This is a genomic window from Pseudomonas sp. BF-RE-25 (genome assembly GCF_019956105.1).
Taxonomy (GTDB): domain Bacteria; phylum Pseudomonadota; class Gammaproteobacteria; order Pseudomonadales; family Pseudomonadaceae; genus Aquipseudomonas; species Aquipseudomonas migulae.
In genome coordinates this window covers 288,358-346,028 of record NZ_JAHBDB010000011.1, presented here as the reverse complement: position 1 = coordinate 346,028, position 57,671 = coordinate 288,358, and the positions used below count along the sequence as shown (strand labels likewise).

Annotated in this window: 46 protein-coding genes (2 of these 46 only partly in view); 16 read left to right on the top strand and 30 right to left on the bottom strand. The window is 60.4% G+C overall.

Features of this window, described 5'->3' with window-relative positions:
• The 9 genes from KGB24_RS07130 to KGB24_RS07090 all read right to left on the bottom strand — a co-directional run.
• Positions 1-593, bottom strand: the 5' portion of a protein-coding gene (locus tag KGB24_RS07130) for an SbcC/MukB-like Walker B domain-containing protein (RefSeq protein WP_223416623.1). 3,049 nt of this gene lie to the left of the window's left edge; only the first 593 of its 3,642 coding nucleotides appear in the window; it begins with the start codon at positions 591-593; its stop codon lies off the left edge, out of view.
• Positions 590-1,834 (bottom strand): exonuclease SbcCD subunit D C-terminal domain-containing protein, encoded by a 1,245-nt coding sequence (locus tag KGB24_RS07125; protein ID WP_223416624.1) that lies wholly within the window; start codon positions 1,832-1,834, stop codon positions 590-592. The genes KGB24_RS07130 and KGB24_RS07125 overlap by 4 nt, the downstream gene beginning before the upstream one ends.
• Before the next feature lie 269 nt (positions 1,835-2,103).
• Positions 2,104-3,744 carry a BatD family protein gene (locus tag KGB24_RS07120; RefSeq protein ID WP_223416626.1) on the bottom strand — a complete coding sequence of 547 codons (1,641 nt, stop codon included), beginning with the start codon at positions 3,742-3,744 and terminating at the stop codon, positions 2,104-2,106.
• Entirely contained in the window at positions 3,741-5,477 is a 1,737-nt protein-coding gene (locus KGB24_RS07115; protein WP_223416627.1) for a VWA domain-containing protein, read from the bottom strand. Before KGB24_RS07115 ends, KGB24_RS07120 begins: the two co-directional genes overlap by 4 nt.
• The gene (locus KGB24_RS07110; protein WP_192496301.1) at positions 5,474-6,553 is read right to left on the bottom strand and encodes a vWA domain-containing protein; all 1,080 of its coding nucleotides are present in this window, start codon (positions 6,551-6,553) and stop codon (positions 5,474-5,476) included. Before KGB24_RS07110 ends, KGB24_RS07115 begins: the two co-directional genes overlap by 4 nt.
• Entirely contained in the window at positions 6,546-7,040 is a 495-nt protein-coding gene (locus KGB24_RS07105) for a DUF4381 domain-containing protein (RefSeq protein ID WP_223416629.1), read from the bottom strand. The genes KGB24_RS07110 and KGB24_RS07105 overlap by 8 nt, the downstream gene beginning before the upstream one ends.
• Positions 7,037-7,981, bottom strand: a complete 945-nt coding sequence (locus KGB24_RS07100; protein WP_223416631.1) for a DUF58 domain-containing protein — start codon at positions 7,979-7,981, stop codon at positions 7,037-7,039. The genes KGB24_RS07105 and KGB24_RS07100 overlap by 4 nt, the downstream gene beginning before the upstream one ends.
• A 5-nt stretch (positions 7,982-7,986) precedes the next feature.
• Positions 7,987-8,946 carry an AAA family ATPase gene (locus KGB24_RS07095; protein WP_008030123.1) on the bottom strand — a complete coding sequence of 320 codons (960 nt, stop codon included), beginning with the start codon at positions 8,944-8,946 and terminating at the stop codon, positions 7,987-7,989.
• A gap of 250 nt (positions 8,947-9,196) precedes the next feature.
• Positions 9,197-9,553 carry a hypothetical protein gene (locus KGB24_RS07090; protein WP_008030124.1) on the bottom strand — a complete coding sequence of 119 codons (357 nt, stop codon included), beginning with the start codon at positions 9,551-9,553 and terminating at the stop codon, positions 9,197-9,199.
• A 158-nt stretch (positions 9,554-9,711) separates the two neighbouring features.
• Here KGB24_RS07090 and KGB24_RS07085 point away from each other — a divergent pair, with 158 nt between their 5' ends.
• The 3 genes from KGB24_RS07085 (at position 9,712) to KGB24_RS07075 (ending at position 17,464) form a co-directional block, all read left to right on the top strand.
• The gene (locus tag KGB24_RS07085) at positions 9,712-10,788 is read left to right on the top strand and encodes an RHS repeat-associated core domain-containing protein (protein WP_411736637.1); all 1,077 of its coding nucleotides are present in this window, start codon (positions 9,712-9,714) and stop codon (positions 10,786-10,788) included.
• A gap of 58 nt (positions 10,789-10,846) precedes the next feature.
• Positions 10,847-12,022: an RHS repeat-associated core domain-containing protein gene (locus KGB24_RS07080; RefSeq protein ID WP_223416632.1), complete on the top strand. Its 1,176-nt coding sequence runs from the start codon at positions 10,847-10,849 to the stop codon at positions 12,020-12,022.
• 537 nt (positions 12,023-12,559) lie between these two features.
• The gene (locus KGB24_RS07075) at positions 12,560-17,464 is read left to right on the top strand and encodes an NAD-glutamate dehydrogenase (RefSeq protein ID WP_008030130.1); all 4,905 of its coding nucleotides are present in this window, start codon (positions 12,560-12,562) and stop codon (positions 17,462-17,464) included.
• Between the two features lie 161 nt (positions 17,465-17,625).
• Here the strand turns inward: KGB24_RS07075 and KGB24_RS07070 are convergent, their stop codons facing one another.
• The 4 genes from KGB24_RS07070 to KGB24_RS07055 form a co-directional block, all read right to left on the bottom strand.
• Positions 17,626-18,336 (bottom strand): ATPase, encoded by a 711-nt coding sequence (locus KGB24_RS07070; protein WP_223416633.1) that lies wholly within the window; start codon positions 18,334-18,336, stop codon positions 17,626-17,628.
• Between the two features lie 225 nt (positions 18,337-18,561).
• Complete coding sequence (locus KGB24_RS07065; protein ID WP_008030133.1) at positions 18,562-18,972, bottom strand: cupin domain-containing protein; 411 nt, start codon at positions 18,970-18,972, stop codon at positions 18,562-18,564.
• Positions 18,973-19,196: 224 nt separating this feature from the next.
• The gene (locus tag KGB24_RS07060) at positions 19,197-19,490 is read right to left on the bottom strand and encodes a putative quinol monooxygenase (protein ID WP_008042903.1); all 294 of its coding nucleotides are present in this window, start codon (positions 19,488-19,490) and stop codon (positions 19,197-19,199) included.
• Positions 19,491-19,612: 122 nt separating this feature from the next.
• Positions 19,613-21,046, bottom strand: a complete 1,434-nt coding sequence (locus tag KGB24_RS07055; protein ID WP_223416634.1) for a PLP-dependent aminotransferase family protein — start codon at positions 21,044-21,046, stop codon at positions 19,613-19,615.
• Between the two features lie 201 nt (positions 21,047-21,247).
• Here KGB24_RS07055 and KGB24_RS07050 point away from each other — a divergent pair, with 201 nt between their 5' ends.
• From KGB24_RS07050 to KGB24_RS07040, 3 genes are all read left to right on the top strand, one after another.
• On the top strand, positions 21,248-21,688 hold the full coding sequence (locus KGB24_RS07050) for a carboxymuconolactone decarboxylase family protein (RefSeq protein ID WP_008030139.1): 441 nt from the start codon (positions 21,248-21,250) through the stop codon (positions 21,686-21,688).
• A gap of 75 nt (positions 21,689-21,763) precedes the next feature.
• Positions 21,764-22,744: a LysR family transcriptional regulator gene (locus KGB24_RS07045; RefSeq protein ID WP_223416636.1), complete on the top strand. Its 981-nt coding sequence runs from the start codon at positions 21,764-21,766 to the stop codon at positions 22,742-22,744.
• 173 nt (positions 22,745-22,917) lie between these two features.
• The gene (locus KGB24_RS07040) at positions 22,918-23,439 is read left to right on the top strand and encodes a GNAT family N-acetyltransferase (protein WP_223416637.1); all 522 of its coding nucleotides are present in this window, start codon (positions 22,918-22,920) and stop codon (positions 23,437-23,439) included.
• Between the two features lies 1 nt (position 23,440).
• Here KGB24_RS07040 and KGB24_RS07035 read toward each other — a convergent pair whose 3' ends face one another.
• Positions 23,441-24,133 carry an aspartate/glutamate racemase family protein gene (locus KGB24_RS07035; RefSeq protein ID WP_008030145.1) on the bottom strand — a complete coding sequence of 231 codons (693 nt, stop codon included), beginning with the start codon at positions 24,131-24,133 and terminating at the stop codon, positions 23,441-23,443.
• Positions 24,134-24,211: 78 nt separating this feature from the next.
• On the opposite strand from KGB24_RS07035, the gene KGB24_RS07030 reads away from it, so the two are divergent.
• The gene (locus tag KGB24_RS07030) at positions 24,212-24,979 is read left to right on the top strand and encodes a helix-turn-helix domain-containing protein (protein WP_223416639.1); all 768 of its coding nucleotides are present in this window, start codon (positions 24,212-24,214) and stop codon (positions 24,977-24,979) included.
• Between the two features lie 69 nt (positions 24,980-25,048).
• Positions 25,049-25,543 carry a hypothetical protein gene (locus KGB24_RS07025; RefSeq protein ID WP_223416640.1) on the top strand — a complete coding sequence of 165 codons (495 nt, stop codon included), beginning with the start codon at positions 25,049-25,051 and terminating at the stop codon, positions 25,541-25,543.
• A gap of 131 nt (positions 25,544-25,674) precedes the next feature.
• Here KGB24_RS07025 and KGB24_RS07020 read toward each other — a convergent pair whose 3' ends face one another.
• A complete protein-coding gene (locus KGB24_RS07020) occupies positions 25,675-25,896 on the bottom strand; it encodes a cbb3-type cytochrome c oxidase subunit 3 (RefSeq protein WP_223416642.1) in 222 nt (73 codons plus the stop codon).
• Positions 25,897-25,910: 14 nt separating this feature from the next.
• Positions 25,911-27,338 carry a cytochrome-c oxidase, cbb3-type subunit I gene (gene ccoN / locus KGB24_RS07015; protein ID WP_008030155.1) on the bottom strand — a complete coding sequence of 476 codons (1,428 nt, stop codon included), beginning with the start codon at positions 27,336-27,338 and terminating at the stop codon, positions 25,911-25,913.
• A gap of 379 nt (positions 27,339-27,717) precedes the next feature.
• Between ccoN and KGB24_RS07010 the strand changes: the two genes are divergently transcribed.
• The 3 genes from KGB24_RS07010 (at position 27,718) to KGB24_RS07000 (ending at position 31,079) form a co-directional block, all read left to right on the top strand.
• Positions 27,718-29,391 carry a nitrite/sulfite reductase gene (locus KGB24_RS07010; protein WP_223416644.1) on the top strand — a complete coding sequence of 558 codons (1,674 nt, stop codon included), beginning with the start codon at positions 27,718-27,720 and terminating at the stop codon, positions 29,389-29,391.
• Positions 29,388-29,867: a DUF934 domain-containing protein gene (locus tag KGB24_RS07005; protein ID WP_223416645.1), complete on the top strand. Its 480-nt coding sequence runs from the start codon at positions 29,388-29,390 to the stop codon at positions 29,865-29,867. Before KGB24_RS07010 ends, KGB24_RS07005 begins: the two co-directional genes overlap by 4 nt.
• A 243-nt stretch (positions 29,868-30,110) precedes the next feature.
• Positions 30,111-31,079 carry a hypothetical protein gene (locus tag KGB24_RS07000; RefSeq protein ID WP_223416647.1) on the top strand — a complete coding sequence of 323 codons (969 nt, stop codon included), beginning with the start codon at positions 30,111-30,113 and terminating at the stop codon, positions 31,077-31,079.
• A gap of 90 nt (positions 31,080-31,169) precedes the next feature.
• Here the strand turns inward: KGB24_RS07000 and KGB24_RS06995 are convergent, their stop codons facing one another.
• Entirely contained in the window at positions 31,170-33,524 is a 2,355-nt protein-coding gene (locus KGB24_RS06995) for a tetratricopeptide repeat protein (protein WP_223416648.1), read from the bottom strand.
• Between the two features lie 213 nt (positions 33,525-33,737).
• Here KGB24_RS06995 and KGB24_RS06990 point away from each other — a divergent pair, with 213 nt between their 5' ends.
• Positions 33,738-34,409, top strand: coding sequence for a DUF3313 domain-containing protein (locus KGB24_RS06990; RefSeq protein WP_008030171.1), 672 nt, complete (start codon positions 33,738-33,740; stop codon positions 34,407-34,409).
• A 135-nt stretch (positions 34,410-34,544) separates the two neighbouring features.
• Here KGB24_RS06990 and KGB24_RS06985 read toward each other — a convergent pair whose 3' ends face one another.
• The 13 genes from KGB24_RS06985 to KGB24_RS06925 all read right to left on the bottom strand — a co-directional run bounded on the left by KGB24_RS06985 (position 34,545) and on the right by KGB24_RS06925 (position 50,252).
• Positions 34,545-37,058, bottom strand: coding sequence for a fused MFS/spermidine synthase (locus KGB24_RS06985; RefSeq protein ID WP_223416650.1), 2,514 nt, complete (start codon positions 37,056-37,058; stop codon positions 34,545-34,547).
• Positions 37,059-37,195: 137 nt separating this feature from the next.
• A complete protein-coding gene (locus tag KGB24_RS06980; RefSeq protein ID WP_008030174.1) occupies positions 37,196-38,782 on the bottom strand; it encodes an arylsulfatase in 1,587 nt (528 codons plus the stop codon).
• Between the two features lie 70 nt (positions 38,783-38,852).
• Positions 38,853-39,878 (bottom strand): HAD family hydrolase, encoded by a 1,026-nt coding sequence (locus KGB24_RS06975; RefSeq protein WP_223416652.1) that lies wholly within the window; start codon positions 39,876-39,878, stop codon positions 38,853-38,855.
• Positions 39,875-41,305, bottom strand: coding sequence for a hypothetical protein (locus tag KGB24_RS06970; protein ID WP_223416653.1), 1,431 nt, complete (start codon positions 41,303-41,305; stop codon positions 39,875-39,877). Before KGB24_RS06970 ends, KGB24_RS06975 begins: the two co-directional genes overlap by 4 nt.
• The gene (locus KGB24_RS06965) at positions 41,302-42,882 is read right to left on the bottom strand and encodes a VWA domain-containing protein (protein ID WP_223416655.1); all 1,581 of its coding nucleotides are present in this window, start codon (positions 42,880-42,882) and stop codon (positions 41,302-41,304) included. Before KGB24_RS06965 ends, KGB24_RS06970 begins: the two co-directional genes overlap by 4 nt.
• A 1-nt stretch (position 42,883) precedes the next feature.
• Entirely contained in the window at positions 42,884-43,876 is a 993-nt protein-coding gene (locus KGB24_RS06960) for a vWA domain-containing protein (RefSeq protein WP_223416656.1), read from the bottom strand.
• Complete coding sequence (locus KGB24_RS06955; RefSeq protein WP_008030185.1) at positions 43,863-44,447, bottom strand: DUF4381 domain-containing protein; 585 nt, start codon at positions 44,445-44,447, stop codon at positions 43,863-43,865. Before KGB24_RS06955 ends, KGB24_RS06960 begins: the two co-directional genes overlap by 14 nt.
• Positions 44,444-45,391: a DUF58 domain-containing protein gene (locus KGB24_RS06950; RefSeq protein ID WP_008030187.1), complete on the bottom strand. Its 948-nt coding sequence runs from the start codon at positions 45,389-45,391 to the stop codon at positions 44,444-44,446. The genes KGB24_RS06955 and KGB24_RS06950 overlap by 4 nt, the downstream gene beginning before the upstream one ends.
• Positions 45,391-46,371 (bottom strand): AAA family ATPase, encoded by a 981-nt coding sequence (locus KGB24_RS06945; protein ID WP_008030190.1) that lies wholly within the window; start codon positions 46,369-46,371, stop codon positions 45,391-45,393. The genes KGB24_RS06950 and KGB24_RS06945 overlap by 1 nt, the downstream gene beginning before the upstream one ends.
• Before the next feature lie 72 nt (positions 46,372-46,443).
• Positions 46,444-47,391: a transporter gene (locus KGB24_RS06940; protein WP_223416658.1), complete on the bottom strand. Its 948-nt coding sequence runs from the start codon at positions 47,389-47,391 to the stop codon at positions 46,444-46,446.
• Between the two features lie 12 nt (positions 47,392-47,403).
• Entirely contained in the window at positions 47,404-48,843 is a 1,440-nt protein-coding gene (locus KGB24_RS06935; protein WP_411736647.1) for a DUF1254 domain-containing protein, read from the bottom strand.
• Positions 48,844-48,854: 11 nt separating this feature from the next.
• Positions 48,855-49,646 carry a hypothetical protein gene (locus KGB24_RS06930; protein WP_223416660.1) on the bottom strand — a complete coding sequence of 264 codons (792 nt, stop codon included), beginning with the start codon at positions 49,644-49,646 and terminating at the stop codon, positions 48,855-48,857.
• Between the two features lie 180 nt (positions 49,647-49,826).
• Entirely contained in the window at positions 49,827-50,252 is a 426-nt protein-coding gene (locus tag KGB24_RS06925; protein WP_223416661.1) for a YciI family protein, read from the bottom strand.
• 337 nt (positions 50,253-50,589) lie between these two features.
• Here KGB24_RS06925 and tpx point away from each other — a divergent pair, with 337 nt between their 5' ends.
• The 4 genes from tpx to KGB24_RS06905 all read left to right on the top strand — a co-directional run.
• Positions 50,590-51,090, top strand: a complete 501-nt coding sequence (gene tpx / locus KGB24_RS06920) for a thiol peroxidase (RefSeq protein ID WP_008030203.1) — start codon at positions 50,590-50,592, stop codon at positions 51,088-51,090.
• A gap of 178 nt (positions 51,091-51,268) precedes the next feature.
• Entirely contained in the window at positions 51,269-52,585 is a 1,317-nt protein-coding gene (locus KGB24_RS06915; RefSeq protein ID WP_032828793.1) for an MdtA/MuxA family multidrug efflux RND transporter periplasmic adaptor subunit, read from the top strand.
• Positions 52,582-55,686: an MdtB/MuxB family multidrug efflux RND transporter permease subunit gene (locus tag KGB24_RS06910; RefSeq protein ID WP_223416663.1), complete on the top strand. Its 3,105-nt coding sequence runs from the start codon at positions 52,582-52,584 to the stop codon at positions 55,684-55,686. Before KGB24_RS06915 ends, KGB24_RS06910 begins: the two co-directional genes overlap by 4 nt.
• Positions 55,683-57,671 carry the 5' portion of an efflux RND transporter permease subunit gene (locus KGB24_RS06905; protein ID WP_223416664.1) on the top strand. The gene runs 1,119 nt beyond the window's last position, so only the first 1,989 of its 3,108 coding nucleotides appear in the window; it begins with the start codon at positions 55,683-55,685; its stop codon lies off the right edge, out of view. The genes KGB24_RS06910 and KGB24_RS06905 overlap by 4 nt, the downstream gene beginning before the upstream one ends.

The window sequence follows — 57,671 nt, the reverse complement described above, 5'->3', positions numbered from 1 at the left end:
GTGTAGAGCGCGGTGTCGGTGAGTTTTTCCAGCAGTTCGCTGCGTTCGTTGTCGTTGGCCTTGAGGAACGCACTGAATTCGCTCTGGGCCAGCAACACGGCGCGGGTGAACTGCTCGAAGTTCAAGCCCAGGACAGCTTCGAGCTGGACCTTGAATTCGACTTTCTGACTGGCCAGCAGTTGATCCAGATCTATGTCGCGCAGGCTCTGACGGCTGTGTTGCAGCTTGCCGCCGGCCTTTTCCCGGGCGCGATTGGCTTCCCAGCGCGCGCGGTAGCGACGGCCATCGATGCCGACGAAATCCACTTCGGCAAAGCCTTCGCCCGTACCGCGACGCAGCAATGTGCGCGGGTCACCGGTGCTGATTTCACCGTCGGCGTCCGGCGCTTTGGCCGACACTTGCGCGTTGCTCAGCCTAGGCACGGCGCCGAACAGCGCCAGGCACAAGGCATCGAGCAAGGTACTTTTACCGGCACCGGTCGGCCCGGTAATGGCGAACAAACCGGCGCTGGCCAACGGTTCGGCGGTGAAGTCGATTTCAAACGGCCCGGCCAGGGAGGCGAGGTTTTTCAGGCGGATCGCGAGAATTTTCATGGCTGTTCGCTCTCCATCTGCACGTCTTGCAACAGCTCGGCGAAGTCCTTCAGCGTTTGCTCATCGACCTCGCTGCCGTAGTTGTCCTGCCAGGCGCGGCTGAACAATTCCTGAGGCGTGAGCTGGTCCAGTTCAAGCAGGGTCGCACCGTCATCGAGGCCATCACGGCTGCCGTTGCCGGCGTATTCAGCGGCGATGCGCACCAGGCGCACGGCTTTGCCTTGCAGGGCGGTTTCGACCTGATGGCGCAAGTCCGGTTGTGGCTCGTCGAGGCGCACCCGCACTTCCAGCCACGGCTGACGCTGAATGTCGGCGAGCAAGTCGATGTTCGGCAGGTCGCCCAGTTGTAGCAGGATGTCGGCCAGAGGCGCCGGGCCGATACGTTGCAGGTTGACGGCGCGGGGAATCAGTTTCGGTTCGACGCTGATCAGGGTTTCGCCGTCGAGCCGGACGTCGAGAATCTGATGCTGATAACCGATTTCGGAAAACGACAGTGGAATCGGCGAGCCGCTGTAGCGAATGCGTTCTTCACCGTTGACCTTCTGTGGTTTGTGCAAGTGGCCAAGGGCAACGTAGCTGATGCTCGGGCCGAAGAGACTGGCGGGCAGCGCTTCGGCGTTGCCGATGATCAGGCTGCGCTCGGAGTCTTCGGACACCGAACCGCCGGCCATGTGCGCATGACTGATGGCAATCAGCGCCTGACCTTTCTTGCGCTTGGCGTTGGCGGCTTCGATCAGCCATTCGTGAACCTGGCCGATCCCGCGCAGGTAGTTGTCGCCCAGGTGTGCGCCGGTCACTTCGGCAGGTCGCAAAAATGGCAACGCCAGGCACCAGGCGACGGTTTTACCCTTGGCGTCCGGCAGTGGCAGCAGCAGGCGCTCGGCGTCGAGTTGGCCGTCATCCAGCCACAACACACGACCCAGCGCATGCGTGCGCAAACGGCGCATCAACGGTGCAGGCAATTCGATGCGCGAACCGGAATCATGATTGCCGGCGATCATCACGATGGTCAGCTTCGGCTGCTGTTCGTGGGCGCTGACGATGAAATCGTAGAGGCGCTCCTGGGCTTTGACCGGTGGATTGACCGTGTCGAAAATATCGCCGGCGATCAACAGCACATCGGGCTGGTCCAGTTTCAGTTGATGCAGCAGCCAATCGAGGAAACAGCCGTGCTCGAAATCGCGTTCCTGGCCGTGCAGGTTCTGCCCAAGGTGCCAGTCGGAGGTGTGAAACAGACGCAAGGCGAGCTCCGTAGGAAATAAGGTGATGGCCGCGAGGAAATTGACAGCGGCGAAAGGGGATAGAGTTTACGGGTAAAGCGACACCAAACCTACTGCAGGAACTGGCCGCCACAACCTCAAGGGCCCCTTCGCCGGCAAGCCTGGCTCCTACAGGGATTCGCGCCGCCCCCAGGCCTTGTAGGAACGAGGCTTGCCCGCGAAGGCGGCCTTGAGCGCGACGCGGAACTCGGGATCGCTTCGCCGGCAAGCCGGCTCCTACAGGATTGGGGTTACTTCGGGTAGAGCGGTGGCAGGCCGCTGTCGCCGACCGGGTCTTGAACCCGCTCGGCAATCGGGATCGCCTTGATCGCGCGCCACAGTTCTTCACCCTGCCAATGCTGACCGGTTTCGCTGTACAGCGCCCCATTCAAACCATCCAGCGCGTCCGACAGCGGCACGAAACGCGCCGCCATGTCGGCCAGGGTTTCCGGTTGTTGCCGGGCCCAGGCGTCGAGGGCCTGGCGGGTGGCGTGGGAGTCGTTGGCCTGGCAGGCGCGCTTGAGGTCGTCGAGCACGGTGCGCGGGCTCGGGCCGGTCTGGGCCGCGCGCAGGATCGCCGGTTGCCAGCGGGCACGCCACCAGAGGCCGAAACCCAGCAGGGTGGTGCAGGCGAGAATGACGGTGCTGAGTTTCCACCACCAGAGCGCTTCATTGTCGGCTGGGGAAATGACCAGCGGCGTGCCGGCCGGGGTATCAACCATCAAGCCAGGATTGTTCACCACTTGCAGCGTCCGCGCCGGCAGGCTGCTGTGTTCCAGATGATCTTCGAAGGTGTTCCACCAGACCACATCCACAGCCGGCAACTCGACGTTCCCCCGCTGCACAGGCACCAGTGCCTCACGGTCCTCGCGGCGGCCGATCAGGCCGCGCTCGCTATTCTGGTTGACCAGCACCGGCTGATCCGGATAGCGCCGCAAGCCGTTGACGTCGGTGGCCGGCAATGGCGGCAGTTGTGAACTGGCCAAACCTTCGGCTTCCAAAATCAGGCTGCGAGTCAGCGAGTCACCCACTTGCGTGTGATCCGGTTCCGGATTCCAGCTCTCGCTCAGGGTCAGGCTGCGGGCCGGCAGCCAAGGTACGTCAGCCGGGTAAGTGGCAGGTTTCGGCTTGACGGTCAGTGGCAGTTCGACCGAGCTGACACGCATCAATTTGCCGGATTTCGGCACCTGGGACTCGACGTCCTTGGCCGGCTGCGCGTCCACCAGCGTGGCGCTGAAGATCTGCGCCGGAATGGTCAACTGGCCACTGTGTTGCGGGTAGATCGCGTAGCGCAATTCGATCACGCCATGGCGTAGGCCATTGATGTCTTTTTCGTAAGTGCGCGACTCGCCCAACTGCTCGATGCGCGCATCGGGAATCTGCAACGGAGTCAGGCTGCTGTCGTCATACAGCGACACGGAATGGTAGATGCGCAAGGTCAGGAGCGCCTGGGCCTGCACGTACACGCTGTTTTGATCGAGGCTGGCGTCGATGAATACCGGGGCCAGTTTTTGTGTGCTGTCCTGGGTTTCGCTCTCGACCACTTGCAAGGTGATCGGCTGGCTCTGCACATCGCCCAGTTGCAGCGACGGAATCACCACGCTGCCGTTCTGGCGAGGCAGCAGGGTGATGATCCAGCGGGTGGTGGCGCCGTTGCCGCCGTTAAGGGTCGTCAACTGGTTGACCTGGCGGGTGCCGCGCACTTCAAACAGTGGCTCCAGCGCCGTCAGGTCGGGCTTGCCGAACTGGGTGACATCGTTGGACTCCAGGGTCAGCTCGACCGTTTCGCCGGAGTTCAGGCGACTGCGGTCGACACTGGCGACCAGTTGCGCAGCCTGGGCCTGAACGGTCCAGATAAACAGAGCAAGCATGAAAGCGGTGAAGCGGGTCATCGGGTTTTTTCCTGATCCTGATGTTGCTGCTGTTCGTACCAGAATTTGCGCCTGAGCAATTCGCCCGGGTCGTCCGGGATTTTGCGCAGCCATTGTTCCAGCGCCTGGCGCTGTTCGCCATCGATGGTATCGCTGGCAGGGCGCAACGGCGGGGTGGTGCTTTGTTCGTCGCCCAACTCGCTGCCGGGCACCTCATTGGTGCCGGGGCGCGCCGGTGTCGTATCCGACTGTTCTGCATCGGGTGCCGTCGTTTGGGCATCGGACTTCGGTTCGCCACTGTTCGACTGTTGGGTGGCTGCACCCGGCGGTGGCTCCTGCGGGGTCCCGGCCTCGTCGCCTTCGGTTTTGTCCGGTTCAACGGGCGCCGGTGTGTTTTTCTGCTTGATCAAGCTTTCCACCAAGGCCTTGTTGGTCTGCGCCGGGCGCAGATCCGGTTGCCGCTCCAGTGCCTGATCGTAAGCATCCAGCGCTGCTTCCAACTCACCGCCTTTGGCCAGGGCGTTGCCACGATTGTAGTGGGCGTGGGCATCATTGCCTTCGGCGAACCGCTGGGCGGCGCCACTGTAGTCGCCGGCCTCGTAGAGCGCCACGCCTTGCCATTGCCGATCCTGGAAATGTTGCGCGGCCTCGGCCGGACGCTTCTTTTTCAACAGATGCAGGCCTTGCTGGTCAGGGCGCAACCACAAGTCTTCGAAGTCGAAGGCATAGCTCGGCTGCGGCAACAGGAACAGCAGCGGCAGGCAGAGCAACCAGCCGCGTCGACCGGCGCAGGCCGCCAACAGCAACAGCGGCAACAACAGCCAATAACCCTGATCGGCCCAGCTATCGAGACGCAGGGTCTGGCCGTCATTGCGCAAGTTGCGCGGGCCATCGAGCAAGCCGAGGGCGCGCAGGTCAGCATCGTCCAGGCGCGCGTGGCGATAGCGCCCATCGAGGCCGTTGACGAACGCTTTCAGGTTCGGCTCGTCGAGGTGCGGCACCAGAATCGCGCCCTGATCATCCTTGAGGAAACTGCCATCTTCCTGAGTGATCGGTGCACCTTCGGCGGTGCCGATGCCGAGCATCAAAAACCGGGTCGACTTGCCGTCGAGCGCCTGTTGAATGCCTTCGCGTTCCAGTTCGCTCAGAGACGAGCCGATCAGCAGAATCCGGCCGTCACCCAGCGCGCCTTGACTCAGCAGCGCAAGGGCCTTGGTCACCGCGAGATCGGCGCGATGGCCGGTCTGGGGCATCAACGACGGCTTGAGCGCCTCCAGCAGATTGCGGCTGGTAGACAGGTCATCCGACAGCGGCACCAGCGTGTGTGCGCTGCCGGCGTAGACGACGATGGCGGTCTGGGCGTCGCTGCGGTTTTGCAGCAGATCGAACAGTTTGCGCCGGGCCTGTTCCAGCCGGTTTGGCGTCACGTCGGTGGCGAGCATCTCCGGGGTCAGCTCAAGGATCACCACCAAAGGGTCGGCCGGTTTCTGACTGGCTTGCTCGACGCGCTCCCAACTCGGCCCCAACAGCGCCAGAATCGTCAGCAGCCACGCCACACCGAGGGCGACCCACGGCAATTTGCTGTCGCGACCGTTGCCGCCACTGAGCAGCGCTGAATGAAAGGCCGGCGGCAGAATCATCTGCCAGCGCCCGGCGCGCTTCTGTCGATGCCAGAGTTGCCAGAGCAACCAGCCGAGCAGCGGCAACAGCAGCAGCCACCAGGGGCGGAACCAGTAAGGCCACAGTGCACTCATCGGCGCCTCCGCAGGCGCAGGCGCTTGAGTCGCTGGCGCCAGTCAGGCAGTTGCGTTTGCAAGAACAGATCCTTGGTAAACAGGCGCTGCAACGGGTTATCCGGCCAGCGTTCGCGCGCCACCAGCAATAGGCTCAACAGCAGCGCCATCGCCAACGGCCAGTGATACAACGCCTGCGCCGGGCGGGCCTGGGTCGGTTGCTGGGTCACGGGTTCCAGTTGATCGAGGGTTTCCTTGATCGTTTGCAATTCCTTGCCGTCGCGAGCGCGGAAATACTGGCCGCCCGTGGCGGCGGCGATGGCCTTCAGTGCAGGCTCGTCGAGGTCCAGGCTCGGGTTGATGCCGAGGAATCCTGCGGTGCCGCTTTGCTCGGGATCGGCGCCGATGCCGATCGGGTAGATTTTCACGCCTTCCTTGGCCGCCAGCCGCGCGGCGGTCAACGGGTCGATTTCGCCGCCGTTGTTGGCACCATCGGTGACCAGAATCAGCACACGGCTTTGCGCCGGACGCAGGCGCAGGCGTTTGAGCGCGAGACCGATGGCGTCACCGATGGCGGTGTTTTTGCCGGCGATGCCGATGCGAGCTTCGTCGAGCCAGACCCGCACGGTGCGCCGGTCAAACGTCAGCGGTGCTTGCAGGTACGCTCTGCTGCCGAACAGGATCAGGCCGACACGGTCGCCTTCGCGTCGCTCCAGAAAATCACCGAGCAAATGTTGCACCAGCGTAAGGCGGCTGACTTCCTCGTCCTGCCACTGCATGTCGGGGAAATCCATGGAGCCGGAAACGTCCACCGCCACCAGCAGGTCACGGCCACTGGCGGCAATCGGCAACGGTTCGCCGAGCCATTGCGGGCGCGCTGCAGCGATCAGCAAAAACAGCCACAGCAGGATGAACGGCGCTTGTTGCCGCCAGGCTGGCAGGTTGGCCCGGGCACGGCGTCGGGCGAGGCCTTCGAGGTCACTGAGGAAACTGACTTTTAGCGCCGGTTCGCCGCTGTCGGCCACCGGCAGCACGATGCGCATCAACCACGGCAGCGGCAGCAGGGCGAAGATCCACGGCCAGGCGAACTCAAACATGTTTGCGAATCCACGTGTCGACGGCTTGGGTCAGGCCGGCGATGGCCTTGTCGTCGAGTTTGCATTCGGGTTTGTAGGCGCCTTCGACCAGTACCATCCAGCGCGTCAGCCCGGCGGCCGGGCAACGGTTGTCGAGAAACGCCAGCCATTTGCGCCCGTTGAGGGTGTGGCTCTGGCTGTAGGGGTAATGGTTGCGGCACAGGCGTTTGAGCAAGCCATTGAGTTGCTGAAGCCAGGCACCGGCCGGTGCGCCGTCGTAAGGTTTGGGCATCAGCGCCAGTTCGGCCAGCGCGGCGATGCGCACCGGGTCCAGCGGTTGTTCGGCGCGCACGATGGGGCGCTTGTTCGGCAGGAAACGCCGCGCCTTCCACAGCCCGAAGCCGATCAGCGGCAGTAACAACAGCAAAAACCACCAGCCCGGTGCCGGTGGCCAAAAGCTAATCGGCGGCGGGGAAATCAGCGGTTGCAGTTGATCGAGGCTGCTCATCGATATTTTCCCGGTTTTTGCGGGTTCAGGTACTCGCGCAGTTGTTCGACCATCTCGCTCTGGGTGCTCAGGGGCATCAACAACACCCGCAGTTTTTGCGCGAGCAATTCCCAATGGGCAATGCGTGCTTCGGCCTGGGCGCGGTAGGTCTGGCGCAGGTCAAAATTCAGCGTGTCGAGTTCCAGTTGCGCGCCGCGTTCGGCAAAGCGCAAAAGGCCCGCAGCGGGCAGGGCGTGGTCCAGTGGGTCGGACAGTGGCAGCAGCAACAGGTCGCAATGGCGCGACAGCAGGCTCAGTTGCTGCTCGGAGCCCTCAGTCAGCGCGCGCTCGTCGCAGATCACGATCACCAGGCTGCCGGGGCGCAGCACCTCCCGGGCACGACGCAGGGCCAGGTTGAGGGAATCGCGGTTCTGCTCGCTTTCGGTGTGCAACGATTGATTGACACGCACCAGCCGGTTGAGAAATTGCAGCAGGCTTTGTTTGCTGCGCCGGGGCTTGATTTCGTAGTGTTCGTTATCGCCGAACACCAGCCCGCCGACTCGATCGTTATGGCCGAGCGCGGCCCAGCCGATCAGGCTGGCGGCCTGGGCGGCGAGCACCGATTTGAACATCAGCCCCGAACCGAAAAACAGCCGTCGGCTCTGTTCGACCATGATGAAAATCGGCCGCTCGCGTTCTTCGTGGAACAGCTTGGTGTGCGGTTCCTGGGTTCGGGCGGTGACGCGCCAGTCGATGCTGCGCACGTCGTCGCCGGCCTGATAGACCCGCACCTGATCGAAGTCGACGCCACGGCCACGCAGCTTGGAGTGGTGCAGGCCGATCAGCGGGCTGCGCTGGCTCGGCGTGGAGAACAGCTGCACTTCACGCACGCGATGGCGCATCTCGATCAGCTCGGCGAGGCTGACGCGGATGCCCGGCTCGGGCGGCAGAATGACGTTCATCGGGGTCAAGCGACGGCTACGACGTCGAGAATCCGCTGGACCACCCGGTCCTGGTCGATGCCAGCGGCTTCGGCTTCAAAGGACAGAATGATGCGGTGACGCAAGACGTCGAACAGCACTGCTTGAATGTCTTCCGGGCTGACGAAGTCGCGACCGGCCAGCCAGGCGTGGGCGCGGGCACAGCGGTCGAGGGCAATCGAACCGCGCGGGCTGGCACCGTAGGCGATCCACTCGGCCATCTCCGGGTCGAACTTGGCCGGCGTGCGCGTGGCCATGACCAGTTGCACCAGGTATTCCTCCACGGCGTCGGCCATGTACAGACCGAGGATTTCCTTGCGGGCGGCGAAAATGGCCTGCTGGCTGACCCGGCGCTCGGGTTTGGTTTCACCGTTCAAGGCTTCACCACGGGCCTGTTGCAGGATGCGGCGCTCGACGGTGGCGTCCGGGAAGCCGATTTTCACGTGCATCAGGAAGCGGTCCAGCTGCGCTTCGGGCAGTGGGTAAGTGCCTTCCTGCTCGATCGGGTTTTGCGTGGCCATCACCAGGAACAGCGGCGACAGCTCGTAGGTGCTGCGCCCGACGCTGACCTGACGCTCGCCCATGGCTTCAAGCAAAGCCGACTGAACCTTGGCCGGAGCACGGTTGATTTCGTCCGCCAATACCAGGTTGTGGAAGATCGGGCCTTGTTGGAACACGAAACTGCCGGTTTCCGGGCGATAGATTTCCGTGCCGGTGATGTCGGCAGGCAACAGGTCAGGGGTGAACTGGATGCGATGGAACTGGGCTTCGATGCCTTCGGCGAGTTCTTTGATGGCCTTGGTCTTGGCCAGGCCGGGAGCGCCCTCGACCAGCATATGGCCGTCGGCAAGCAGGGCGATGAGCAAGCGCTCGATGAGTTTTTCCTGGCCGAGAATCTGCGTTGAAAGAAAGGTTCGCAGCGCGAGCAGCGCTTCACGATGTTCCATCGATGACTGTTCCTGGAAAGGGTGACCGAAGACGTTCGAATAACGCCAGGGCTGGGGGCGTTACTTTAATCTATCGCGGGGGGCGGCGACTAACGGCATTTTGTGCAAATGTGCGCAGGGGCGGGATATCGATATTGTTTTGGGGATTTTGCGTCCTTGCGGACGCCATCGCCGGCAAGCCGGCTCCTACAGTTGATCTGCGTTCGACACGAATCCTTGTAGGAGCCGGCTTGCCGGCGATGGCGGTCTGTCAGGCAATCTGGCTTATGTAAGTGCCGGTACCCTTGAGAATGTTCTGCAACGTTTCTTCCACCTCCGCCAAATCACCCGCATCGGTGCTGTGCGTAATCTCCAGCGAATCATCCCCATTCAACGCATCCGCATCCGCCGCCGCGATTTCGATCAGCAAGCGGGTAGGGCTCAGCGTCACTTTCACGCCGTCCAGCGTCGAAGGTTCGCCATCAAGGGTGATCTCCAGCTCGTCCTCGTCCGGGTAGCGGCTCATCAGGAACATTTCACCCTGATCGCTGTGGCAGGCGAGCATGGCCATGTTGTCTTCTTCCTCGTCGCACGGGTTGACGATCAAGAGGGAGGTGGTCATTTGCATTTGAGCAGTCCTGGCGCTGGGCGCGGTGTTGGCAGGCAAAGGGCGATTTTGCCAGTGTTGGCGGTTTTTTGCTGGGTCGCGTTTGGGAGCCCTATCAGTTCTGCTAGTGGCTATCAGTTGCCTAAGCCATCGATAATTCCGGGCTCCTGGAGGGTTCAATGATGATCGGCAATCAGGATGGGGTTTTCATCCACTATAAATACGACGCCCTCGATCGAATGACCAGCCACAGACAACCGGCTCGCACCGAGCGCCAACGCTCTTATTGCGAAAATCGCCTAGCTACCGAGATCCAGGGTGAGGAGCACCAATCGGTCGTGCAGCACGGCGACCAACTGCTGGCGCAACAGCAGCAAAAAAAGGGGCGGTTTGAAAGCACGCTGTTGGCCACGGACCTGCAGCGCTCTGTGCTTTATGCCCTCGATACAAAAAATCCACGCTCCTCGGTCTATGCTCCCTACGGTCATCACTCTTTTGGTAGCGGTTTGCTGGGCTTCAATGGTCAGCTACCGGACTCCGTGACGGGTCACTATTTGCTGGGTAACGGTTATCGGGCGTTTAACCCCATTCTGATGCGGTTTAATAGTCCGGATAGTTTGAGTCCGTTTGGAGTGGGTGGCTTAAATGCTTATGCGTACTGTCTAGGGGATCCGATCAACTGGAGTGACCCCACAGGGCATTTTGTTTCTGCACTAAGTCAGTATCTTTCAAGAATTCCAGCGCAAGCCGAGTCTTTAAAAGTTGGAATTAAATTCAAGCCTGCGACAAATGTAACAAGGCTTTCTGAGCACATCTTTACATTTGAGGATAGAGGTGGCACCAGGCTCACCTTTCAGGGGCATGGTTCCCCTGGAAGGGTGGGGGAGGATTTGAATGGGCTGGAGCTAGTTAGCCTGGCCAAGCGATATGGCGTCCGTATCGATAAATTTGAAAGTGTAAGGTTGGTGGTGTGCCATTCTGCGGATGTAGAAAAAAATGCGTTTGGCATCGCGGATATTTCATTTGCCGAAAGTTTTAACAAGCTAGTGAAACGTCCGGTTAAAGGCTACGAAGGAACGGTGGCTTCCATCGATACGCACAAGGTATTTGAAGGGTTGGAAGTCGGCGAAACGTATGCGGGGCCGTATTACTTTGGAATTGCCAAGACAGCCAGCGCCGTCAAGCGGTTTGGTGCGCAGTTTCGCCCCGTTGTGTTTGATAAGGTTAAGCGTCCGGTTAGTCGTGTCAGAACATAGTTTAAAGAGCGCTCTATTGCAGTGAGCGTTCCCCAATGCTGATTTATTGGAGTCGACCATGGTGTGCAAACAAACCCCTCTCATACGTTATCAGTACGATGCACTGAATCGGCTGACCCACCATAGCCTGCAGGGTGGTGTCGATCGACAGCGCTTCTACTGCGAAAATCGATTGGTCACAGAAATTGAGGGCGGTGAGCAGGTTTCAATCGTTCAGCACGGGGATCAGTTGCTGGCGCAGCAGCGACGCAACAGCGACGGGCTTGACAATACGTTGCTCGCCATGGATCAGCAGCGTTCTGTACTCAATACCCTTCAGGCCAACTGCCAACGACCTATCTCCTATTCACCCTATGGTTATCACCGCTGTGAAAGTGGGTTGACCAGTTTGCTAGGTTTCAATGGTCAGAGGCCCGATCCCTGGACCGGACATTATTTATTAGGTAATGGTTATCGCGCATTCAATTCAGTGCTAATGCGATTCAATAGCCCGGACAGTTATAGTCCATTCAACTCAGGGGGCTTGAATTGCTATGCTTACTGCGAGGGTGATCCAACCAATAGGTTCGATCCTTCCGGGCATTTTTCATTTAAAAGTTTTTTTCAGTCGAGACAGACTCTGCAGCTTTCACAACCCTGGGCGCGAAGTTCTCGGCGTTCGGATGTGCTGGAAGCTCACATGGCCTGGCAGGCGGGCGAACAGCATTCGCGGTCGGTCAGCTCTGTTCCTTTGAGATCTCTTAATAATGTGAAAAGAGTTTCTGAAGGAATTTTTACTGGGGTTTCCGAAGGAAAAAATGGAAAAAAATTGCATGTGATTGGGCACGGTTCGCCAGGTTTAATTAAGGTGAACCGCAATCGATCAACAGATGCAAAGGGCTTGGATAGGATTCTTCAAGTCAGTGGTATTAATTATAAAGAGTACAATAGCGTCCGCATTTTTACATGTCATTCTGCAGATGGAGTTGCTGGAGTACCTTCACTAGCTGAATCTTTCGTTAATCTATCAGGTCTTGATGTGAAAGGTTATCGTGGCGTTATAACCACTAATAGTAATACGGCATTTGAATCACTAAGCGTTGGTGAAAGTAGTAGTCAGGTGCATCGTTTTAGAGTGCATAAAGGTCGCTCTGAGTATTCACTAGAAACAATGCGGATAAGGCAAAGTAATTATGATCCTCAAGTTTTTTCTCCTGGCGCCTTAGATCCATCTCGCGACGATATTAGGCGATGAGGGAAACGTTACAAAACGTAATGATGGTGTTGATCGTCATGTTTTGATCCGGCTCTGGCGGCGCTTTTCGCTGCTGCTTCCCTATCAATATGAAAAAAAGAGTCGGAATCTACATGTTGAACAAGCGGCCAAGCCTCGAATGAACCTGTCTCGGTCATTTCTGGCACGAGCGTACCGTAAATCCGAGCACAAAACGCCCAATTTCCTACACGGCTGCTAGTGTTATTCGATGCGCTGCGCCTTCGCTGCGTACCGATGACCGAATATGTCGCAGCACCGCAAGCACAGGCCTTGCCGCACTGGTTAAGCTGCGCATCGAATGGATACCTGTAAAGACATTGTGCAATTGATCGCAGAGTCGTTTTTGCAGATGCCCATTCATGGAAGGTGAATGTGACCCGAGTGTCTCGTCCAGCTTCACCCACCTGTCACCCTGTTTCCTCTGCCCGAGAATCAGGAACCGGGTGACGGATCGCCCCGAAAGGGGTTTTGCACGCGACGCTTCCATCAATAACAAGCCCAAGCGGAGTACCACAGATGGCGTTCTTCACCGCAGCCAGCAAAGCCGACTTCCAGCACCAACTGCAAGCGGCACTGGCGCAGCACATCAGTGAACAGGCACTGCCACAAGTGGCGCTGTTCGCTGAACAATTCTTCGGCATCATTTCCCTTGACGAGCTGACCCAGCGTCGGCTGTCCGACCTCGCCGGCTGCACCCTTTCTGCGTGGCGCCTGCTTGAGCGCTTCGATCACGCGCAACCGCAGGTTCGCGTCTTCAACCCTGATTACGAACGCCACGGCTGGCAGTCGACCCACACCGCGGTCGAAGTGCTGCACCACGACCTGCCTTTCCTGGTGGACTCGGTGCGCACCGAGCTGAACCGTCGCGGCTACAGCATTCATACCCTGCAAACCACTGTGCTGAGCGTGCGTCGCGGCAGCAAAGGCGAGTTGCTGGAAATCCTGCCTAAAGGCACCCAGGGCGAAGGGATCCTGCAAGAATCCCTGATGTACCTGGAAATCGACCGTTGCGCGAACACCGCAGAACTGAATGTCCTGGGCAAAGAGCTGGAACAGGTTCTCGGTGAAGTCCGCGTCGCGGTCGCCGATTTCGAGCCGATGAAAGCCAAGGTCCAGGAAATCCTGACCGGCCTCGACAACAGCAAATTTGCGGTCGACGGCGAAGAAAAAGCTGAAATCAAAAGCTTCCTGGAATGGCTGGTGGGCAACCACTTCACCTTCCTCGGCTACGAAGAATTCGTGGTTCAGGATGAAGCCGATGGCGGCCACATCGTTTACGACCAGAATTCCTTCCTCGGCCTGACCAAGCTGCTGCGCACCGGCCTGACCTACGATGACCTGCGCATCGAAGACTACGCCGTGAACTACCTGCGCGAACCGACCCTGCTGTCGTTCGCCAAGGCTGCGCACCCAAGCCGCGTACACCGTCCGGCTTACCCTGACTACGTGTCGATCCGCGAGATCGACGCCGACGGCAAGGTCATCAAGGAATGCCGTTTCATGGGCCTGTACACCTCGTCGGTGTATGGCGAAAGCGTGCGGGTCATTCCGTACATTCGCCGCAAGGTCGAAGAGATCGAACGCCGTTCCGGCTTCCAGGCCAAGGCTCACCTGGGCAAGGAACTGGCGCAGGTGGTCGAAGTGCTGCCGCGTGATGACCTGTTCCAGACCCCGGTCGACGAGCTGTTCAGCACCGTGATGTCGATCGTGCAGATCCAGGAACGCAACAAGATTCGCGTGTTCCTGCGCAAAGACCCGTACGGCCGTTTCTGCTACTGCCTGGCCTACGTGCCGCGTGACATCTACTCCACCGAAGTGCGCCAGAAGATCCAGCAAGTGCTGATGGATCGCCTGAAAGCCTCGGACTGCGAGTTCTGGACCTTCTTCTCCGAGTCCGTACTGGCCCGCGTGCAATTGATTCTGCGCGTCGATCCGAAGAACCGTCTGGACATCGACCCGCTGCAACTGGAAAACGAAGTGATCCAGGCCTGCCGCAGCTGGCAGGACGACTACGCCAGCCTGGTGGTGGAAAGCTTCGGCGAAGCCCACGGCACCAACGTGCTGGCGGACTTCCCAAAAGGCTTCCCGGCCGGTTACCGCGAGCGTTTCGCTGCGCATTCGGCTGTGGTCGACATGCAGCACCTGCTGAGCCTGAACGAAAAAAATCCATTGGTGATGAGCTTCTATCAGCCACTGGGTCAGGTCTCCGGCCAGCGCGAGCTGCACTGCAAGCTGTATCACGCCGACACCCCGCTGGCCCTGTCCGACGTGTTGCCGATTCTGGAAAACCTCGGCCTGCGTGTGCTAGGTGAGTTCCCGTATCGCCTGCGTCACAACAATGGCCGCGAGTTCTGGATTCACGATTTCGCGTTCACCGCCGCCGAAGGCCTGGAACTCGACATCCAGCAACTCAACGACACCTTGCAGGACGCCTTCGTCCACATCGTGCGTGGCGATGCCGAGAACGATGCGTTCAACCGTCTGGTACTGACCGCCGGCCTGCCATGGCGCGATGTTGCGCTGCTGCGTGCCTACGCACGCTACATGAAGCAGATTCGCCTGGGCTTCGACCTCGGCTACATCGCCAGCACCCTGAACAACCACACCGACATCGCTCGCGAGTTGACCCGGTTGTTCAAAACCCGCTTCTACCTGGCGCGCAAGCTGGCCACCGATGATCTGGAAGACAAGCAGCAACGTCTGGAACACGCGATTCTGGCAGCACTGGACGACGTCCAGGTGTTGAACGAAGACCGCATCCTGCGTCGCTACCTCGACCTGATCAAAGCGACCCTGCGGACCAACTTCTACCAGACCGATGCACACGGTCAGAACAAGTCCTACTTCAGCTTCAAGTTCAACCCGCACCAGATTCCAGAGCTGCCGAAGCCGGTTCCGAAGTTCGAAATCTTCGTCTACTCACCTCGCGTCGAAGGCGTGCACCTGCGCTTCGGCAACGTGGCTCGCGGCGGTCTGCGCTGGTCTGACCGTGAAGAAGACTTCCGTACCGAAGTCCTGGGCCTGGTAAAAGCCCAGCAAGTGAAGAACTCGGTCATCGTGCCAGTCGGTGCGAAGGGCGGCTTCCTGCCGCGTCGCCTGCCACTGGGCGGCAGCCGTGACGAGATCGCGGCCGAGGGCATCGCCTGCTACCGCATCTTCATTTCGGGCCTGTTGGACATCACCGACAACCTGAAAGACGGCGCACTGGTACCGCCGGCCAACGTCGTGCGTCATGACGACGATGACCCGTACCTGGTAGTCGCTGCGGACAAGGGCACTGCAACCTTCTCCGACATCGCCAACGGCATCGCCATCGACTACGGTTTCTGGCTGGGTGACGCGTTCGCCTCCGGTGGTTCTGCCGGTTACGACCACAAGAAAATGGGTATCACTGCCAAAGGCGCGTGGGTTGGCGTACAACGTCACTTCCGCGAACGCGGCATCAATGTCCAGGAAGACAGCATCACCGTGGTTGGCGTCGGCGACATGGCCGGTGACGTGTTCGGTAACGGCTTGCTGATGTCCGACAAGCTGCAACTGGTCGCAGCGTTCAACCACCTGCACATCTTCATCGACCCGAACCCAGAGCCTGCGAACAGCTTCGCCGAGCGTCAGCGCCTGTTCGATCTGCCACGTTCGGCATGGTCGGATTACGACACCAGCATCATGTCGGAAGGCGGCGGGATCTTCTCGCGCAGCGCGAAAAGCATCGCGATTTCCCCGCAGATGAAAGAGCGCTTCGACATTCAGGCCGACAAGCTGACTCCGACCGAACTGCTGAATGCCTTGCTCAAGGCACCGGTAGACCTGTTGTGGAACGGCGGTATCGGTACTTACGTCAAAGCCAGCAGCGAAAGCCACGCCGATGTCGGCGACAAGGCCAACGATGCACTGCGTGTGAACGGCAACGAACTGCGCTGCAAAGTCGTGGGCGAGGGCGGTAACCTCGGTATGACCCAATTGGGTCGTGTCGAATTCGGCCTCAATGGCGGCGGTTCCAACACCGACTTCATCGACAACGCCGGTGGCGTGGATTGCTCCGACCACGAAGTGAACATCAAGATCCTGCTGAACGAAGTGGTTCACGCCGGTGACATGACCGACAAGCAACGTAACCAGTTGCTGGCGAGCATGACCGACGAAGTCGGCAGCCTGGTGCTGGGCAACAACTACAAGCAGACTCAAGCGCTGTCCCTGGCGGCCCGCCGTGCCTTCGTGCGAATTGCCGAATACAAGCGCCTGATGAACGATCTGGAAGGCCGTGGCAAGCTGGATCGCGCCATCGAGTTCCTGCCGTCGGAAGACGCGATCAACGAACGCCTCGCGGAAGGCCACGGCCTGACCCGTGCCGAGCTTTCGGTGCTGATCTCCTACAGCAAGATCGACCTCAAGGCGCAGTTGCTGGACTCCCGTGTACCGGACGACGACTACCTGACCCGCGACATGGAAACCGCTTTCCCGCCAACACTGGTGAGCAAGTTCTCCGAGGCCATGCGTCGTCACCGTCTGAAGCGCGAGATCGTCAGCACCCAGATCGCCAACGATCTGGTGAACCACATGGGCATCACCTTCGTTCAGCGACTCAAAGAGTCGACCGGCATGAGCCCGGCGAACGTGGCCGGTGCGTACGTGATCGTGCGTGACATCTTCCATCTCCCGCACTGGTTCCGTCAGATCGAAGCCCTGGATTACCAGGTTTCCGCTGACGTACAACTGGAGCTGATGGACGAGCTGATGCGTCTGGGCCGTCGCGCTACGCGCTGGTTCCTGCGTGCCCGCCGCAACGAGCAGAACGCTGCCCGTGACGTTGCGCACTTCGGTCCGCACCTGAAGGAGTTGGGTCTCAAGCTCGACGAACTGCTGAGCGGCGAGATCCACGAAAACTGGCAGTCCCGTTATCAGGCGTACGTCGAAGCCGGTGTGCCGGAGTTGCTGGCGCGCATGGTGGCTGGTACTTCGCACCTGTACACGCTGCTGCCGATCATCGAGGCCTCCGACGTGACCGGCCAGAACCCTGCGGACGTGGCCAAGGCCTACTTCGCCGTGGGCAGCGCGCTGGACGTCACCTGGTACCTGCAACAGATCAGCGCTCTGCCGGTTGAAAACAACTGGCAGGCCCTGGCCCGTGAAGCGTTCCGCGATGACGTCGACTGGCAGCAACGTGCGATCACCATCTCTGTCCTGCAACAGGGCGGCGGCACTCAGGATGTGGAAACACGCCTGGCGCTGTGGATGGAAGAGAACGAAGGCATGATCGAACGCTGGCGCGCCATGCTGGTGGAAATCCGTGCGGCGAGCGGTACTGACTACGCGATGTATGCGGTAGCCAACCGTGAGTTGCTGGACCTGGCGTTGAGCGGGCAAGCGGTGGTGCCTGCCGCTGCTGTCACCGCCAGTGCCGAGCTGGAACCGGCGGCCTGATCAGTCGCTGAATGAAAAAGCCCCGCATTGAGAGATGCGGGGTTTTTTTTGTTTGAATGTTTTGTGGTGTTTGAGCGGGCCCCATCGCCGGCAAGCCGGCTCCTACAAAGTTTCGCATTTCTACTGTAGGAGCCGGCTTGCCGGCGATGGGGCCATCCGCTTCAATACAACTTCTGAACTGATGTGTTATCGATCATCGACACTTTATCTGTCGGCTTGGTCAATAAATTACTGAGCGATTGGTCGAACTTCTGCAATGCCCGAACTTGCACACTCTGCTGTTCATTAATGTCCGCCACGATCTCTTCGCTGCGTTTATAGTCCGCCCACACCGGGCTCAATGCTTTGGCGTCATGCCCTTGTGCAGTCCCGATGTAATTGAAGTTGGCATCATAAAAGTCTGCACTTACATCGGCCTTGATATCCGAACTGCGTGAGGTGATCAATTGGCTGCGGGTGTCGACAATCGCGACCACGTCCGGTTTCGCCGCCCTGAGGCTTTGCATGTCCGGGTACACCGTGACCGAGCCGAACTGGCGTTGCAACGAGGCCTTGACCCAATCCACCGCCAGGTCGGGTTTGGAGGTGGCGACGTAGGCATCATGAATCGGTTGCACCAGCAGGCTCTGGCCGAAACCGGTGCCGGCATTGGCCTGATAGTCCTGCAAGTAGGCGCGGTTGGTCTGGGTGTTGCGGCTGTAGACGATGCCCAGCGAGACCTGACCGCCGCTGGCGACATGGGTGGCGTTGCTGCGGCTGACGGGCGCGCTGAAGATACCGTCGAGTGAAGAAACTGCCGTCGGTGCAGTGGGGATTGAGCAACCGGTTAAAACAGCGGCAAACGACAAGGTGCTGACAAGTGCAAGTTTCATGGGTGTCTCTCCAGTGAAACAACTTGAGTCGGAAGTTAAAGTTGCCGGTGTCGGCAGTGACTTCAGACTAAACCTGTGGCGGCTGAATGAAATAGCCAATTCATGAGCTTGTCAGGTGACCAATAGTATTGTTTGGTTTAAAAGTTGCCGGTTAATTGCGTCGGGCAATAAAAAGGCCCGAACTTTCGATTCGGGCCTGTTTATTTATGGCTGTACGTTCAGCTATCAGTTTTCCAATGGGATCAGCACTTTCTCGTCGGGGGACAACACCATGAACACCAGGAGTTTGGCCGGCTTGGTTGCGCTGGCATTTTTCGAGACCAGATGCTCCGAACCGGCGGCTTCATACCAGTACTCGCCAGCCTTGTAGGTTTTCGGTTGCTCGCCTTTCACCTGGGAAGTGATCGAGCCCGAAATCACATACGCCATTGCGGTGCCTTCGTGCTTGTGGGCGATGGAGGACTGGCCCGGCTTGTAGTCGACTTCAATCATCAGCGCCTTTTTGCCCGGGACGTTCTTCAGTACTTCATCTTGCAGAATCGTGACTTTTTCCGAAGGATCATGGGCGAATGCCGAGGCAGAAACGCTCAGGGCGAGGACGGCAAGCGGGGTGGCCAATAAACGCAAAACTTTCATGATTCATCACCTGCGGGGGGTTAGTTGTCGCAAACAACGTTAGTCCGCCAGTGACCGCAATCAAACAGCCAATTCAGCAGAAGGTCAGGGGACCAATCCGGATTTACGCAAGGCAATGCAAAACCTGTAGGAGCCGGCTTGCTGGCGATAGCATCACCGCGGTGCATCAGGTACACCGAGGTGAATGGATCGCCTTGTAGGAGCCGGCTCCTACAGGGGGGTGTTTAACGGATCGGGAAGCTGTTGAAGTCCACGGCGTTCGCCAATTGGCAATCGATCAGGTCGATGAAACCTTGCGCCTGTGGGGTGTTGAAATGCGATTGCATGGCCGCTTCCGATTGCCAGCGGGCGCTGACGTTCCAGCGGTTGCTGTCCTCGGGGCAGCGGTCGACCATATAGGATTCGCAGCCCGGTTGTTCACGCAGGGTTTCGACAATCTTTTGCAGTTGCTTACCCAGTTCGTCCGAGCGGCCGGCTGCGGCCTGCACCTTTACGGTGTTGATCACTTCGTTGGACATTGCTCACACTCCTGAATCAGGCCGGACGAATCCTGCTCATTGAGGGATAACGCTTACGAGGATAGGCCTGCACTTGCGGACCGCCAATAGCCAATTGCCGGATAAAAACCCAGACCAATCGCTCAGGCGATTTGCTGAAAAATGTCACGCAAGCGGTCCAGCGCGGTGTCGATGTCCAGGGTTTCAATGGCGCCAAACCCCATGAGAAGCCCGGCCTGTGGGGCCCTCTGGTAGTAAAAGGTATCGATGGAATACAGCCCGACTTCGACCTTTTTCGCCAGTTCGATCAGCAATGGCATATCGATAGGCACTTTGCACATAAGCACCATGTGGAAACCTGCCGTACTCGGAATCGCTTCGAGCCAGGGTGACAGGTCACCTGCGATGCGCGAGAGGATACGTTCGCGACGCCCGGCGTAGATCGTATGACAGCGCCGGATGTGCTTGAGCAGGCAGCCTTCGGCAATGAATTTGGCCAGTGCCCATTGGGGCAGGGTGGAGGTGTGCAGGTCGGTGAGTTGCTTGGCGCGGATCACCGCTTCGAGAATCGCCGGCGGCAAAATCGCGTAGCCGAGGCGCAGTTCCGGCAACAGGGTTTTCGAAAAGGTCCCGACGTAGGCGACGATCCCCCGTTCATCCATGCTTTGCAACGAGTCGGTGGGCCGGCCTTCGTAGCGGAATTCGCTGTCGTAATCGTCCTCGATGATGATCGCGCCCAACTCGTAGGCGCGCTCCAGCAGCGCCACGCGACGTGCCTGGCTCATCGGCATGCCGAGCGGAAACTGGTGGGACGGCGTGACATAAATCAGCCGGGTGCCAAGGGGGATTTTGTCGACCTGGATGCCGTCTTCGTCGACCGGTACGCCGATCACCGTGGCGCCGTGGCTGCCGAACAGCAGGCGCGCGGGCGGGTAACCGGGGTCTTCCATGGCGACGATGCTGCCGGGGCGCGTGATCACGCGGGAGATCAGGTCCAGCGCTTGTTGCGCACCGTTGCACACCACCACGTCTTCGTCCTGGCAATTCACCCCACGGGAAAACGCGATGTGCCGGGCGATCGCATTGCGCAGCGCCGGCAGGCCTTCAGGCAAGCTGTAGAAACCTTTGGAGCCGGACATCTGACGCAGTGCGTGGGAGGTACAGCGCCGCCAATCGTCCTGCGGAAACTGGCCCTTGCTGGTGGCGCCACCGATGAAGTCATAACGCAGCGAGCCTTCCAGCGTCGGGTGACGCAAAAAAACCGGCAAATTGCGCCACGACTCGATGACCTCGGCGCTCGCCAACTGCGAATGGCTTTGCTTGGGCTGCGCTTTGGCCGTCCGGGCATTGACGTAGGTGCCTTTGCCGATCACCCCGGTCAGGAAGTTTTCATAGGTCAGTTGCGCGTACGTGTCGGAAATGGTCTTGCGCGAGATGCCCAGCTGTTCGGCCAGCAGACGGCTGGGCGGCAGTTGCGTCCCGGCTGCCAGACGACCGGATTCGATGGCGCTGCGCAGTTGGTTGTACAACTGGCCTGCCAGGTCCTTGCGGCCGTTGATGACAACATGAAGTTCCATACCGGCGGGGCTCCTGGGCGGTTGAGGCGCGTGTGCGTCGCGCCAGATTACGCGCATGCGCCGCCGTGCAGAAGTTGCGTGGGGGAAAAACCGCGGATTGGTCTGCTCGGAGTGGTCCACCGGTATTTCGCGCAATTGGATCTGTAACACCGGCGCATCAGCGCTTACCGTGAAAACATCTATCAATCCAAGAGGCACGCCATGACTTCCCGTCTGGATTACTACAGCGCGTCGCCCAAAGCGATGAAAGCGATGATCGCCATGGAGGCGTTGACCAGCAACCTGAGCATCGAGCCGGCGCTGCTGCACCTGATCAAGATCCGCGCCTCGCAGCTCAACGGCTGCGCCTTCTGCACCGACATGCACTCGGTGGACGCGCGACGCCTCGGCGAGACCGACCGGCGCCTGTATTCGATTGTGGTCTGGCGTGACAGCGGCTTTTTCAACCCGCGCGAGCGCGCGGCGCTGGCCTGGACCGAAGCGGTCACCTTGCTCTCGCAAAGCCATGTGCCGGACGACGTCTACGCCCAGGCCCGGGAACAGTTCAGCGAGAGCGAGATGGTCGACCTGACCATCGCCGTCACCACCATCAACAGCTGGAATCGCCTGGCGGTGAGTTTCCGCCAGTCCCCCAGCGCGTGATGACGCTGTCACATCAGGTTCATGAGCGTTGCGCAGGATGAGGTTTTCAAAGGACAGATCGACAGGGAGTCATTGATGTCATTCATAGAAACCGCTGGGCGCCAAAGCCCTGCCGAATACCGCTCGCCGGTAGACACGTCGTCATCCATACATGCGCAGGCCGCCGCGCTTGATCCGCAACTGGCGCAAGCGTTCATGGTCAGTGCCCGCTGCGGCTGTTACATGCAGGCGTCGCGCAGTCTCAACATCAAGGCGACGTTGCTGCGCAAGCAGTTGGCGCAACTCGAAGCGCACCTGCAGTGCTCGCTGTTCAGCCATGGCGACAATGGTGTCGCCCTCAGTCGTGAAGGCTTGCAGCTTCAGGCGCAGCTGATTGCCTTGGCCCATGAACGCGACTTGCCGGTGATCGAACAGCCCCTGGTGCGCCTGGCCGTCGCCGAATCGATCCTGCATGACATCCTCGGTCGCGACCTGGTGGCCTTGCTGCGCCGCAACGCCAGCGTGCGTCTGGAGATCATTTCCCTCGACAGCGAGCTGGCCCTGCGCGCCGTCAGCGCCGATGTGGTGGTGTGGCTGGCCGGCACTGATTCGCCACTGCCGGGCCCGAGTTTTGCCGTCAGCGAACCCCAGCGCCTGGCGCGGCTCGACTACCTGCCGCACATTGCCAAGCGTTATTCACGCACTGCGTCACGCCCGGACAACCTCGATGACCTCGCTGATTTCCTGCTGGTGCAATGGCAGCCTCATCGTCAGGTCGAAAGCTTTGTGCCGTGGAATGCGCTGGTGGATCAGCGCCTCGCCGGGGTGGTGCAGTTGCATGCCTATGAGCTGATGCTGGAGATGATCCGATGCAGCGCCTGTATCGGTTTGCTGCCTGGTTACATGAGCCATTTCGACCGTGGTCTGATCGCTCTGCCGGGGTTGTTTGGCCAACCGATGCACCGCCAAGTGTGGATGGCAGTCAATGCGCAGTCGCAGGATGAAGCTCAGGTGCAGATGATCGTCGAGCTGATTCAAAACACCTTCAATGAGCGCCGGGAGTGGTTCGAAGCCTGAGCACTATCAACTGTAGGAGTGAGCCTGCTCGCGATAGGGCCATAACATTCAACATTGATGTTGACTGTCCGGACGCTATCGCGAGCAGGCTCACTCCTACAGTAGATTCTCGCCATGCTGGAAGATTGCGTTGTAGAGTGAGCGGCCATGTCTGTATCAAGGATGAATCACCCATGCCCGCCACTGACGCTGTCATTACGCTTGAACGCTTCAACGAATCCCACCTCGAAGGCATCACCGCGCTTTACAACGAGCCAGCGATTACCCGGCAAGTGCTGCAAATGCCGTTTCAGTCCATTGAGGTCTGGCGCAAACGCCTGGATCCGGGCAACGAACGGCATGTGCAACTGGTGGCGCTGAGTCAGGGGAGGGTGATCGGCAACATCGGCCTCGAGCAGTTTTCGCGCATCCGCCGCAGTCATGCTGCCAATTTCGGCATGGGTGTCTCTGAGGCGTGGCAGGGCAAGGGTGTTGGCTCGAAGCTGCTGGCCACCGCGCTGGACATCGCCGACAACTGGATGAATCTGCAACGGGTCGAGCTGTCGGTGTACGCCGACAATGAAGCAGCCATCGGTTTGTACCGCAAGTTTGGTTTTGAAACCGAAGGCCTGTTTCGGGACTACGCCGTGCGTGACGGAGTGCTGGTGGACACCTTGAGCATGGCGCGTCTGCGCCGCATGCCCAAGGCCGGTTGATTCACTCGCCCAGTGCGAACGCCACCGCCGCCTGCGCATGCAGTTCGGTGGTGTCGAGCAGGGGCAGGGTGCTGTGTTCGGGCTTGATCAGCAGGCCGATTTCGGTGCAACCGAGGATGATGACCTGGGCACCGCGCTGGTGCAGGGATTCGATCACCTGCTGATAAATCCGGCGTGAGGCCTCGCTGATCACCCCGACGCACAACTCGTCGTAGATGATCCGGTGCACGGCTTGACGCTCCTCGGCGCCCGGCACCAGTACGGTCAGCCCCATCGACGTCAGGCGCTCCTTGAGAAAGTCCTGTTCCATGGTGAACGCAGTCCCCAGCAACCCGACGTTCAGCGCACCGGCATCCACCGCCGCCTGTCCGGCCGGGTCGGCGATGTGCAGGAACGGAATGTTGATCGCCGCCTGAATCTGCCCGGCGACCTTGTGCATGGTGTTGGTGCACAGCACCACGCAATCGGCGCCGCCAGCCTCCAACCGCCGCGCGGCATCCACCAGAATCAGCGCCGCATCGTCCCAGCGACCGGCATGCTGGGCCTGTTCGACAGGCCCGAAGTCGACGCTGTACATTAGCAGTTTCGCCGAACGCAACGGCCCGAGCCGGTCGCGTACCTGTTGGTTGATGAGGCGGTAATACTCGGCGCTGGACTCCCAGCTCATGCCGCCGATAAGGCCGATGGTACGCATGGCGTGCTCCTGTTGATGGCAACCCTTTGTCCGGGAGTATCCCGTGGCGTTTCACGGCTTTCTATCAGGAAATTTCACATGCTGAGCCAACGGCTGCCGGGCGCTAAAGTCAGCCTGCAACTTCTGCCCCGTGCCGCTTACAGCGCACGCGATCCGGCGCAGTCGCGAACCCTTGGGGTGACGCTGGAGCGCCAGCAGGGCGTGCACGCGATTGACTCGGATCGGCGGGTGGATTTCGATACGTTGCCCGGTGTTCTGGCGTATACCCCGGTGGGCGTCGAAGTGTTTTCCGAATCGTCCAGCGGTGGCGAATATTTGCTGATGCGGCTGGACGAGTCGTTTGCCGATGAGCATTTGCCCGCCATTGGCCATCGCGTACAGTCTTGCGGCAATCGACAGGCGCTGAGCCTGGCGCGCGAAGTACGGCGTTTGTTACTGGTGCCACACCGCGACCTTCTGGCGCTGGAGCAATGTGCCCTGGGATTCGTGGGTTTGGCGCAACCGCAGGTCGAAATGGCTCATCGGCCCGCGCCAGCCGCACTCGCCCAAGTGCTGGACCTGATTGCAGAACAATTCCACCAGCCCCTCACGCTGCAACAACTGGCGGCGGCCTACGGCCAGAACGAGCTGCGCTTTCTGCGCGACTTTACCCGCGCCATCGGCCTGACACCGCACGCTTACCTCGTTGAAGTACGATTGCAGGCGGCACGGCGGATGATCGAGCACACCCGGCTGAGCCTGGCTGACATCGCCCTTGATGCCGGTTTCGCCCACCAGTCCCACATGGGCAGCGCCTTCCGCAAATTCCTCGCCATGACCCCCAGCCAATACCGCTCACGCTTTTAGTCGTACGCCCGCCGCGTGCATCTGCCATGCTCAAAGTCCGCAGCACTGTTTCAACAAAGGAACACCGCAATGGACGACGTACAGCAACTGGGCGAGATGCTTCGCCACTACGCAGACAGCGAAGCGCACAAAAAACAACTGTTCGAGTCGCAATCGGCCGTGTGGGTGACGCGCATTGGCGAACTGTTCGATCAGATCCAGCAATGGCTGGAACCGGTCCGGGCGCCGAACCTGCTGGAAGTCAGCCGCGAGGCGTATGTCGCCTCGGGGCCGAGTGTTCCGGTCGAGACTTCAACGTTCAAGACCGAGAAGCTGGGCATCGTGATCGCCGGCAAACCCGTGGAGTTCGTGCCGGACGTGATGGGTACCGGTGGGCAGATTTCCCTGGCGGTGATGGGCCTGACTGCCGCGCGATATGGCAGCATTTCGCTGGTGTGCCTGCCGCCGTCCAACAACTGGCAGTGGCGCAAGACCAATGGTTTGAAGGACCCGGACACCTTTGCCTTCGACGCGAATTTTCTGGCGCAGCAGTTGCAGAGTCTGATCCCCCGCGATCGGAGCTGATCTCTCCGGGCTTTCACCTTTCCCCTGTGGGAGCGAGCCTGCTCGCGATAGCGGTGGTTCAGCCAACATTTATGTTGATTGCCAAACCGTCATCGCGAGCAGGCTCACTCCTACAATGGATCTGCGGTGCATCAGATTTCGAGGTTTATCCAACCGGGCTTTGCCACTTCTGGCGCAACCGCTTTCACCACTTTCCCCGTCGCCAACTCCACCCGTCGAGCCACCTCCGGGTCATCGGCAAACGGGATCAGGCTCGCTTCCTCCAGACTTTCTGCCGTCTGCTGCTTCAGGCAGTACTCGACCGACAGCCAAAGCCCCGCAACACCCACGATATTCAACATGATCTCGAACATTTCAGCTCCTCGCCTCAGGCAATCCGTGCATCACGTTCAGCCATCGCCACGTCGGAAACCCGCACGGTGCGCCAGGCGTTGTACGCCATCAGCAGCATGCCGCTGAGGAAGAACACGCCGCCGGCAAACCGCACCACAAATCCCGGATGACTGGCCTGCAAGGCTTCGACGAAGGAATAGGTCAGCGTGCCGTCGTCGTTGATCGCGCGCCACATCAGGCCCTGGGTGATGCCGTTGACCCACATCGAGGCGATGTACAGCACGGTGCCGATGGTCGCCAGCCAGAAATGCAGGTTGATCAGCGGCGTGCTGTACATCTGCTCGCGGCCAAAGACTTTCGGAATCATGTGGTAGACCGCGCCGAAGGTGATCATCGCCACCCAACCGAGGGCGCCGGCGTGCACGTGGCCGATGGTCCAGTCGGTGTAGTGGGAGAGGGCGTTCACGGTCTTGATCGCCATCATCGGCCCCTCGAAGGTCGACATGCCGTAGAAGGCCAGCGACAGCACCAGAAAACGCAAAATCGGATCGGTGCGCAATTTATGCCAGGCGCCCGATAGCGTCATCATGCCGTTGATCATCCCGCCCCAGCTCGGCGCCAGCAGGATCAACGACATGGCCATGCCCAATGACTGCGCCCAGTCCGGCAACGCGGTGTAGTGCAAATGGTGCGGGCCGGCCCAGATGTACAGGGTGATCAACGCCCAGAAATGCACGATGGACAAACGATAGGAGTACACCGGTCGCCCGACCTGTTTCGGCACGAAGTAATACATCATCCCGAGGAATCCGGTCGTCAGGAAGAAACCCACCGCGTTGTGCCCGTACCACCACTGCACCATGGCGTCGGTGGCGCCGGAATACACCGGGTAGGACTTGAACCAGTCCACCGGAATCGACAGGTGATTGACCACGTGCAACATGGCGATCACCACGATGAACGCACCGAAAAACCAGTTGCCGACGTAAATGTGATGGGTCTTGCGTTGCACCACCGTCGTGAAAAACACCACGGCGTACGCCACCCAGACCACGGTCATCCACACCGCGCCGGAGAACTCGATCTCGGCGTATTCCTTGGTAGTGGTGTAGCCCAGCGGCAGGGTGATCAGCATCACCACGATGACCGATTGCCAACCCCAGAAGGTGAAGGCGGCGAGGGTGTCCGAGTACAGCCGCACCTGGCAGGTACGCTGCACGGCGTAATAACTGGCGGCGAACTGCGCGCTGCCGGCAAAGCCGAAAATCACCAGGCTGGTGTGCAGCGGACGCAAACGCCCGAACGAGGTCCATGGCAGGTCGAGGTTCATCTCGGGCCACACCAGTTGCGAGGCGATCCACACCCCCATCGCCATCCCCACGACGCCCCAGAAAATGGTCGCCACGACGAATTGGCGGACGACCTTGTAGTTATAGGCCTGTCCGATTGTTGCTGTGCTCATGGTCAATGCTTCCACGGTTGCAAAGTCTTGCCAGGCCACCCGGACTGGCATGCAACCCACTGTAGAAACCCGGGCCTAAACAAAACAGACTCAGAAAAACCGAGTTTATGCGGATCAGATGCGGCGCCTGCCTGCGGTCATAGGCCGCACGCTGATACGGTTTTTTACTGTTTAGCTGAATCTGTAATGCACTGCGCCGCAGGTCCATAGTCGCTCCCCAGAAAACGAGCCGCAGAGCCTGATGCCTGTAGGAGCCAGCTTGCTGGCGAAAAACCCAAGGGTGCCGCTGGGCATCCGGTTTTACGCATTATCGTTCACGACCTTCGCGAGCAAGCTCGCTCCTACAGGGTTCCGTGACTAATCCTGATGAGGTAGCCAGATGTATCAGTACGACGACTATGACCGGGCGCTGGTCTTCGAGCGGGTTGCGCAGTTTCGTGATCAGGTCGAACGCTTCACGGCAGGCGAGTTGAGCGAAGAGGAATTCCTGCCGTTGCGCTTGCAGAACGGCCTGTACATGCAAAAACACGCGTACATGCTGCGCGTGGCCATTCCCTACGGCACGCTCAGCGCGCAACAGATGCGTACGCTGGCGAGCATCGCCCGGGATTACGACCGTGGCTACGGCCACTTCACCACCCGCCAGAACATGCAGTTCAACTGGATCGAACTGGCCCAGGTACCGGAAATCCTCGAACGCTTGGCCCAGGTAGAAATGCACGCGATCCAGACGTCCGGCAACTGCGTGCGCAATATCACCACCGAAGCCTTCGCCGGGGTTGCGGCGGACGAGTTGATCGACCCGCGACCGCTGGCGGAAATCCTGCGCCAATGGTCGACGATCAACCCGGAGTTCCTGTTCCTGCCACGCAAATTCAAGATTGCCATCTGCTCTGCCGTACAGGACCGCGCGGCGACCATGATGCACGACATCGGCCTTTATCTTTACCCCGGCGCCGACGGACAAATGCTCCTGCGGGTGATCGTTGGCGGTGGTTTGGGACGCACGCCGATTCTTGGCCTGCAGATTCGCGAAGGCTTGCCGTGGCAGCATTTGCTGTCGTATGTCGAAGCGGTGCTGCGGGTCTACAACCGCCACGGTCGGCGGGACAACAAGTACAAGGCGCGGATCAAGATTCTGGTCAAGGCACTTGGGATCGACGCCTTTGCCAGGGAAGTGGAGGAGGAGTGGCAGCATCTCAAGGACGGTCCGGCGCAGTTGACCGGCGATGAATATGCGCGTGTCGCCAGTGCCTTCGTGCCGCCGGATTACCGTTCGCTGTCCAGTACCGACCTGGAGTTCGGCACCCGTCTGGCCGAAAACAGTGCATTCGCCCGCTGGGTTTCGCGCAACGTCCAGCCGCACAAGGTGCCGGGCTACGCCAGTGTGGTGCTGTCGACCAAACCGGGCAGTGCTTCGCCGCCGGGCGATGTCACCGGCGAACAAATGGATGCCGTGGCCGCGTGGTCCGAACAGTTCGGCTTTGGCGAAATCCGTATTGCCCATGAACAGAACATCGTCCTGCCGGACGTTCCGAAGTCGGAGCTGTTCGCGCTCTGGCGTGTGGCTTGCGAGCACGGGTTGGGCAGTGCCAATGTCGGTTTGCTGACCGACATCATCGCCTGCCCCGGCGGCGATTTCTGTGCATTGGCCAACGCCAAGTCGATCCCCACTGCGCAAGGCATTCAGGCGCGTTTTGACGACCTGGATTATCTGCATGATCTGGGCGACATCAGCCTCAACATTTCCGGTTGCATGAACGCCTGCGGCCACCACCACATCGGCAATATCGGCATTCTTGGCGTCGACAAGAACGGTAGCGAGTGGTACCAGATCACCCTCGGCGGCGCTCAGGGCAAGAACAGCGCGTTGGGCAAAGTCATCGGCCCGTCCTTCAGCGCGGCTGAGGTGCCCGACGTGATCGAGCGGATCATCGCCACGTTCGTGCGTTACCGCGAGAGTGAGGAACTGTTCGTCGACACGTTGCAGCGCCTGGGTCTGGAGCCGTTCAAAGAGGCGGTCTATCCGAAGTTGCTGGAGGTGTCGGCATGAACAATCTGCTGCGACTGGAGGCCGGTGTAGCGCGGATCGATAGCGCCGATCCGTGGACCCTGGTCAGGGAGCTTGCCGCCGGATTGCCTTCAGGTCCGGTGATAGTGCCGCTGGCCTGCTGGCTGGAGGAACCCGGGCGGCAGGGCGTGTGGCTGGGGCCGGACGATGAAGTGGAAAGCCTCAAGCCGTGGTTCGGCCAACTGCCGCTGATTGCGCTGGATTTCCCTAGTTTTCGCGACGGTCGTGGTTACAGCCAGGCGTATTTGCTGCGTACCCGATTGGGCTGGACCGGCGAATTGCGCGCGGTTGGCGATGTCCTGCGCGATCAACTCAGCCACATGCGCCAATGCGGTTTCGACAGCTTCGCGGTGCGCGAGGACAAGTCTGCCGAAGACGCGCTCAAGGGCCTTGCCGGCATGAGCGTGTTGTATGGCCGCTCGGTGATCGAGCCACGACCGTTGTTTCGGCGCCGTTAGAAAATGCCAAAGTTCAAAGGATCATCGCCTTCAATAGCCTTCGCGAGCAGGCTCGCTCCCACATTTTGACCTGTGCAGGACACCGATTTTGCGTCCGATGAAGATCTACTGTGGGAGCGAGCCTGCTCGCGAAGGCGGTTGAAGGTTCTGGCCGCGTTCGGACGACTTTTTGCTTTGGCCGGGGACCCCGTTTTGATAGAGTCCGCGCCTCATAAGGAAGCGGGTCAAAGAAAGGAGTCTGGTTTGAGCGCGGGCAAGAAAGTTTTAGGGCTGGTCGCAGTGTTGCTGATGGCGGCCCTGTGGGGCAGTTATGTGTACCTGTTCCAGGAGAACCGTGACGGGCAACTCGGGGCGTCAGCCGACAGTTCCGCCTGGTGCGGCACGCCACCAGCCAGCGATGCGGCGGCGCTGGGCAAGGATCACCTGACCCTGCGCATCACCAACAACGTACGGGGCGATTTCATGCTCTCGGGTGCGGTCATCGTCTCCGAGCGCACTTTCGATCGGTATGACCTGGGCCGCAATGAGTTGCGCCTGCGCCTGGAACCTCTTCAATGGTCCTACGGCGTCACGCCGATCTTCCTTGAGCAGGTCAGGATCAAACCGCTGAGTCGCAACCTCTCTTCGCTCGACAAAAGCGCCTACTCCGAGCTTGAATCCCGGCCCATCGGCGTGCAGGGGCGGGCAGCGGCGTTTCCGTTCGACACCTGGCGCTACGGCTACAAACCGGTGCTGTACATCCTCAAGGGCAATGAGCGGATCGACCTGAAGTTCAAGCGCATCACCACCCTCATGGAGATGTCCAATACCTTCACGCCGATTCAAAAGTACAACTGGGTCGAGTACATCAACGAGAAAAATTCATTGGTTCGCGAGGACGATTACAAGCCCTACGCGGCCAATGAGTGCGCCTTCAGTGTTGAGCGCAAAGGCTCGTTCAAGGTGATCGTGCTGCTGTTGTTGCTGGTGATCTGCCTGCCGCTGATGCACGTGTTTTACCGTGACGAACCGGGCATCGATTTTCTCGCGACACTGGTGAGTATCGGCGCGATCCGCGTGCTGTTGGTGGGACCGCTGGAGGACTTCCAGTTGTACAACATCGACTTCCTGTTCGGCGCCGCGATTCTGCTGGTGGGTACGGTGTCGTTGATCAAGGCGATGCGGGCGAACAGTCGGCGGGAGTTGGCGTTGAAGAGTGGTTCTTCCTGGTGATACCGAGGCGACGCTATCGCCAGCAAGCTGGCTCCTACAGGGGTATGCGATCTCTGTAGGAGCCGGCTTGCCGGCGATGGGGCCCCCGGATCACTTCAACGCCGGATCCCCCATGTTCATCTTCTTCCAGCCTTGCAACAGCACCTGGGCCTTGGGCTCTTGTCCGTTTTCCAGGTAGTACTGGATCAACGATAACCGCGCATTGCGGTTCGCCGGTTGCACCTTCAACAACCGTTCCAGTTCCTCGCAGGCCTCATCGACCTTGCCGCTGTCATGCAGCGCCACCGCCAGCACGTAGCCGAACTGCGCGCTCTGGGGTTCCAGCCCGGCGGCTTTACGCAGCACCGGCATGGCCTGGGCCGTTTTGCCCGCTCGTATCAGCGACAACCCTTGGGTATGCAACAGCAAAGCGGCGTCCGGATGCTCCTTGATGCCCTGTTCCAGCAGGGCCTGTGCTTCCTGACCGCGCCCACTGGCTTCCAGCCACTGCACCAGCGTCACCAGCGCCGGGTAAAAGTCCGGATCGCGCTGAAGCGCCGTGCGCAGCAGCGCTTCAACTTCAGCACTGCGACCGCTGGCCTGATACAGCATGGCGAGGTTGAGGTTGGCTTCCGCGCGTTCGGCCAGGCTCTTTTGCACATCCTCATACTCGGCGATGGCGGCGTTCCAGTTCGCCTGAGCGCTGCCCAAACCATTGCGGGCGACGCTGAGCAGATCACGGGCGGCAGCGATGCGTACCGCTTTGACCGGGTCACCCAGTAACGGTGTCAGCAGTGGTGCGCGCTCCGGCGGCGGGAGGAACGCGCTGATCGCCCGAACGGCGCTTTCACGCACTTGCGGTGCCGGGTTGCGCAAGTCCTGAGTCGCCAGTTTCAACGCCAGTTCGCTGGGGTACAGCGGCAACTCGGCCAGCAGCGTTGCGCGCTGTATCGCCGGCAGGTTGCTGCGTTGCAGCTGTTCGTACAAGGCTTGCGCCGCGCCGGGCTGACCGTTGCGAATCAGCCACAGGCTTTCGTCGTAACGCGGCGCCTGGGCGGCGGTGGCTGCGGTGTTCCAGAGCTTGAATTGTTCAGTGACTTTGTCACCGGCCTTACCCTGATGGCAGGTCAGGCAGGCGTCCGGCGTGCCGAGTTTTTTCGCCCGTTCAGGGTTGGGAATACTGAAGCTGTGGTCATGCCGAAAGTCATTGCCCATGTAGAACTTGCCGGGCATGTGGCAATCCACGCACTGCGAACCCGGTTGCCCCATGGCGTGGCGGGTGTGCTCGACAGAATCGTAGTTTTTCGCCTGCAAGTCCTTGCCCTCGACACCGGCCACCGAGGTTTTGCCGGCGCTGTTGTGGCATTGCAGGCAGACGCCGTTGCCCGGTGCCTTGAGTTCGTTGCTGTGGGGGTTGTGGCAGTTGCTGCAGCGCACGCCCTTGTCGAACATTTTGCTCTGGGCGAAGGAGCCGTGTTCGAACACTTCGTCCTTGATTTTGCCATCCAGCGCATACAACTCGCGGGTCAGTGGGCTGGGCAGATAGTCATCCATCAGGCGCTTGCCGACGGTGAAGCCATCGCCCAGCGGCGCGCGCCGGGAGTGGCAGCGGGCGCAGGTTTCGATCTCGACGGTCGCGTCCTTGTCCTTGAGGTCGACGGCGAAACCGGCGTGGATCAGATCAGTCTTTTTCGCGGTCCATTCCAGGTGGCTGGATGCCGGGCCGTGGCACGCCTGACAACCCACGCCAAGGCTGTTCCACTGACTGTCAAAGGTGTTTTTAGCCGCGTCGAAGTTGCGTTTATAGCCGGTGGTATGGCACTCGACGCACATGAAATTGGCGTTCTGGCTCGGCTTGCTCCAGTGCAACGGGTTCTTGAAGTTCACACCCTGGCCTGGATAAAGGTGAAACCAGCGGTGTTTCTCGGTATCCCAGGCGATGCCCAACGCCTGCAACCGACCGTCACCGACCTCAATCAAATACTGCTGCAACGGCGCGATGCCAAAGGTGTAGGCGACCTTGAAGTCAGCGTTCTTGCCATCAATACCCGGCGTGTTGACCCAGAATCCGTCGTCCTTGCGCGAAAACCGGGTCGTCTCGTTTTCGGCCTTGAAGGTGACGTTGTTGAAGTCGCCAAGCATCGTCCCGGCGCTGGCTTCCTGCATCGCCAATTGGTGATGCGAGCCTTGCCAGTCCTTCACTTGTTCACTGTGGCAACCCTGGCACTGTTGCTCATCGACCATCTTCGCCGGCGCGGCGACCACGGGTTTTTCAGGAGCAATGACTGGTGTACTGAGCGGCGGCGCATAGGTCACCGGGGCCGGTTGGCTGCTGAACAGAAACCAGCCAATGCCCGCGATCGCCAGGAGCAACACGCTAATGAGAACGGGAAACAGATAACGAGAAAACGAAGTCGGTGACGAATCAGGGTTTGGGGCGGCTGCTTTATTTTTATGTTTCGGCATTGCGACTTCCATAGTCCGGGTGCGTTTGCCGTCAGGCGCGCGTTCTAGCTCGATGCAGCTTTGACGGATGCCGGGCGTCTGTCAAATGACAGCTGTGATCCTCTGCGCGGCGATAGATGAATGTTGTGATTCTGCACAACAAAACGCGCTGCATTAGCTATACCTGTTAAACCGTTTCCAAACCGTAGTCGACCGCCCTACAGGAGTTACCGCATGAAGCTTGCATTGATGATGAGTACATTGTGTATTGCCTCGATCGGCGTAGTTGGCTGCGCCAGCAAAAAGGTCGAGCCAGACGAGTATTCAGGCTTCCTCAAAAATTACAGCCAGCTCCAGGAAGCCAAGTCACCTTCGGGTGCCGTAGTGATGCGCTGGATCGATCCGAAAGTTGACATCAAGAAATTCCAAAGCGTGTACATCGAGCCGACCCAGCTGTATCCCAAGCCTCAGCCGACGGCAAAAATCCCTCAGACCACCCTGAACGGAATCACCAGTTATTACGATCAGGCGCTCAAACGCGAAATCGGCAAGTCCCTGCCTCTGGCCTCAGGCCCTGGCCCGGGTGTGATTGTGGTGCGCGCCGCGATCACTGCCGTGAGCAGCAAGACCGAAGGGCTGAAGCCTTATGAAGTGATCCCGATTGCTCTGGTGGCAGCGGCGGTGAGTACTGCCAGCGGTATTCGTGATCAGCAGACCGACCTGGCCACCGAAGCGGTGTTCCTGGACGGCGGCAGCAATAAAGTCGTGGCCCAGGTCGTGCGCAAGGGCACCGGCAAACCGCTGGAAAACGAATCGCAGGTGATGAAGGCCGATGACGTGAAAGGCGTGATCGATGGCTGGGCTGCGGATATGCATCAGTCGTATCTGAAACTAAAATCCAAATAATTTGTTGGGGCTGAGGGCCTCATCGCGAGCAGGCTCACTCCCACATTGGATCTCCAGTGAACACAAAAAATGTGTGCGACAGAGATCAAATGTGGGAGTGAGCCTGCTCGCGATAGCGGTCTACCAGGCGCAGAATCACTCCCCGACAAACCACCGATAATACGGATTCCCCCCATCCCCGCGCATCACCTCGCGAATATCCCTGGCCCATGCATCACGGTCGCCGTCATAGGCATGCAGGCTCGCCCGATAAAACTGCATCAAGCGCTGCTGGTGCGCATTCATCCGTTCGATGAATCCCGCATCGGCATTCACTAACGGTGGCGCGACGTGCAAGTCCAGCAGGGCGGGGAGCACCCGACTGATCTCTTTGGCCCGCACCCACGGCGCATATTCGATACGCGGCTGGTCGTCGGTCACCGGCGGGGCATCGGCGGCGAAACGCTCCAGCCCCGTGCGATCGGTGACCCACGTGGCGAGCAAGGCGTTGGCGGAACCGATGCCCACGTCCTGCAACGTGCCGCGCACGCTGTCCTGCTGGAAGCGCTCGCTGATTTTCGCCGCATCCAGCGCAATCGGTTCCATCGAGCCCACCAGCAGCATTTCGTGGAACTCGCTGGTCCACACATTGGCGTACGGGAAAACATCGAGAAAGCTGCGCACCAGGGAGCGCGAATCGTCGATGTTCTGCGTGGGCAGCGGCAGCCACTGCGCGACTAGCCCTTGTTTCTCCAGGCGACTGGCGGCCAGTTGGTAGAAGTCCCGGGAGTAAAGATTGACCACGCCGGCCGCGGAGGGCGGTGGCGGTTCAAGGGTGATCAAGTCATAGCGCTGCGGGTTGCGCAGCAGCTCCTGGCGCCCGTCGCGCAGGCGTACGTCAACGCCAGGATCGGCGGCGGCATCGAAGTTGCCTTTGAACAGCGGCGCAGCCTTGACCACCGAAGGGAGCAACTCGGCCACCACCCGGTGTTCGAGCCCCGGATAACGGGTCAATGCGCCTGCGGTGATGCCGGTGCCAAAACCGATCACCAGCGCCGAGCGCGGTTCGCCGTTGTGGATCAGCAGCGGCAGCAGCGCCTGAATGCGCATGTAACGCAAGGACGGCATGGCGTCGCCGGTGTTGGACACGCCTTGAATGTACAAGCGCTGGAAGGCTTTCTGCCCCTTGCCCTGGGTGACCACCGCCACGGTCCCGCCGCGTCCTTCTTCATAGAAGGCCAGCGTGGCGTTGCGAGCACCGGGGAGCAGGCTGGCGAGTTTGTTCACCGGGGTAAAAACCGCGACCGCCACCGACAACAAGCCGATAGCCACCACCGCTTGCCGCCGGCCTTTCTTGACCCCGTGACCCTTGCGCACCGCGAAGTACCCGATCCCGGCGGCGACAATGGCCAACAGCCCCAATGTGCGTACCAGGCCCAGCCACGGGATCAACACAAACCCGCAGAGCATCACCCCGACAATCCCGCCCAGCGTATTGAACGCCACGACAGCGCCGACATCCTGGCCGACCCGCTCGCGGCCAACGCTCAGGCGCAGGGCGAGGGGGAACGCCGCGCCCAACAACAGCGTCGGCACAAACACGATGCTTAACGCCGCCACCGCAAACCGCGCGCTCATGCCCGGCAACTCACTCGCACCCAGCGACAACACCCAGGCTTCGGCGAGGCTTTGCGCGACCACCAACCAGCGACCGAGCAGGGCGATTTCCAGCAACGCGACCAGCCCGGCGCCGGCGATCAGCAAACCGAATACTCCCCAGGGATCACGAATGCGCTCCACCCGACGGGCCAGCAGCACACTGCCGAGAAACAGCCCGGTGAGGTACGTCGCCAGCACCACGGCAAAGGCGTAGGTGCGGGTGCTCATGAACTGCACGATCGATTGCGACCAGACCACCTCATAACCGAGGGCCACGCCGCCGGCAATCGAGTACAGCCATAAGGCCAGTCGGTCAGGCGCTTTGCTCGACGTGTGTTTCGCCGGCGCAACGGCCGGTAGTGAACGGTGACGCTGAAACCACAAGGCGCCGGCGGCGGCCAGCAGGTTCAGCATCGCGGCCGCCAGGGCACTGCCGCGCACGCCGAGGGTGGCAATCAGCACGAACGCGGCCAGCAGGGTGCCGGCGATGGCCCCGGCGGTGTTCGCCGCGTAAAGCTGGCCGCCAGCCTTGCCCAGATGCTGTGGGTCGGTGGCCAACGAGCGCACCAGCACCGGCAAGGTGCCGCCCATCAACAGCGCCGGGATGCCGACTAATGCGAAGGGCAACAGCCAAGCGGCCAGACCGATGTGTTGTTCCAGCCAGGCAAACGGGCTGGCCGCGAGGCTCATGGCAAAGGTCGCGCCGACACCCAACACGGCCACCACCACTTCCAGCCCTGCATACAGCAGAACGGGCTGCTGCAAGCGATCCGCCCAGCGTCCGAACAGCCATCCACCCAAGGCCAGCCCGGCAAAAAAAGCGCTGATACCGGTGGTGATTGCATAGACCTCGACGCCGACCACCAGCGACAGTTGCTTGATCCACAGCACCTGATACACCAGCGCCGCAGCACCGGAGACGAACAGCAACAGGGCCGGGATCAGCAGCGCGGGGGAGGCGGCATGAGGAACAGGAATGGCCGACGACTTGCTGGCGACACGTGAGGACATAGGGCTATTGCCTTGTACAAATTTCGAATTAAACACAAAACCATTGTAGGAGCCGGCTTGCCGGCTCCTACAAGGGTTGCGTTTGCATCTAGGAATAGGGCCGCTCGCCGTAACGGGCGAGCGGCGGTCAAACGGTCTTACTGTGCAGGTTGATTCTTCATTTTTTCAGCGATTTTGGCATCCACAGCAGCACGGACCTGGTCGATGCTGAAGCTGGCCGGTTTCTGGCTTGGTGGGTATTCGATGAAGGTCTCCAGGAACTTCGCCGCTTTCATGGTTGCCAGTCCGGTCAGGTAGACGTTTTTGGCTGTCCAGTCGTAATACTGGTCGGAAACCACGTCGGCCCGCTCAAAGGGGTCCATGCGCAGATTGAAGACTTTCGGTACCCGCAGGCAGACAAACGGCTCGCTCCATACCTCGAACCCGCCTGGTTTGCGTTGTTCGCAGAAAACCGCTTTCCAGTTATCAAAACGCATGGCGACCAGCACACCGTCGTCGTTGAAGTAGTAAAACTCCTTACGTTCGCCCTTCGGTGCCTGGCCGGTCAGGTATGGCAGTTGGTTGTAACCGTCCAGGTGCACCTTGAAGTTGGTGCCTCCCGACGTCGGTGCCCAGCCCTTCAGGAGTTTGTCCTTGACCCCGGTGTCGCCAGCAGCTGCCAGCAAGGTGGGGAACCAGTCCAGTCCCGAAAACATTTCATTGGAGACTTCCCCCGGCTTGATTTTGCCCGGCCAGCGCACCATCGCCGGTACGCGGTAGGCACCTTCCCAGTTGGAGTTCTTCTCGTTACGGAACGGCGTGGTGGCGGCGTCCGGCCAGGACCACTGATTCGGGCCGTTGTCGGTGGTGTAGACGACGATGGTGTTGTCGGTGATTTTCAGGTCATCGAGGGTTTTCAGCAGTTTGCCGACGTCACCGTCGTGCTCAAGCATGCCGTCGGCGTAATCGTTGCCGGGCATACCGCTCTGGCCGGCCATCGACTCACGGACATGAGTGAAGGCGTGCATGCGGGTGGTGTTCATCCAGACGAAAAACGGTTTGTCCGCCTTGGCCTGTTTCTCGATGAACGCTTGGGCCGCCGCTGTGGTTTCGTCGTCGATGGTTTCCATGCGTTTTTTGTTCAACGCGCCGGTGTCTTCGATCTTGCCATCGGCGTAGCTATGAATCACGCCGCGCGGAGAGTTGGCCTTTACGTACTCGGGATCATCCTTGGGCCAGTACGGACGCTCTGGCTCTTCTTCGGCGTTGAGGTGATAGAGGTTGCCGAAGAACTCGTCGAAACCGTGGTTCGTCGGCAGGTACTCGTCCTTGTCGCCCAGGTGATTCTTGCCGAATTGTCCGGTTGCATAGCCTTGGGACTTGAGCGCCTGGGCAATGGTGATATCACGTTTTTGGAGACCTACGGGTGCACCGGGAATGCCTACTTTCGACAGACCGGTTCGCAAAGGCGCCTGCCCGGTAATGAAGGTGGACCGTCCGGCCGTGCAGCTGTTCTCCGCGTAATAGTCGGTGAACAGCATGCCTTCCTTGGCAATCCGGTCGATGTTCGGAGTCTTGTACCCGACCACGCCCATGGAGTAGGCGCTGATGTTGGTCTGGCCGATGTCATCGCCGAAGATCACGAGAATGTTGGGTTTTTCGGCGGCCCCGGCAGTCGCCGAAATCGCCATCACCGAGGCCGCCACCAGGGCGAGTTTCGGTAGCCACTTGCGTATGCGAGTCATCTGACTTGCTCCTTTTGCGCTAGTGTCGCGTGGTGCGACAAACGTTTATTGCAGTCCTGCGTCACGCTTTTTATTGCACTTGCTCGGGAGTGGCGGCCGCCTCGAACGGATAGATCCGGCGCCATTCGGACGCCATGTCGACGATAGTCCAGCCACGGGTTTTTGCTTCGTCCAGGGCTTTGTCCAGGCGCCCGATATCGGACTTGCGGTCATAGGCCCATTCGCGTTTGGCGTCGGTGTGGTGCACCAACCCCATGAATCGTTTGCCGGGGCCGGCGGCAGTCCACTGCAACATTTGCAGGTCGCCGTCGGAATTGCCGAACGCCAGGATTGGCCGCTTGCCGATCACCGCGTCGATGCTTTCCGGTTTGCCGGGGCCGTCGTCGTTGTGGGCCAGTTTGGGCGTGCGCACGATCGAAGCTTTGCCGTCCTTGAACTGGAACGCCGTGACGAAGGTGGTGCCGATCACTTGCTCGGGCGGGATGCCATAGACCTTCTCGGCGAAGGCGCGCATGAACCCGGTGTCGCCACCGGAGACGATGTAGGTCTTGAAGTCCTGACCGCGCAGGTAGTCGAGCATTTCCAGCATCGGCTGGAAGATCATCTCGGTGTACGGCTTGCCGGTCTTCGGATGCCGGGCCTGGCTCAGCCAGGTCTTGGCGTAGTCGTCGAAGGCTTCGGTGGTCATGCCGGTGTGGGTCGCGCCGAAAATCTTCATGATGCCGTCCATGCCGGCGGCGGCGAGTGCCTGGTGATCGTTTTCCAGAACGGCCTTGAAGGGCTGGGTGGTTTTCCATTCCGGGTGCTGCGGCGCGGTGCGCTTGACCTCTTCCAGGGCAAACAGCAGCTCGAAGTACATCGGCTGCTCGCTCCACAAGGTGCCGTCGTTGTCGAACACGGCGATGCGGTCAGCGGGTTTGACGAAGTCCCTGCTGGATTGGTCGGTGACCGTCTGGACGAACTCGATGATGTGCTTTTTCGCCGGGCCGTCATTCCACGACGGCAATGGCTCGTTGGCGTGGGCCAACAGCGGCAGGATCAGCGCGAAGAGCAGCGTCAGCCCGAAACGATGGTGGCTTGATGTCGCGTTCGTCATGGGAATTCCTTCTCGTGGACGGGGTTGAGCGGCCGCAGTGCGGGAACGGTCCGGACGTTGCTGCCTCGCGCCTGACTATGCAGCGTAGACAAGGATTGCCCGAGTTGGCGCAGCGCCTGATCTTCGGTCGATTGACGGCTGTAACAGGCGCGTAACAGGTCCTGCAGGCGCGGGCCGAGGACGCTCAATTTCAGGCCTCCGCGGCTACGTTTGAGCCACAGGTACAGGGCGCTGAGTTGCGCCGGTCGGGCGTTGATTTGCGGTGGAATCTGCCGCCAGGCGTAGTCGGCGGATTGCAGCCACGCGGCGTGTCGGGCACGGCGACGGTCGCGCACGGCCAGGCAAGCGCGATGCATGAAAGGCCTTGCGAACCAGCCCAGTATCAGCACTGCCGGCAGCAGCAAGACAACCAGCCAGTGCCTGGAAAAATGCACGCGACTGTGCTCGCCCATTTGTTTCAGGTCTTCGGCAATCGAGAACACTGGCGTGTAAGCGCTGTTGGCGATGGCCTCGAAGCTCACTGCCGGTACTTGCGCGGTGCGGGTTTGCTGGCTGCTGGCATCCCACCATTTCAGCTCGATCGCGGGCAGGCTGTGATGGCCTTCGCTGTCGATACGGTAAGTCACGGTGTCGATGCGTTGGCCGCCGGTGAAGTTGCCCCGGCCGTCGTCCAGGCTGCTGATTTGCGGGTTCTTCGGGTAACGGCTCAGGCCGCTGACCTCGCCCAATGACGGCGCGGGCAGCGACATGGCCATGGCGTTGTCGGCCTGCAAGGTCAGTTGCCGGGTCAGGCTGTCCCCGACCTTCAGAGGCGTTGCCGAGTCGATGACTTTTTGCGTGAAACGCAGCCCTTGCGCTACCAGTACCGGCTCGCCAGGCTTGAACCCCGGCGGTTGTGTGGCGGTGAAATGCATCGGCTGACTTTGCGCACTCAACCGGGCGCTGGCCTGACCCGGCGTGGCCTGCACGGTCAGCGCCGGAATGTCAAAACCCCGGGCCAGATTCGGGCTGATCCGGTAGCTGTAGCGCATGCCGTTGAACGCCTTGCCGTCCAGCGTCTGGTTGATGTGCTCGGCGTGGCCGTCGGGCGGCAGCACCAGCGCGCCGGGCAGTTTCAGGTCGGGCAGGGCGGGGGCGTCGGTGAACCAACTGTCGGTGAGGACGTCGAGTTGCAGTTCCAGGAGACCGCCGACCATGACCGGGTCAGCGGGTTGCAGGCGCGTCTGGATGCGCAGTTCGGGTTCGGCGGCGAGGGCGGATGTGATGATCAGGCAGCAGAGCAAGGCGCAGAGATTTGCGGTGAGTGAACCGACGCCATCGCGAGCAGGCTCGCTCCCACAGTTGATTGGATTGAAATCAAATTTTTGTGATCGCCACAAATCCTCTGTAGGAGCCGGCTTGCCGGCGATGGCCATCACCCGATTCATGGCTTGCCCCCCGCCTGATCCTGCAAGCTGAATTTCTGCTTGAGGAATTTCGCTGGCGATGTCGTCAGGTTCTGCAACCACAACGCGTCCGACGTCGCCTGCTCGGTCTCCACGGCTTTGCTTTGTCCCTTGCCCGGCGCCTTGTCCATCTTGATTTCGTCGGGTTTGACCTCAGGCGCGTTCTGTTCGGCGCTCTCGGTGTCTTTCTCCAGGGCGATGGCCAATGCCAGATTGGCCGAGGCCTCCGGGAACTGTGGTTGCAGCTTCAACGCCTGGGTGTAGGCCGCGATGGCCTGATCAAACTTGAAACGACGCACGTAAATATTGCCCAGGTAGAAATACGCCTGGGGTGTTTCCAGTCGTGCAAAACTCGCCAGCGCGAGGTCAAAATCCGCCGCGTTATAGGCTGCGATGCCTTTCCAGTACGGATCGACAAAAAGCGCAGCGGCCTGCGGGAAATGCTCATGTTCGAAGGCCCAGCGACCTTGCTGGTCAGGGGTGAAAAATGCATCGGTCAAAGCGTTGGCCTGGGCATTCGTCGGCTGAAAACCGACACCCAGCGCCAGCAGCAAACCGGCCGTCCAGTTCAGGCTCCAGCCTTTGCGCACGCAGAAAAACGCGATCAGCAGCAGCGGCCAGCACAGCCAGTATCCGGCGTCTTTCCAATGCAACTCACGCTGCTCGTCACTGGCCGCCTGGAAATGTTGCCGGGCGTGCAGTTCGATCCAGTCCAGATCGTTGTCATTGAGCGTCAGGCTGCCCAGTGGCGCCGCCATGGCTGATGCCAACTGCTTGAGCGCGGCCTGATCGAAACTGCCGAGGGCCGGGCGGCCGTTGCTGTCGGTGCGCGGCTGGCCATTGGCGTCACGAATGATCCCGCCATCCTCGCGCCCGACCGCGAGGATCAACACTTGCAGCGTGCTGTCGTTCAGTTGCTTGCCCAGGCCGGCGAGTTGCGAGGTGTCGGCGCCGTCGGTGATCAACAACAACGTGCCCGGCGTTTTCTCCGCCGCCAACAGGCGTTTGGCCTCGTCGATCACCGCGCCGACATCTTTCCCCGGTTTGCCGATCAGGTCGCTGCTCAATGCCTGGATAAACGTATCGAGCAACGCTGGATCGTCGGTTGGCGGCAGCACCAGATGCGCGCTGCCGGCGTAGGCGATCAGCGCGTTGCGGGCACCGGCGCGGCGCTGGATCAGGTCGTGCAGTTTGTGTTTGACCGCTTCCAGGCGACTGGGCGGCACGTCGCTGGCGTCCATCGAGGGCGACAGGTCAATGGCAATGATCAGCGGCGCACGATTTTCCAGAAAGTCCGGCCGGTCCTGCTCCCAGGTCGGACCGGCAGCGGCGAGGGCGCCCAACATCAACAGCGCGCATACCAGATGCACCGGCCGCAAGCGCTGTTGGTCCTGCGGGGTTATCAGCAAGTGCGGCAGCAAGTGTTCGGCAATGTTGCTGCGCAAACGCCGCTGCACATCCCGGCTGCGCCTCCAGAGCCACGGCAGCAAGGCACCCAACGGCACGAGCAAGAGCCACAGCGGACGGAGGAAGTGCAAGTCGCTGAGGTTGATCTCCATCTCAAGCCTCCTGCCGCTGACGCGCGAGGCTCAGGTGCGGACGCAGCAGGGCGCCGAGATGGTAGAGCGCGAGCAAACCGATAGCGGCGCCGAGCGGCCACCAGAACAGATCCCTTTTCGGTTGGTGGCTGAGGGTTTTCACCTGGTGCGGGGTCAGCGTGTCGAGGGTGCTGTAGACCTGATCCAGCGCGGTGCGGTCTTCGGCGCGGAAGAACTTGCCACCCGTGGCGTCGGCGATCTGCTTCAAGCCTTGCAGGTTGACCTTGGCTTCGCCTTCGGCGCTCGGGTCGCCAATGCCGATGGTGTGAATCACCACACCTTTGGCGGCGGCCATCGACGCCGCGTGATCCGGGGTGATGGCGCTGCTGGTGTCGTTGCCGTCGGTGAGCAGGATCAGGATTTTTTCCTGTTCATGGGCCTGATCCAGCAACTTCAGGCTCAGGCCAATCGCATCGCCGATGGCGGTGTTGGGCCCGGCCATGCCGATGCCAGTGTCGTCCAGCAACAGCGACAGGCTGGCGTGATCCAGTGTCAGCGGCGCCTGCGGATACGCGCCGCTGCCGAACACGATCAGGCCCAGGCGATCTTCTTTACGCTTGTCGATAAAACCGTGGACCACGTCCTTGACCGCCGCCAGACGATTGATTTTCTGCCCGTTGGCATCGGTGAAATCAGTGGTTTCCATTGACTGGGAGATGTCGATGGCCAGCATCAGATCGCGCACCGGTTGCTGGCGTTCGATGGGTTTTTCCACGAACACCGGGCGTGCGGCCGCAAGCAGCAATAGCGCCCAGACCAGCAGGTTCAGGAGCAATTGCCAGCGATTGTTGCGTGTACCGGCGGCGCTTGGCGCCTGACCGACCGCGCGGCTCATGGCGCCGAAAAACGGCACCCGCACGGCGCTGCGGGCTTCGCGGTAATCGGGCAGGTAGCGGTAACCCAACCAGGGCAGCGGCAGGAGCAGTAACAGCCAGGGGTAATCAAGCTGCCACATGGTGCGACTCCACCCAGTGTTTGCAGGTGTCGAACAGCTGCTGACGCTGATCATTGGGCAACGCCAGCAATGTTGCATCCGGCGCATAGGCCAGCAACGCCAATTGCCGGCTGAAATCCGCCGGCAACGGCTGCGCACTGTGCTGCGCCAGAAATGCCTGCCAACGCTCATTACCTAACGCCGCAGGACCTTGTAGGAGCCGGCTTGCCGGCGATGGCGTCCGCGAGGGCTGTGCAAATCTCAAGGGCCCCATCGCCGGCAAGCCGGCTCCTACAGAGGTTGTATTCCAACTCATAGGCATCGACAGGGCTACGCGTTTGAGCAGTTCGGGGAGTTCGCGCAGGGCGCTGATTTGATCATCGCTGCTTTGCAGTTCAGCCAGCCGCACCAATGCCTCGCGCCGATACCGATCCCGCCGCCACTGCCAATACCGCCGCGCGCCTACCAGCAACACAGCAGCCATCAACACCGCCAGCAACCCCCACCAGCCCCACGTCTGCGGCGCGTAACTGATGGGCGCCGGCAGGGCCATTTCCTTGAGTTGCTCAATGCTCGGCACGTTCGGGTTCATCGCCGCCCCCCGCCGAGTTTGCCCAGTTCCGCGCGCAGTTGTGCTTGCGCCTCGGTCGCCGTACTGAACATCATCAACGGCACCTGACTGCGGCGCAGCAGCGTGGCGACATCCTTGAGCCGACCGCTGAGAAAATCCCCCAGCGGCTGATGAACACTGCGTTGTTCGACCGCCAGTTCGACTTGCAACTGACCTTGAGTAATCAGCAAACGGCCGTTTTTCGGCAGGTTCAACGCCAACGGGTCGTACACCTGCATGGCGATCACATCGTTGTGCGCCGCCAGTTGCCGCATCAGTTGCAAGGTGCGTTCACCCGCGCCGGCAAAGTCGCTGACGATGCAGATCAGGTGATCGTGACCGGCCACTGCCAGGCACTGTTGCAGGACTTTATCGAGCTGATCCTCGCCCTCGGCGTCCGGGTTGGCCGCGCTCAATGCCTGATTCTGCTGGACGATGCGACTGCACAGCGCCTCGATCCGTTTGCGGCTGCGCAACGGGGCAATCGCGTCGATCCGTGAGTCGTTGAATACCAACCCTCCAACCCGGTCGCCCGCGTTGAACACCATCCACGCCGCCAGTGCGCCGAGTTCGGCGGCAACCGCGGATTTGAAACTGCGTTGCGAGCCAAAAAACATCGACATGCGCTGGTCCACGAGGATCAACGCCGGGCGATCGCGCTCTTCGGTGAACGTGCGCACCACCGGTTTGCCGGTGCGCAGTGAGGCGCGCCAATCGAGGTGGCGCAAGTCGTCCCCCGGTTGATAGCGGCGCAACTCATCGAAATTCAGCCCGCGGCCCCGCAGCCGCGAGGCGTGGTTGCCGGCGAGGATGCTGCCTTGCGGCTGGCGTGCGAGGAAACTCAGGTCACGGGCCTTGAATTCCAGCGCCATCAATTGCGCCAGAGAGACATAGACCAGACCGTCGACACTTTTTATTTTCAACATCAGGCAGGAATCGCAACGTTATCGAGCAGGCGATCCAGCACCTGATCGGCCGTGACGCCATCAGCGACCGCGTCATAACTCAGCTGCAAACGATGCCGCAGCACCGGATGCACCACGGCGCGCACGTTGTCCGGCGAGACAAAATCCTGCCCCTGCAACCAGGCATCGGCGCGGGCGCAACGGTCCAGGCCGATGCCGCCGCGCGGGCTGGCGCCGATGGCGATCCAGCGGCCCAGGTCCGCGTCGTAATCCGTCGGATGGCGGGTGGCGTTGATCAGGTCGATCAGGTAACGATCGATAGCCGGGGACACATGGATGGCGTTGACTTCCCGGCGTGCAGCGAAAATCACTTCCTGCGACAGCGCGAAACCCTGCACCGGCGCGGTCTTGGCGCCTGTCGCAAACTCCTCTTCACGTAGCAGCCGAAGCACTTGGCTCTCGTTTTCCGCGCTCGGGTAATCGAGCAATACCTTCATCAGAAAACGGTCCATCTGCGCTTCCGGCAGCGGGTAAGTGCCCTCCTGTTCGATGGGGTTTTGGGTGGCGACCACGATGAACAATTCCGGCAGCCCATGGCTGTTGCCGGCCACGGTGATTTGCCGTTCTTCCATCGCTTCCAGCAGGGCCGCCTGGACCTTGGCCGGTGCGCGGTTGATTTCGTCGGCCAGAATCAGGTTGCCGAACAGTGGACCGGGCTGGAACCGGATTTCGTTCTTGCCATCGATCTGGTGCAGCACTTCGGCCCCGGTGATGTCCGACGGCAGGAGATCAGGGGTGAACTGGATGCGGCTCATCTTCGCGTCCAGGTGTTTGGCCAGCGCTTTCACCGTGCGGGTCTTGGCCAGCCCGGGCAAGCTTTCCAGGAGCAAATGGCCGTTAGCGAGGAGGCCCAGCAGAATCTGCCGGATCACTTGATCCTGGCCCAGCACCGCTTCGGCGATGCTGGCTTGCAGGGCATTGAGGTCGTTGAGTGCGGTCATTGAGGGGCCTTTATTCAAGTCGCCAAAGGCGTTGGCAGGTTGATCAATAAAACTGGCGATCCCTGTTCACTTCTAGAAGAACGCCAAGGTCAGGTTGACGCTGAATCCGTTGCCTTCAGGCCGGTTCTTGGTGTCGAACTCCGGGATCCAGCGAGCGTTGACGCTGGCCTGGGCGTCGGCGAACTTGCCCGCCCAGCCCACCGTCGGTCCGGCGCCCACCGAGCGTCCGCGAAAGCCGCTGTTGGCGCCTGACCCGGAGTCATCGGTGAGCTGCTGGATGTAGCCCGCGGCCATGCCGGCGTTCCAACCGTTGCCGAAGCCGTGGGTCCATAGCGCATCGAGGGTGAAGAGGTTGCCGTTCTTGTAGTCCGTGGCGTCGTTTTCGGTGTAGAACTCCAGTCCCCCGGACAAGGTGAACTCGCCGCCCTTGCCGTCGAGGTGAGTGAAGGCCACGGTGGGCATGAAGGTGTAATTGTTCTGCCCGGCGTTGGCCAGGCGATCATCGTTGTAAGCGCCGGTCGGCAGGTAGATCGGCAAGGACAACGAGAGGTGGTTGACCTCGTCGAAGTGGTAGCCGGCAGCGATGGGCGTCACCAGCAGGTCGGCGAACTGGGTGCCGCTATCTTCCGTTCCCAGCGTCCGGCCACGAGGCCCGGTGACGCTCGCGGTAATGTCGGTGTACTGCACCGGCACGCCAATCGCCGACGCGTAATTCCAGCGACCCTTGCCGGTATCCCAGACATGAGTGAAGTTGGCCATGGTGTAAGACACTTGCAGCTCAAGCCCGGCACTCAATGCGCCAACGATAGGCACTTGCACGTTGCCCTTGAGCTCGCCGTCGTACCAGAAACTGCTCAACGACATCACCCAACCAGGTTCCGGTGGCACGATCCCGGCATTGGAAAACACCTGCAAGCCGGTCATCGGCCGGCCACCGCCACCTTCTGCCGCCAGTACCAGAGGGCTGCTGCCGGCCACGCAGAGGGCCAACAAAGGACGTACCACAAAAGACCTGGCCATGGCTGGCTCCGCTTATTGATTTTGTGGGATGACTGGCGTCAACAAGGGCATTTTCCACTCGCCGCTGGAGACTTCCGGTCTTGGCAGGTACAGGCGCAGGACACCGTAGAAAGGCCCGTTCGGCGCTGGCAGCCAATTACTTTGCAGGTCCTTGGCCGGGGCTTTGTGCTGCACGTAAAGGGTCAGGCCACCGTCGGCATCCAGCTTGAGATCCGGCAGCATTCTCGAGTTGATCAGGTAGCGATTCAGCGGGTTGGCGACCAGCAATTTGTTCTTGCCGTCGTACATCGTCAGCGACCAGAACGCGTCGGCCGGGGGCAGGGCGCCCTTGTCGAAATGCAGCGTGTAGTCGTGTTTCGAGGCATCGACCGGCTGGCCGTCCTTATCGACGAAATAGCCGATGTAATTCGCCTCTTCGGCGGAGTTGCCGAAGATCCCCATGTTGGCGCCGGCGTAGCGGTAAAGGTAGTTACCATTGAGGTGGTCGCGGGTGCCGAACAAATCGCCGCTGCTGACCTGGTGGCTGTCGACCTTGTCCTTTTTAAACTGTGCGAATTCGGCCTTGGCGTCGGCGATGCCGTCTTCCAGGGCTTTGCGCTGACTGGCAGGCAGCTCGTTGGGTTTGAACGGCTTGCCGGCTTCGATGCCGATTTTGGCGAAACGCGCCAGCAAGTCTTTCTCCGCGTCCTGGGGCGGGGCAAACGACAGCATGAAATTCAGGTAGCCGAACAGTTCCGGGGTTTCGCTCATGGTTGGCGTGGGCTTGGGCCAGTCGACCTTCGGCGCGGCAGGCGGGGCCTTTTGTTTAACGTAGTGGCTCAGCGGCTCGATCTTGTATCCCTTCTGGATGCCCTTGACCTTGCCCAGGTCTTTTTCGTCGAACAACTGCGTGCGATACAGCGCGTAGGCGATGTTGGTTTCACTGCGCAGCAGACGGTCGATTTCAACCGGTTGCTGACCTTGCCAGTTCGGCCCGGCGATCATGAAATGCCCGCCGGCGTTGCCCGTGCTGCGGGTGCCCAGATACGCAAAATTCTGCGTATAGGCGTCGATCAGTTGCACCGAGTAGTAACGGTGTTCTTCAATGGGCGGCAGGGTCAGCACCACTGGTTCGGCGCGCAGGTCCATCCAGATAAACGAGTAGGGCGTGTCGGCGTTAGGCGTGACGAAGGCCGTGTCCTTGGCGGTGAATGCCTGTGCGGTGTTGCCGATCTGATTGAGCGGTGCCTTGAAGTTCGGGCTCTTCTTGTCGACCGCCTGGGTGTAGAGGGTCTTGTACATTTCCACCACCGGGTAGCCGTACAAATAAGCTTCCTTGGCGATGGCCCGTGCTTCTTCCGGGCTGGCGGTGAATCCGGTCTTTTGACTGACGCTGACGTCTTGAGCGCCAACGCCGCAACTGACAAACATGCTCATCAGGCTGTAACCGGCCGCGCGAATTGCACCGTGCATAAATAAGGTCCTTATTTGCCGAAGGTGACGTTGATCCCCGCGAACAATGTGAACTGCGGCAAGCCATCGCCCTTGCGCTCGACGGTCCACTGCGGCTCGATGAAGGCGTTGAGAATATTGGACCCGGATTTCCAGACCTTGCCGGCACCCAGGCCGAGGGGGATGTAATGGGTGTCGTTCTTCAGGTCGAAGGTCCAGGTGGCGGTGGAGCGCAGGTACCAGCCTCTATCGAGGTTGTGAATGACAAACGGTTGCAGGGTGGCCGATTCGACATGCGGGCGGTCGCTGTCGCCGGCAAAAGAGCTCTGGTATTGCACCAACGCACCGAGCAAGCCACGGGGCGATGAATCAATCGCAATGGCCGCCAGCCCCGCTTGCCACTTGCCGGTGCCGAGCTCGTCCCGATCGGCGTAGGGCGCGGTGATCATCGGGCCAATGCCCAACTGCACGCCTTCGGTCTTGAGCAGGAAGATATCGAACAGGTTCAGATCGCCTTCGCCGGTGCTGTAGCCACCGTGCGGATCGGGACGCGTACTGATCGGCGCGGTGGCGCGCAGCAATTGCGGGACGCCGATGAAATCATTGGGTGCAATCGGCAGGGTGCCGCGCACCAGCAGGTCGTTGGTGTGGATATTCGAGTCGTAGTACTTCGGGGTGTAGTAGTCCTGCAGGTTCATCCCCGGTGCGAGGTTCAACGGGTTGTTGCTTTTGTTGGCCGTTTCGGCGTTGTCGGCCTGAGCACAAACGGCGGACGTTATTGAAACCGCCAACAAAAGGGCGCTCGCACCTGGAGTGTTCGACATGATTCCCCGGTTCCTTGGTGGCTCATTGGTCTACTCGGCACTTGGCGGCCGTTACTGCGTAATCTCTTTCCTATCAAGCCTGTAGGACATGTCTGATGACGTTAGCAGTTGCGCGCGGGTTATCCAGTCGAAGGGATTAATTCGTTGGTGTTGCGTATGGCAGAAACGAAAAGCAAGTACTCAGCGCTTGTTCATCTGCTCACGCTGCCGCTCCTCCTGTTCCCGCAGCTCCGGCGTAAACTCGGCCCCAAAATCCTCCGCCTCGAACACCTGGCGAATCTCGATTTCGGCTTCGGTGCCGGGCATTGGGTTGGGGCAGCGCTTGACCCATTCGATGGCTTCTTCTTTCGACTTCACCTGCCATAACCAAAATCCGGCAATCAGTTCCTTGGTTTCGGCAAACGGGCCGTCGATCACTGAGCGTTTGTCGCCCGAAAAACGCACGCGAGCGCCTTTACTGCTTGGGTGCAGACCTTCTCCCGCCAGCATGATCCCGGCCTTGACCAGTTCCTCGTTGTAATTGCCCATCGCGGTCAGCAGTTCTTCGCTGGGCATGACGCCGGCTTCGGAGTCCGTGCTGGCTTTGACAATGATCATGAATCGCATGGCTTTTCTCCACTGGATTTGAGTGATTCACAGCATGGTCGAATGGCCATGACCTGAATCGACAGCACAACGCACAAATTTTTGGCTGTACACGGACCTGTGGGGGCGAGACCGGCTTGCCGGCGAAGAGGCCCTTACATTCACCGACTGATCTAACGCCTTCGCGAGCAGGCTCGCTCCTACAGGGTTGCAGTGTTGCGAAAACTGCATCACTGCGGGTATTCATGTTCTGTGGTGAGTTATCACGATTTGTATCCGGGGTAGGTCACCGGACCATTTCATGGTTAACTTCTGCCTCGTCGAATTCTCCACATCAACGTTCAGAAGGACTCCGTTCATGGCTCAAGTCACTCTTAAAGGCAACCCGGTTCAAGTCAACGGCCAACTGCCACAAGCCGGTTCCAAGGCGCCAGCCTTTTCCCTGGTTGCCGGCAATCTGTCCGATGTGACCCTGGCGAGCTTCGCCGGCAAGCGCAAAGTGCTGAACATCTTCCCAAGCGTCGACACGCCAACTTGCGCCACGTCGGTGCGCAAGTTTAACGCCCAGGCCAACGATGTCGCCAACACCGTGGTGCTGTGCATCTCCGCTGACCTACCGTTCGCCCAGGCCCGTTTCTGCGGCGCCGAAGGCCTGGAAAACGTACAGAACCTGTCGACCCTGCGCGGTGCCGAGTTCATCGAGAACTACGGCGTGGCCATTGCCGATGGTCCGCTCAAAGGCCTGACCGCCCGTGCCGTTGTGGTACTGGACGAGAACGACAACGTGCTGCACAGCGAGCTGGTCAAGGAAATCGCTGAAGAGCCGAACTACGAAGCGGCGCTCGCTGTTCTGAAATAAGCATACCTTTACAATTGTTAACGGCCTGGCCCTGTCCAGGCCGTTTTCATTTGTGCTTCAGTGTCTTAGATAAATCTCCTGTTACGTAAGCCGAAGGTAAATTGCCGGTAAAGGCGCTTTGCTAAATCCCCGCCAGTGCTTATCGTTCAGCCTCCCGTAGAAAAAGCCCACGCGCCCAATGGTTGATCATTCAATGCAATCCTCTGCTCCCCGTAGTCCTCGTCGCTGGCTGTTCGGCCTGCTTGTCCTGTTGGTCATCGCCGGCCTGTGCTGGAAATTCTGGCCTGGCAGTGCTGCGCCAAAAGAAGGCAACGGACAAAAAGCCGTGGCCGGGCACACCGGCAGGGCCGGGGGGATGCGTCCTGGATTCGGCGGGGCGACCGGGCCGGTTCCGGTGCGTGTGGCGCCGGCGGTCAAGGGTGACTTCCCGCTGTATTACAAGGCGTTGGGCACCGTGACGGCGCTGAACACCATTAATGTGCGCAGCCGGGTGGGCGGCGAACTGATCAAGGTATCGTTCGAAGAAGGGCAGATGGTCAAGGCCGGTGACTTGCTGGCGGAAATTGATCCACGCCCTTACCAGAACGCTTTGCTGCAAGCCGAAGGCACCTTGTTGCAGAATCAGGCGCAACTGAAAAACGCGCAGGTCGATGTCGAGCGTTATCGCAACCTGTACCGCGAAGACAGCATCGCCAAGCAAACCCTGGACACCGCCGAAGCGCTGGTCGGCCAGTATCAAGGCACGGTCAAGACCAATCAGGCGGCGGTCAACGACGCCAAGCTCAATCTCGAATTCACCAAAATCCGTGCGCCGATAGCCGGCCGTGTGGGCCTGCGTCAGCTCGACGTCGGCAACCTGGTGGCGGCCAACGACACAACGGCGCTGGCGATCATCACCCAGACCCAGCCGATCAGCGTGGCGTTCACCTTGCCGGAAAACAGCCTCGACGTGGTGCTGACCCGCTATCGCAGCGGCGCCAAGTTGCCCGCCGAAGCGTGGAACCGTGGCGACACCCAAATACAGGCCACCGGTGTATTGCAGAGCCTCGACAACCAGATCGACGTCACCACCGGCACCCTGAAATTCAAGGCGCGCTACGAAAACCGTGATCAGGCGCTGTTCCCCAATCAGTTCGTCAACGTCCACCTGTTGGCCGACACCCTCAAAGGCGTGGTACTCGCGCCGTCTGCAGCGATTCAATTCGGCACCAACGGCACCTTCGTCTATGCGATGGATGGCGACAAGAAAGTCACGATCCGCCAGTTGAAAGTCGGCGCCAGCGATGGAGACAACACCGTAATCACCGAAGGACTGGCCGCCGGCGATCGTGTCGTCCTGGAAGGCACCGACCGCCTGAAGGAAGGCAGCGAAGTAGAAGTGGTCAACGACACCAAGGATGTGCCGACCACCCCGACCGGGCACCTGCAAGGCAAATCGGCGGCCGACGCGACTGAGCCGGCGACCACCGACAAGGCGAAAAAGGGCGGCGCATGAACATCTCGCGGCTGTTCATCCTTCGCCCGGTCGCCACGACCCTGAGCATGCTGGCCATTATTCTGGCCGGCGTGATCGCCTATCGGCTGTTGCCGGTATCGGCGTTACCACAGGTCGATTACCCGACCATTCGCGTGATGACCCTCTATCCCGGCGCCAGCCCGGACGTCATGACCAGCGCCGTCACCGCGCCGCTCGAACGCCAGTTCGGTCAGATGCCGGGTCTCACCCAAATGGCCTCGACCAGCTCCGGCGGCGCTTCGGTGCTGACCCTGCGGTTCAGCCTCGACATCAACATGGACGTCGCCGAGCAGCAGGTGCAAGCCGCGATCAACGCCGCGACCAATCTGCTGCCCAAGGACCTGCCGGCGCCGCCGGTGTACAACAAGGTCAACCCGGCGGACACCCCGGTGCTGACCCTGGCGATTACCTCCAAAACCATGCTGTTGCCCAAGCTCAATGATCTGGTCGATACGCGCATGGCGCAGAAAATCGCCCAGATCAGCGGCGTCGGCATGGTCAGCATTGCCGGCGGCCAGCGTCAGGCGGTGCGGATCAAGGTCAACCCTGAAGCCCTGGCGGCCAACGGCCTGAACCTGTCGGACGTGCGCACCCTGATCGGCGCCTCCAACGTCAACCAGCCCAAGGGCAACTTCGACGGCCCGACCCGGGTCTCGATGCTCGATGCAAACGATCAACTGACCTCGCCCAAGGATTACGCCAACCTGATTCTGGCCTACACCAACGGCGCGCCGTTGCGGCTCAAGGACGTGGCGGAAATCGTCGATGGGGCGGAGAACGAACGCCTCGCAGCCTGGGCCAATGAGAATCAGGCGGTGTTGCTGAACATTCAGCGCCAGCCGGGCGCCAACGTCATCGAGGTGGTCGACCGGATCAAGGCCTTGCTGCCGAGCATCACCGACAACCTGCCGGCCGGTCTCGAGGTCACCGTACTGACCGACCGCACCCAAACCATCCGCGCATCGGTCACCGACGTGCAACACGAACTGCTGATCGCCATCGCGCTGGTGGTGATGGTCACGTTCCTGTTCCTGCGTCGGGCCAGCGCCACGATCATTCCATCGGTGGCCGTGCCGCTGTCGCTGATCGGCACCTTCGGCGTGATGTACCTCGCCGGTTTCTCGGTGAACAACCTGACCCTGATGGCGCTGACCATCGCCACCGGTTTCGTGGTGGACGATGCGATCGTCATGCTGGAGAACATTTCCCGGTTCATCGAAGAGGGCGACAGCCCGTTGAACGCGGCGCTCAAGGGCGCCAAGCAGATTGGCTTTACCCTGATTTCCCTGACGCTGTCGCTGATCGCGGTACTGATTCCGCTGCTGTTCATGGCCGACGTGGTAGGGCGCTTGTTTCGCGAATTTGCCATCACCCTGGCGGTGGCGATCCTGATTTCCCTGGTCGTGTCGTTGACCCTGACACCGATGATGTGCGCGCGGCTGCTCAAGCGTGAACCCAAGGAAGAAGAGCAAGGCCGCTTCTACCGGGCCAGCGGCGAAGCAATTGATTGGATGATCGCGGCTTACGGGCGCAAGTTAAAGTGGGTTCTCAAGCATCAACCGCTGACGTTGCTGGTGGCCATCGGCACTTTGGCGCTGACGGTGTTCCTTTACATGGTCGTGCCGAAGGGCTTCTTCCCGGTGCAGGACACCGGGGTGATTCAGGGGATTTCCGAGGCGCCGCAGTCAATTTCCTTTGCGGCGATGAGCGAGCGGCAGCAGGAACTGGCGAAAGTGATCCTCGCGGATCCTGCCGTCGAAAGCCTGTCGTCCTACATCGGTGTCGATGGCGATAACTCGACGTTGAACAGCGGTCGCCTGCTGATCAACCTCAAATCCCATGGCAACCGTGACCTGAGCGCCACGGAGGTGATTGCCCGCCTGCAACCGGAACTCGACAAACTGGTCGGTATCCGTCTGTTCATGCAGCCGGTGCAAGACCTGACCATCGAGGACCGGGTCAGCCGCACCCAGTACCAGTTCAGCATGTCGTCGCCGGATTCCGAGCTGCTCAGCCTGTGGAGCAGTCGATTGGTTGAGGCTTTGGCCCAGCGGCCGGAACTGACCGACGTCGCCAGCGACCTTCAGGACAAAGGCTTGCAGGTTTACCTGGTGATCGACCGCGATGCCGCGTCGCGGGTCGGCGTATCGGTGTCGAACATCACCGACGCGCTGTACGACGCCTTCGGCCAACGGCAGATTTCGACCATTTACACCCAGGCCAGCCAGTACCGTGTGGTCCTGCAATCGCAGTCCGGCGAGAAAATCGGCCCGGACGCGCTGAACCAGATTCACGTCAAGACCACCGATGGCGGGCAAGTGCGCCTGTCCAGCCTGGCGCACATCGAAGAGCGTCAGGCGCAACTGGCGATCACCCACATCGGCCAGTTCCCGGCGGTGATGATGTCCTTCAACCTCGCGCCCGGCGTGGCGCTGGGGCATGCAGTGCAAATCATCGAGCAAGTGCAAAAGGACATCGGCATGCCGATTGGCGTGCAGACCCAGTTCCAGGGCGCGGCCGAGGCGTTCCAGGCTTCGCTGTCGAGCACCTTGCTGCTGATTCTGGCGGCGGTGGTGACCATGTACATCGTGCTCGGCGTGCTCTACGAGAGCTACATCCACCCGATCACCATCCTCTCGACCTTGCCCTCGGCGGCGGTCGGCGCCTTGCTGGCGTTGCTGTTGAGTGGCAATGACCTGGGGATGATCGCGATCATCGGCATCATCCTGCTGATCGGTATCGTGAAGAAGAACGCGATCATGATGATCGACTTCGCCCTCGATGCTGAGCGCAATCAGGGCATGGACCCGGAAACGGCGATCTATCAAGCCGCGCTGCTGCGGTTCCGGCCGATTCTGATGACCACGCTGGCGGCGTTGTTCGGCGCGGTGCCGTTGATGCTCGCCACCGGTTCTGGCGCTGAGTTGCGTCAGCCGTTGGGTCTGGTGATGGTCGGTGGCTTGTTGGTGAGTCAGGTACTGACACTGTTCACCACGCCTGTTATCTACCTGTACTTCGACCGCCTCGGTCGTCGTTGGGGCCGCAAGTCCGAGTCCGTGGAAGTGGTCGAGCAGCCATGAACCTCTCCGGACCTTTCATCAAGCGCCCGGTCGCGACCATGTTGCTGAGCCTGGCGATCATGCTGCTGGGCGGGGTGAGCTTCGGCTTGCTGCCGGTGTCGCCGCTGCCGCAAATGGATTTCCCGGTGATCGTGGTTCAGGCCAGCCTGCCCGGCGCGAGCCCGGAGGTAATGGCCTCGACCGTGGCCACGCCGCTCGAACGTTCCTTCGGCGCCATTGCCGGGGTCAACACCATGAGCAGTCGATCCAGCCAGGGCTCGACCCGGGTCATTTTGCAGTTTGACCTCGACCGCGACATCAACGGCGCGGCGCGGGAAGTGCAAGCGGCGATCAACGCCTCTCGCAACCTGCTGCCGAGCGGGATGCGCAGCATGCCAACCTACAAGAAGGTAAACCCGTCCCAGGCGCCGATCATGGTGCTGTCGCTGACCTCGGACGTTTTGGAAAAGGGCCAACTCTACGATTTGGCCTCGACGATCCTGTCCCAGAGCCTGTCCCAGGTGCAGGGCGTGGGCGAAGTACAGATCGGCGGCAGCTCTTTGCCGGCGGTGCGTATCGAGCTCGAACCGCAAGCGCTCAACCAGTACGGCGTGGCGCTGGACGATGTGCGTAACACCATCGCCAACGCCAACGTGCGCCGGCCCAAGGGCTCGGTCGAAGACGGTCAGCGTTTGTGGCAGGTTCAGGCCAACGATCAACTGGAAAAGGCCAAGGACTACGAGTCGCTGATCATCCACTACAACGGCGGTGCGGCACTGCGCCTGAAGGATGTGGCCAAGGTCAGCGACGGCGTCGAAGACCGCTACAACAGCGGTTTCTTCAACGACGACGCGGCAGTGCTGCTGGTGATCAACCGCCAGGCCGGCGCCAACATCATTGAGACCGTCAACGAGATCAAGGCCCAGCTCCCGGCACTGCAAGCGGTGCTGCCGGCCAGCGTCAAACTGAACCTGGCCATGGACCGCTCGCCGGTGATCAAGGCGACCCTGCATGAAGCGGAAATGACCCTGCTGATTGCCGTGGCGCTGGTGATTCTGGTGGTGTTCCTGTTCCTCGGTAACTTCCGCGCTTCGCTGATTCCGACCCTCGCGGTGCCGGTGTCGCTGGTCGGCACCTTCGCGGTGATGTACCTCTACGGGTTCTCGCTGAACAACCTGTCGCTGATGGCATTGATTTTGGCCACCGGGCTGGTGGTGGACGACGCCATCGTGGTGCTGGAGAACATTTCCCGGCACATCGACGAAGGCGTGCCGCCGATGAAGGCCGCTTACCTCGGGGCGCAGGAAGTCGGCTTTACGCTGCTGTCGATGAACGTCTCGCTGGTGGCGGTGTTCCTCTCGATCCTGTTTATGGGCGGGATCATCGAAAGCCTGTTCCGTGAGTTTTCCATCACGCTGGCGGCGTCCATCGTGGTGTCGCTGGTGGTCTCGCTGACGCTGACACCGATGCTGTGCGCCCGTTGGCTCAAGCCACATACGCCGGGTCAGGAAAACCGTTTGCAGCGCTGGAGTCAGCGCGCCAACGAGTGGATGGTCGGCAAATACGCCACCAGTCTCGATTGGGTGCTGCGCCACCGTCGTCTGACATTGCTCAGTTTGATTGTGACAGTTGGCGTGAACATTGCGCTGTATATTGTTGTTCCTAAAACGTTTTTGCCTCAACAGGACACCGGCCAGCTGATCGGTTTCGTGCGCGGCGACGATGGTCTTTCGTTCAGCGTTATGCAACCGAAAATGGAAATCTTCCGCCGTGCCGTGTTGAAAGATGAGGCAGTGGAAAGCGTCGCCGGATTCATCGGCGGCACCAACGGCACCAACAACGCCTTCATGCTGGTGCGTCTGAAGCCGATCAAGGAACGGGCCTTGTCCGCGCAAAAAGTCATCGAACGCCTGCGCAAGGAAATGCCCAAGGTTCCCGGCGCACAGTTGATGCTGATGGCGGATCAGGACCTGCAGTTTGGCGGTGGTCGTGAACAGACCAGCTCG

What these genes read in the sequence shown, in the direction of transcription:
- KGB24_RS07005 (WP_223416645.1), top strand. Translation starts at nt 29,388, where the DNA reads ATGAACAATCTGCTGCGACTGGAGGCCGGTGTAGCGCGGATCGATAGC.
- KGB24_RS06955 (WP_008030185.1), bottom strand. Translation starts at nt 44,447, where the DNA reads ATGAACCCGAACGTGCCGAGCATTGAGCAACTCAAGGAAATGGCCCTG.
- KGB24_RS07030 (WP_223416639.1), top strand. Translation starts at nt 24,212, where the DNA reads ATGCTGAGCCAACGGCTGCCGGGCGCTAAAGTCAGCCTGCAACTTCTG.
- KGB24_RS07020 (WP_223416642.1), bottom strand. Translation starts at nt 25,896, where the DNA reads ATGTTCGAGATCATGTTGAATATCGTGGGTGTTGCGGGGCTTTGGCTG.
- KGB24_RS07050 (WP_008030139.1), top strand. Translation starts at nt 21,248, where the DNA reads ATGACTTCCCGTCTGGATTACTACAGCGCGTCGCCCAAAGCGATGAAA.
- KGB24_RS06950 (WP_008030187.1), bottom strand. Translation starts at nt 45,391, where the DNA reads ATGTTGAAAATAAAAAGTGTCGACGGTCTGGTCTATGTCTCTCTGGCG.
- KGB24_RS07045 (WP_223416636.1), top strand. Translation starts at nt 21,764, where the DNA reads ATGTCATTCATAGAAACCGCTGGGCGCCAAAGCCCTGCCGAATACCGC.
- KGB24_RS06990 (WP_008030171.1), top strand. Translation starts at nt 33,738, where the DNA reads ATGAAGCTTGCATTGATGATGAGTACATTGTGTATTGCCTCGATCGGC.
- KGB24_RS07115 (WP_223416627.1), bottom strand. Translation starts at nt 5,477, where the DNA reads ATGAGTGCACTGTGGCCTTACTGGTTCCGCCCCTGGTGGCTGCTGCTG.
- KGB24_RS06970 (WP_223416653.1), bottom strand. Translation starts at nt 41,305, where the DNA reads ATGAATCGGGTGATGGCCATCGCCGGCAAGCCGGCTCCTACAGAGGAT.
- KGB24_RS06910 (WP_223416663.1), top strand. Translation starts at nt 52,582, where the DNA reads ATGAACATCTCGCGGCTGTTCATCCTTCGCCCGGTCGCCACGACCCTG.
- KGB24_RS06975 (WP_223416652.1), bottom strand. Translation starts at nt 39,878, where the DNA reads ATGACGAACGCGACATCAAGCCACCATCGTTTCGGGCTGACGCTGCTC.
- KGB24_RS06935 (WP_411736647.1), bottom strand. Translation starts at nt 48,843, where the DNA reads ATGCACGGTGCAATTCGCGCGGCCGGTTACAGCCTGATGAGCATGTTT.
- KGB24_RS06925 (WP_223416661.1), bottom strand. Translation starts at nt 50,252, where the DNA reads ATGCGATTCATGATCATTGTCAAAGCCAGCACGGACTCCGAAGCCGGC.
- KGB24_RS07075 (WP_008030130.1), top strand. Translation starts at nt 12,560, where the DNA reads ATGGCGTTCTTCACCGCAGCCAGCAAAGCCGACTTCCAGCACCAACTG.
- KGB24_RS06965 (WP_223416655.1), bottom strand. Translation starts at nt 42,882, where the DNA reads ATGGAGATCAACCTCAGCGACTTGCACTTCCTCCGTCCGCTGTGGCTC.
- KGB24_RS06915 (WP_032828793.1), top strand. Translation starts at nt 51,269, where the DNA reads ATGGTTGATCATTCAATGCAATCCTCTGCTCCCCGTAGTCCTCGTCGC.
- KGB24_RS06995 (WP_223416648.1), bottom strand. Translation starts at nt 33,524, where the DNA reads ATGCCGAAACATAAAAATAAAGCAGCCGCCCCAAACCCTGATTCGTCA.
- KGB24_RS06940 (WP_223416658.1), bottom strand. Translation starts at nt 47,391, where the DNA reads ATGGCCAGGTCTTTTGTGGTACGTCCTTTGTTGGCCCTCTGCGTGGCC.
- KGB24_RS07010 (WP_223416644.1), top strand. Translation starts at nt 27,718, where the DNA reads ATGTATCAGTACGACGACTATGACCGGGCGCTGGTCTTCGAGCGGGTT.
- KGB24_RS07085 (WP_411736637.1), top strand. Translation starts at nt 9,712, where the DNA reads ATGATGATCGGCAATCAGGATGGGGTTTTCATCCACTATAAATACGAC.
- KGB24_RS07120 (WP_223416626.1), bottom strand. Translation starts at nt 3,744, where the DNA reads ATGACCCGCTTCACCGCTTTCATGCTTGCTCTGTTTATCTGGACCGTT.
- KGB24_RS06930 (WP_223416660.1), bottom strand. Translation starts at nt 49,646, where the DNA reads ATGTCGAACACTCCAGGTGCGAGCGCCCTTTTGTTGGCGGTTTCAATA.
- KGB24_RS07090 (WP_008030124.1), bottom strand. Translation starts at nt 9,553, where the DNA reads ATGCAAATGACCACCTCCCTCTTGATCGTCAACCCGTGCGACGAGGAA.
- KGB24_RS07060 (WP_008042903.1), bottom strand. Translation starts at nt 19,490, where the DNA reads ATGTCCAACGAAGTGATCAACACCGTAAAGGTGCAGGCCGCAGCCGGC.
- KGB24_RS07040 (WP_223416637.1), top strand. Translation starts at nt 22,918, where the DNA reads ATGCCCGCCACTGACGCTGTCATTACGCTTGAACGCTTCAACGAATCC.
- KGB24_RS06960 (WP_223416656.1), bottom strand. Translation starts at nt 43,876, where the DNA reads ATGTGGCAGCTTGATTACCCCTGGCTGTTACTGCTCCTGCCGCTGCCC.
- KGB24_RS07035 (WP_008030145.1), bottom strand. Translation starts at nt 24,133, where the DNA reads ATGCGTACCATCGGCCTTATCGGCGGCATGAGCTGGGAGTCCAGCGCC.
- KGB24_RS07080 (WP_223416632.1), top strand. Translation starts at nt 10,847, where the DNA reads ATGGTGTGCAAACAAACCCCTCTCATACGTTATCAGTACGATGCACTG.
- KGB24_RS07065 (WP_008030133.1), bottom strand. Translation starts at nt 18,972, where the DNA reads ATGAAAGTTTTGCGTTTATTGGCCACCCCGCTTGCCGTCCTCGCCCTG.
- KGB24_RS07110 (WP_192496301.1), bottom strand. Translation starts at nt 6,553, where the DNA reads ATGTTTGAGTTCGCCTGGCCGTGGATCTTCGCCCTGCTGCCGCTGCCG.
- tpx (WP_008030203.1), top strand. Translation starts at nt 50,590, where the DNA reads ATGGCTCAAGTCACTCTTAAAGGCAACCCGGTTCAAGTCAACGGCCAA.
- KGB24_RS07105 (WP_223416629.1), bottom strand. Translation starts at nt 7,040, where the DNA reads ATGAGCAGCCTCGATCAACTGCAACCGCTGATTTCCCCGCCGCCGATT.
- KGB24_RS07095 (WP_008030123.1), bottom strand. Translation starts at nt 8,946, where the DNA reads ATGGAACATCGTGAAGCGCTGCTCGCGCTGCGAACCTTTCTTTCAACG.
- KGB24_RS07055 (WP_223416634.1), bottom strand. Translation starts at nt 21,046, where the DNA reads ATGGAACTTCATGTTGTCATCAACGGCCGCAAGGACCTGGCAGGCCAG.
- KGB24_RS06985 (WP_223416650.1), bottom strand. Translation starts at nt 37,058, where the DNA reads ATGTCCTCACGTGTCGCCAGCAAGTCGTCGGCCATTCCTGTTCCTCAT.
- KGB24_RS07070 (WP_223416633.1), bottom strand. Translation starts at nt 18,336, where the DNA reads ATGAAACTTGCACTTGTCAGCACCTTGTCGTTTGCCGCTGTTTTAACC.
- KGB24_RS06945 (WP_008030190.1), bottom strand. Translation starts at nt 46,371, where the DNA reads ATGACCGCACTCAACGACCTCAATGCCCTGCAAGCCAGCATCGCCGAA.
- ccoN (WP_008030155.1), bottom strand. Translation starts at nt 27,338, where the DNA reads ATGAGCACAGCAACAATCGGACAGGCCTATAACTACAAGGTCGTCCGC.
- KGB24_RS07025 (WP_223416640.1), top strand. Translation starts at nt 25,049, where the DNA reads ATGGACGACGTACAGCAACTGGGCGAGATGCTTCGCCACTACGCAGAC.
- KGB24_RS06980 (WP_008030174.1), bottom strand. Translation starts at nt 38,782, where the DNA reads ATGACTCGCATACGCAAGTGGCTACCGAAACTCGCCCTGGTGGCGGCC.
- KGB24_RS07100 (WP_223416631.1), bottom strand. Translation starts at nt 7,981, where the DNA reads ATGAACGTCATTCTGCCGCCCGAGCCGGGCATCCGCGTCAGCCTCGCC.